At 58.5% G+C, this 57,671-nt stretch carries 48 protein-coding genes, 1 pseudogene and 1 riboswitch (1 of these 50 running past the window's edge); of the genes and pseudogenes, 24 read left to right on the top strand and 25 right to left on the bottom strand.

The features are described from left to right. The 5 genes and pseudogenes from CWM52_RS17490 to CWM52_RS17470 all read left to right on the top strand — a co-directional run. Window positions 1–352, top strand: a pseudogene (locus CWM52_RS17490) (IS481 family transposase) (it extends 640 nt beyond the left edge of the window). 468 nt (window positions 353–820) lie between these two features. Then, the gene (locus CWM52_RS17485; protein WP_100685262.1) at window positions 821–2,167 is read left to right on the top strand and encodes a glycoside hydrolase family 28 protein; all 1,347 of its coding nucleotides are present in this window, start codon (window positions 821–823) and stop codon (window positions 2,165–2,167) included. A 204-nt stretch (window positions 2,168–2,371) separates the two neighbouring features. Continuing rightward, window positions 2,372–2,468: riboswitch (TPP riboswitch) on the top strand. A 34-nt stretch (window positions 2,469–2,502) separates the two neighbouring features. Next, a complete protein-coding gene (gene thiM / locus CWM52_RS17480; protein WP_100685261.1) occupies window positions 2,503–3,279 on the top strand; it encodes a hydroxyethylthiazole kinase in 777 nt (258 codons plus the stop codon). Further along, on the top strand, window positions 3,276–4,076 hold the full coding sequence (gene thiD, locus CWM52_RS17475) for a bifunctional hydroxymethylpyrimidine kinase/phosphomethylpyrimidine kinase (protein WP_100685260.1): 801 nt from the start codon (window positions 3,276–3,278) through the stop codon (window positions 4,074–4,076). The genes thiM and thiD overlap by 4 nt, the downstream gene beginning before the upstream one ends. Before the next feature lie 41 nt (window positions 4,077–4,117). After that, a complete protein-coding gene (locus CWM52_RS17470) occupies window positions 4,118–4,864 on the top strand; it encodes a GntR family transcriptional regulator (RefSeq protein ID WP_100685259.1) in 747 nt (248 codons plus the stop codon). Here the strand turns inward: CWM52_RS17470 and CWM52_RS17465 are convergent. The 3 genes from CWM52_RS17465 to CWM52_RS17455 are packed head-to-tail and all read right to left on the bottom strand — an operon-like array spanning window position 4,838 to window position 8,078. Continuing rightward, window positions 4,838–5,803: a PfkB family carbohydrate kinase gene (locus CWM52_RS17465; protein WP_100685258.1), complete on the bottom strand. Its 966-nt coding sequence runs from the start codon at window positions 5,801–5,803 to the stop codon at window positions 4,838–4,840. The two genes, CWM52_RS17470 and CWM52_RS17465, sit on opposite strands and share 27 nt — an antisense overlap. Next, window positions 5,800–6,804, bottom strand: a complete 1,005-nt coding sequence (locus tag CWM52_RS17460) for an ADP-ribosylglycohydrolase family protein (RefSeq protein WP_100685257.1) — start codon at window positions 6,802–6,804, stop codon at window positions 5,800–5,802. The genes CWM52_RS17465 and CWM52_RS17460 overlap by 4 nt, the downstream gene beginning before the upstream one ends. Continuing rightward, a complete protein-coding gene (locus tag CWM52_RS17455) occupies window positions 6,801–8,078 on the bottom strand; it encodes a nucleoside permease (protein WP_100685256.1) in 1,278 nt (425 codons plus the stop codon). Before CWM52_RS17455 ends, CWM52_RS17460 begins: the two co-directional genes overlap by 4 nt. 247 nt (window positions 8,079–8,325) lie before the next feature. On the opposite strand from CWM52_RS17455, the gene fbaB reads away from it, so the two are divergent. Continuing rightward, entirely contained in the window at window positions 8,326–9,378 is a 1,053-nt protein-coding gene (gene fbaB / locus CWM52_RS17450) for a class I fructose-bisphosphate aldolase (RefSeq protein ID WP_100685277.1), read from the top strand. A gap of 78 nt (window positions 9,379–9,456) precedes the next feature. Here fbaB and CWM52_RS17445 read toward each other — a convergent pair whose 3' ends face one another. Both CWM52_RS17445 and CWM52_RS17440 read right to left on the bottom strand, forming a co-directional pair. Next, window positions 9,457–11,064: an FGGY-family carbohydrate kinase gene (locus CWM52_RS17445; protein ID WP_100685255.1), complete on the bottom strand. Its 1,608-nt coding sequence runs from the start codon at window positions 11,062–11,064 to the stop codon at window positions 9,457–9,459. A gap of 32 nt (window positions 11,065–11,096) precedes the next feature. Further along, on the bottom strand, window positions 11,097–11,846 hold the full coding sequence (locus tag CWM52_RS17440) for an SDR family oxidoreductase (RefSeq protein WP_165785410.1): 750 nt from the start codon (window positions 11,844–11,846) through the stop codon (window positions 11,097–11,099). Between the two features lie 266 nt (window positions 11,847–12,112). Between CWM52_RS17440 and CWM52_RS17435 the strand changes: the two genes are divergently transcribed. After that, on the top strand, window positions 12,113–13,123 hold the full coding sequence (locus CWM52_RS17435) for a substrate-binding domain-containing protein (RefSeq protein ID WP_100685253.1): 1,011 nt from the start codon (window positions 12,113–12,115) through the stop codon (window positions 13,121–13,123). Between the two features lie 222 nt (window positions 13,124–13,345). Here CWM52_RS17435 and yegS read toward each other — a convergent pair whose 3' ends face one another. The 8 genes from yegS to CWM52_RS17395 form a co-directional block, all read right to left on the bottom strand. After that, window positions 13,346–14,239, bottom strand: a complete 894-nt coding sequence (gene yegS / locus CWM52_RS17430) for a lipid kinase YegS (RefSeq protein WP_100685252.1) — start codon at window positions 14,237–14,239, stop codon at window positions 13,346–13,348. 283 nt (window positions 14,240–14,522) lie between these two features. Then, window positions 14,523–15,884 (bottom strand): tRNA 5-hydroxyuridine modification protein YegQ, encoded by a 1,362-nt coding sequence (gene yegQ / locus CWM52_RS17425; RefSeq protein WP_100685276.1) that lies wholly within the window; start codon window positions 15,882–15,884, stop codon window positions 14,523–14,525. Window positions 15,885–16,051: 167 nt separating this feature from the next. Continuing rightward, window positions 16,052–16,774 (bottom strand): two-component system response regulator BaeR, encoded by a 723-nt coding sequence (gene baeR / locus CWM52_RS17420; RefSeq protein WP_100685251.1) that lies wholly within the window; start codon window positions 16,772–16,774, stop codon window positions 16,052–16,054. After that, entirely contained in the window at window positions 16,771–18,273 is a 1,503-nt protein-coding gene (baeS, locus tag CWM52_RS17415; RefSeq protein WP_100685250.1) for a two-component system sensor histidine kinase BaeS, read from the bottom strand. The genes baeR and baeS overlap by 4 nt, the downstream gene beginning before the upstream one ends. Further along, on the bottom strand, window positions 18,270–19,685 hold the full coding sequence (locus tag CWM52_RS17410) for an MFS transporter (protein WP_100685249.1): 1,416 nt from the start codon (window positions 19,683–19,685) through the stop codon (window positions 18,270–18,272). Before CWM52_RS17410 ends, baeS begins: the two co-directional genes overlap by 4 nt. Window position 19,686: 1 nt before the next feature. Beyond that, window positions 19,687–22,764 carry a multidrug efflux RND transporter permease subunit MdtC gene (mdtC, locus tag CWM52_RS17405; RefSeq protein ID WP_100685248.1) on the bottom strand — a complete coding sequence of 1,026 codons (3,078 nt, stop codon included), beginning with the start codon at window positions 22,762–22,764 and terminating at the stop codon, window positions 19,687–19,689. Then, a complete protein-coding gene (locus tag CWM52_RS17400) occupies window positions 22,765–25,887 on the bottom strand; it encodes an MdtB/MuxB family multidrug efflux RND transporter permease subunit (RefSeq protein ID WP_100685247.1) in 3,123 nt (1,040 codons plus the stop codon). It abuts the gene before it with no gap. Next, complete coding sequence (locus CWM52_RS17395) at window positions 25,887–27,131, bottom strand: MdtA/MuxA family multidrug efflux RND transporter periplasmic adaptor subunit (RefSeq protein WP_100685246.1); 1,245 nt, start codon at window positions 27,129–27,131, stop codon at window positions 25,887–25,889. Before CWM52_RS17395 ends, CWM52_RS17400 begins: the two co-directional genes overlap by 1 nt. Window positions 27,132–27,474: 343 nt before the next feature. Here CWM52_RS17395 and CWM52_RS17390 point away from each other — a divergent pair, with 343 nt between their 5' ends. From CWM52_RS17390 to CWM52_RS17370, 5 genes are all read left to right on the top strand, one after another. After that, complete coding sequence (locus CWM52_RS17390; protein WP_165785409.1) at window positions 27,475–29,007, top strand: EAL domain-containing protein; 1,533 nt, start codon at window positions 27,475–27,477, stop codon at window positions 29,005–29,007. Window positions 29,008–29,195: 188 nt separating this feature from the next. Further along, window positions 29,196–29,957: a dimethylarginine dimethylaminohydrolase family protein gene (locus CWM52_RS17385; protein WP_100685244.1), complete on the top strand. Its 762-nt coding sequence runs from the start codon at window positions 29,196–29,198 to the stop codon at window positions 29,955–29,957. Window positions 29,958–29,986: 29 nt separating this feature from the next. Then, on the top strand, window positions 29,987–30,760 hold the full coding sequence (locus CWM52_RS17380; RefSeq protein ID WP_100685243.1) for an ABC transporter substrate-binding protein: 774 nt from the start codon (window positions 29,987–29,989) through the stop codon (window positions 30,758–30,760). A gap of 64 nt (window positions 30,761–30,824) precedes the next feature. Continuing rightward, on the top strand, window positions 30,825–31,517 hold the full coding sequence (locus CWM52_RS17375) for an ABC transporter permease (RefSeq protein ID WP_100685242.1): 693 nt from the start codon (window positions 30,825–30,827) through the stop codon (window positions 31,515–31,517). Then, window positions 31,514–32,239 (top strand): ABC transporter permease, encoded by a 726-nt coding sequence (locus CWM52_RS17370; protein WP_100685241.1) that lies wholly within the window; start codon window positions 31,514–31,516, stop codon window positions 32,237–32,239. Before CWM52_RS17375 ends, CWM52_RS17370 begins: the two co-directional genes overlap by 4 nt. On the opposite strand, the gene CWM52_RS17365 is transcribed toward CWM52_RS17370, so the two are convergent. Next, window positions 32,240–32,695: an Lrp/AsnC family transcriptional regulator gene (locus tag CWM52_RS17365; RefSeq protein WP_100685240.1), complete on the bottom strand. Its 456-nt coding sequence runs from the start codon at window positions 32,693–32,695 to the stop codon at window positions 32,240–32,242. Window positions 32,696–32,709: 14 nt separating this feature from the next. Here CWM52_RS17365 and CWM52_RS17360 point away from each other — a divergent pair, with 14 nt between their 5' ends. Next, window positions 32,710–33,828 carry a succinylglutamate desuccinylase/aspartoacylase family protein gene (locus CWM52_RS17360; RefSeq protein WP_100685239.1) on the top strand — a complete coding sequence of 373 codons (1,119 nt, stop codon included), beginning with the start codon at window positions 32,710–32,712 and terminating at the stop codon, window positions 33,826–33,828. A gap of 8 nt (window positions 33,829–33,836) precedes the next feature. Here CWM52_RS17360 and CWM52_RS17355 read toward each other — a convergent pair whose 3' ends face one another. Together CWM52_RS17355 and CWM52_RS17350 are read right to left on the bottom strand one after the other, a co-directional pair. Further along, window positions 33,837–34,745, bottom strand: coding sequence for a proline iminopeptidase-family hydrolase (locus tag CWM52_RS17355; RefSeq protein ID WP_100685238.1), 909 nt, complete (start codon window positions 34,743–34,745; stop codon window positions 33,837–33,839). A gap of 81 nt (window positions 34,746–34,826) precedes the next feature. After that, the gene (locus CWM52_RS17350; protein ID WP_100685237.1) at window positions 34,827–35,582 is read right to left on the bottom strand and encodes a helix-turn-helix transcriptional regulator; all 756 of its coding nucleotides are present in this window, start codon (window positions 35,580–35,582) and stop codon (window positions 34,827–34,829) included. Between the two features lie 201 nt (window positions 35,583–35,783). Between CWM52_RS17350 and CWM52_RS17345 the strand changes: the two genes are divergently transcribed. The 7 genes from CWM52_RS17345 to CWM52_RS17315 all read left to right on the top strand — a co-directional run bounded on the left by CWM52_RS17345 (window position 35,784) and on the right by CWM52_RS17315 (window position 43,495). Next, the gene (locus CWM52_RS17345) at window positions 35,784–36,683 is read left to right on the top strand and encodes a proline iminopeptidase-family hydrolase (RefSeq protein ID WP_100685236.1); all 900 of its coding nucleotides are present in this window, start codon (window positions 35,784–35,786) and stop codon (window positions 36,681–36,683) included. Further along, window positions 36,683–37,621, top strand: coding sequence for an ABC transporter permease (locus CWM52_RS17340; RefSeq protein ID WP_100685235.1), 939 nt, complete (start codon window positions 36,683–36,685; stop codon window positions 37,619–37,621). Before CWM52_RS17345 ends, CWM52_RS17340 begins: the two co-directional genes overlap by 1 nt. Beyond that, window positions 37,618–38,463, top strand: a complete 846-nt coding sequence (locus CWM52_RS17335) for an ABC transporter permease (RefSeq protein ID WP_100685234.1) — start codon at window positions 37,618–37,620, stop codon at window positions 38,461–38,463. The genes CWM52_RS17340 and CWM52_RS17335 overlap by 4 nt, the downstream gene beginning before the upstream one ends. Beyond that, the gene (locus tag CWM52_RS17330; RefSeq protein WP_100685233.1) at window positions 38,460–39,440 is read left to right on the top strand and encodes an ABC transporter ATP-binding protein; all 981 of its coding nucleotides are present in this window, start codon (window positions 38,460–38,462) and stop codon (window positions 39,438–39,440) included. The genes CWM52_RS17335 and CWM52_RS17330 overlap by 4 nt, the downstream gene beginning before the upstream one ends. Beyond that, on the top strand, window positions 39,440–40,474 hold the full coding sequence (locus CWM52_RS17325; RefSeq protein WP_100685232.1) for an ABC transporter ATP-binding protein: 1,035 nt from the start codon (window positions 39,440–39,442) through the stop codon (window positions 40,472–40,474). Before CWM52_RS17330 ends, CWM52_RS17325 begins: the two co-directional genes overlap by 1 nt. Continuing rightward, a complete protein-coding gene (locus CWM52_RS17320; RefSeq protein WP_100685231.1) occupies window positions 40,455–41,969 on the top strand; it encodes an ABC transporter substrate-binding protein in 1,515 nt (504 codons plus the stop codon). The genes CWM52_RS17325 and CWM52_RS17320 overlap by 20 nt, the downstream gene beginning before the upstream one ends. A gap of 257 nt (window positions 41,970–42,226) precedes the next feature. Further along, window positions 42,227–43,495, top strand: coding sequence for a dicarboxylate/amino acid:cation symporter (locus CWM52_RS17315; RefSeq protein WP_100685230.1), 1,269 nt, complete (start codon window positions 42,227–42,229; stop codon window positions 43,493–43,495). A gap of 306 nt (window positions 43,496–43,801) precedes the next feature. Here the strand turns inward: CWM52_RS17315 and CWM52_RS17310 are convergent, their stop codons facing one another. The 9 genes from CWM52_RS17310 to yegD form a co-directional block, all read right to left on the bottom strand. Further along, window positions 43,802–44,419: a helix-turn-helix transcriptional regulator gene (locus CWM52_RS17310; protein WP_100685275.1), complete on the bottom strand. Its 618-nt coding sequence runs from the start codon at window positions 44,417–44,419 to the stop codon at window positions 43,802–43,804. Between the two features lie 152 nt (window positions 44,420–44,571). After that, window positions 44,572–44,709: a small membrane protein gene (locus tag CWM52_RS26370; RefSeq protein WP_141964235.1), complete on the bottom strand. Its 138-nt coding sequence runs from the start codon at window positions 44,707–44,709 to the stop codon at window positions 44,572–44,574. A gap of 421 nt (window positions 44,710–45,130) precedes the next feature. Beyond that, window positions 45,131–45,826, bottom strand: a complete 696-nt coding sequence (locus CWM52_RS17305) for a response regulator transcription factor (protein WP_100685229.1) — start codon at window positions 45,824–45,826, stop codon at window positions 45,131–45,133. Continuing rightward, window positions 45,823–47,805, bottom strand: coding sequence for an ATP-binding protein (locus CWM52_RS17300; RefSeq protein ID WP_416308813.1), 1,983 nt, complete (start codon window positions 47,803–47,805; stop codon window positions 45,823–45,825). Before CWM52_RS17300 ends, CWM52_RS17305 begins: the two co-directional genes overlap by 4 nt. 397 nt (window positions 47,806–48,202) lie before the next feature. Further along, the gene (locus CWM52_RS17295; RefSeq protein WP_100685228.1) at window positions 48,203–48,811 is read right to left on the bottom strand and encodes an alpha/beta hydrolase; all 609 of its coding nucleotides are present in this window, start codon (window positions 48,809–48,811) and stop codon (window positions 48,203–48,205) included. 10 nt (window positions 48,812–48,821) lie between these two features. Further along, window positions 48,822–49,778, bottom strand: coding sequence for a glutathione S-transferase family protein (locus tag CWM52_RS17290; RefSeq protein WP_100685227.1), 957 nt, complete (start codon window positions 49,776–49,778; stop codon window positions 48,822–48,824). Window positions 49,779–49,788: 10 nt separating this feature from the next. Next, window positions 49,789–50,196 (bottom strand): DoxX family protein, encoded by a 408-nt coding sequence (locus tag CWM52_RS17285; RefSeq protein WP_100685226.1) that lies wholly within the window; start codon window positions 50,194–50,196, stop codon window positions 49,789–49,791. A 107-nt stretch (window positions 50,197–50,303) separates the two neighbouring features. Next, on the bottom strand, window positions 50,304–51,212 hold the full coding sequence (locus tag CWM52_RS17280; protein WP_100685225.1) for a LysR family transcriptional regulator: 909 nt from the start codon (window positions 51,210–51,212) through the stop codon (window positions 50,304–50,306). 116 nt (window positions 51,213–51,328) lie between these two features. Continuing rightward, window positions 51,329–52,681, bottom strand: coding sequence for a molecular chaperone (gene yegD, locus CWM52_RS17275; protein ID WP_100685273.1), 1,353 nt, complete (start codon window positions 52,679–52,681; stop codon window positions 51,329–51,331). Window positions 52,682–52,818: 137 nt separating this feature from the next. Here yegD and alkA point away from each other — a divergent pair, with 137 nt between their 5' ends. The 4 genes from alkA (at window position 52,819) to asmA (ending at window position 57,084) form a co-directional block, all read left to right on the top strand. Further along, a complete protein-coding gene (gene alkA / locus CWM52_RS17270; RefSeq protein WP_100685224.1) occupies window positions 52,819–53,667 on the top strand; it encodes a DNA-3-methyladenine glycosylase 2 in 849 nt (282 codons plus the stop codon). A gap of 228 nt (window positions 53,668–53,895) precedes the next feature. Next, entirely contained in the window at window positions 53,896–54,537 is a 642-nt protein-coding gene (gene udk, locus CWM52_RS17260; RefSeq protein ID WP_100685222.1) for a uridine kinase, read from the top strand. Between the two features lie 90 nt (window positions 54,538–54,627). Further along, window positions 54,628–55,209, top strand: a complete 582-nt coding sequence (dcd, locus tag CWM52_RS17255) for a dCTP deaminase (protein WP_100685221.1) — start codon at window positions 54,628–54,630, stop codon at window positions 55,207–55,209. 27 nt (window positions 55,210–55,236) lie between these two features. Then, complete coding sequence (gene asmA / locus CWM52_RS17250) at window positions 55,237–57,084, top strand: outer membrane assembly protein AsmA (protein WP_100685220.1); 1,848 nt, start codon at window positions 55,237–55,239, stop codon at window positions 57,082–57,084. Window positions 57,085–57,671 lie beyond the last annotated feature (587 nt).

The raw sequence follows: 57,671 nt of genomic DNA, 5'->3' as shown, positions 1-57,671 counted from the left end.
ATGACCGTGTGCTACCGTTCTACGCGTCTCAGGACTGCCAGTGCTGAGAATACTGACTGACAGAGGCACAGAGTACTGTGGCAAAGTAGAACAACATGATTATCAGCTTTATCTGGCAATAAATGATATCGACCACACGAAGACCAAAGCGATGTCGCCGCAGACGAACGGCATCTGCGTACGGTTCCACAGGACGATCTTGCAGGAGTTTTATCAGGTAGCATTCCGCAAAAAACTGTATGGCGAACTCGATACATTACAGTCGGATCTTGATGAATGGCTGGTTCACTATAATAATGAGCGAACCCATCAGGGAAAAATGTGTTGTGGCCGGACACCAATGGAAACATGACTTGATGGAAAACACATCTGGGCTGAGAAAAATTTAAGCCAGATGTAATCTGAAAGACACCTGTATAAATAACCGGTAACTGTCAGCTCAGGTCTGAGCTAATATAAATAATACGCATTTTATTCTTCTTAAGAATGCCGGTTCAGTTGCTTTCCTCCTGTTGGTTTTTTTTGAACTTTGTCTTCCAGCGCGGAAAAGTTTTCTTTCCTGATGTTGAAAGTATGCAGAGGATTATTTATCTGCATTTGAAATCAAAACCTGTTTTTTGTAATGTAAAGTTTGCCCGTTTTAGTTTTGAACTCACCGGGATAACGTATAGCGCTGATGGGGCCTCATTTTGACGTCGCCTTAAATGACTCTGAGGTCCTGTTACCCGCGGCGGATCCAATCCGGGTGAAGGTCATATAAACTACGCAATGAAAACAGACCTGCATCCATTCTGGATATTTACCCTAAGGCGATCATACGATGATTAAACGTATCAGAATATGTCAGTCCGTCGTCGTTTCCTTGAGCGGAATAATATTACTTTTCGCTACTAGCGCGCAGGCTTCCGGCGACCGCCGAGTTGTTCAACCACCACAGCTGTCGCAACCTGTTTGTACGACCCTCTCACCGGAAGCGCATCAGAGCAGCACCAGCGTACAGCACCGTCTGCAGCAGGCCCTGAACCAATGTCCCGCAGGTCAGGCCGTACGCCTGACCTCTGGTCCGCAGGGCAATACGTTCAAAAGTGGTCCGTTACAAATACCCTCTGGCGTATTTCTGCGACTTGATGCAGGGAGTGTGTTGCTCGCAGATAATGACCCCCGACGCTATGACACAGGACAGGGACATTGTGGAACCATCGACCAGAAAGGGGGCGGCTGCAGGGCTTTTATTTCTATGGTCAACAGCGTCGGCGGCGGGATTGAAGGGGAAGGGACGATTGACGGGCAGGGAGGTGAACGAATAGTCGGTCAGAATGAAACATGGTGGGAAATGGCGCGCCGTGCCCAATCTGTTACCGGCGGCAGGCAGAACGCCCCGAGATTAATTCAGATAGATGATGCGCATGATATTGTCATTTATGGCGTGCGCCTGCGTCATGCTCCAAACTTTCATATCGTTCTCAACCATGTCCAGGGGGCAACTCTGTGGGGCGTTATTATTGATACGCCTGCGACGGCAAGAAATACGGACGGAATAGACCCCGGGGCCTCGCAGGATGTCACCATTACTCACAGTTTCATTCGTACCGGTGATGACAATATTGCCATCAAAGCCGGAAGCGGGCCTTCACGACACCTGTCCATCACGGACAATCACTTCTATTCAGGGCACGGCATGTCTATCGGAAGTGAGGTGAACGCGGGCGTCAGCGACGTACTGGTCCGTAACCTTACGCTTGACGGGACCACATCAGGATTGCGTATTAAAAGTGATGCCAGTCGTGGAGGGTTGGTCAGCGATATTCTGTATTTGCACATCTGTATGCGCAACACGCGCTGGCCCGTTTCGTTTGATACCCACTATTCGCCGACAGCTTCCGGTACATCTCTTCCGGAATACCGGAATATTATACTGCGGGATGTCAATGCCAGCGGCGACCGGCCTGCCACGGTCATTCTGCGGGGGTATGACGCTTCACATCCTCTTATGGTCCGGATGGATGGCGTAACATTCAGTTCCGGCACCCAATGGGTAACAGAATTTGCCCGCTTAACATCTGGCGCAAACGGTATACAGCCCTCGCCACCAGCAACCATTAACCCTGTAGCCGCGCATTACTCACCGATTGACTGCTCTGAGCAATGGGTTCTTTTTCCGGCATAGTGGTATTGCCTTCTCACTCAGCGGGCAGGCGCATCTGATAAACCTCCGGCGATAGCGGAGGATAGTGATGATCCCGGTTTAAAGAATCGCCTGGGACACAATCCGGGGCACATGCAGGTTTTAACGCTTGTTTGTTGGACTTCCCGCTGGCATTATCCTCAGCAGGGATTAACGCGACGTTAATCGCAAGTATTTGATTTTGATTTAAATGACTCGGGGTGCCCTTCTTCGTGAAGGCTGAGAAATACCCGTACCACCTGATCTGGATAATGCCAGCGTAGGGAAGTCAGAGACCAAAGGGTCGTTGCTTCTTCATCGCCTGGCTGGAGCTAACGATGCAAGCTGAGCCTCTCAATTCCGCGCATATTGCGCATCTGCAACATCTCTTTCGCCATCATTCCCCCCTTGTTCACTGCATGACTAACGATGTGGTACAGACCTTTACTGCCAACGTCCTGCTGGCGGTCGGCGCCTCGCCCGCGATGGTGATTGATCCGCAGGAGGCGAGCCAGTTTGCGGCGATAGCGGATGCGCTGCTGATTAACGTCGGAACCTTAACCGTCGATCGTGCGCAGGCAATGCGCGCTGCGGCGCTCAGTGCGCAAAGCGCGGGCAAGCCGTGGGCGCTGGATCCGGTGGCGGTCGGGGCGTTAACTTTGCGCAGCGCGTTTTGTCATGAATTGCTGAGCCTGCAACCGGCCGCCATTCGCGGCAATGCGTCCGAGATTATGGCGCTGGCCGGAATGAGCGGTGGCGGGCGCGGGGTCGATACTACCGATACCGCGGCGGCGGCGCTGCCCGCCGCGCAGGCACTGGCGCGGCAGATCAGTACCATCGTCGCGGTGACCGGTGAAGTGGATTACATCACCGACGGTCAGAGAACACGTGCGGTTACCGGCGGCGATCGATTAATGACCCGGGTTGTGGGGACCGGCTGCGCGCTTTCGGCGGTGGTGGCGGCCAGTACCGCCATGCCAGGCGATCGTCTCGAAAACGTCGCCGCCGCCTGCGGCCTGATGAAACAGGCGGGCGGTGCGGCGGCGCACGGCAGAGGACCGGGCAGCTTTATCCCGGCGTTTCTCGACGCGCTGTACGGGGAGAACAACGGATGAAACGCATTAATGCGCTGACCATCGCCGGTACCGATCCCAGCGGCGGTGCGGGGATCCAGGCCGACCTGAAAACCTTCTCTGCCCTCGGGGCCTACGGCTGTTCGGTGATCACCGCGCTGGTGGCGCAAAACACCCGCGGCGTGCAGTCGGTCTATCGCATCGACCCGGATTTTGTTGCCGCGCAGCTGGATTCGGTATTCAGCGACGTCCGCATCGATACCACGAAAATTGGCATGCTGGCGGAAACGGATATCGTCGAAGCCGTAGCGGAGCGTTTAGCGCGCTATCGGATTAACAACGTTGTCCTGGATACGGTGATGCTGGCGAAAAGCGGCGATCCGCTGCTCTCGGCTTCGGCGGTGGCGACGTTACGCACCCGCCTGCTGCCGCAGGTTTCGCTGATCACGCCGAATCTGCCGGAGGCGGCGGCGCTGCTGGATGCGCCGCACGCGCAGAATGAAAAAGAGATGCTGGAGCAGGGGCGGGCGCTGCTGGCGATGGGCTGTGGCGCGGTGCTGATGAAAGGCGGTCATCTCGACAACGCGGAAAGCCCGGACTGGCTGTTTACCCGCGATGGCGAGCAGCGCTTCACCGCGCCGCGCGTCCAGACTAAAAATACCCACGGAACCGGCTGTACGCTCTCCGCGGCGCTGGCGGCGCTGCGCCCACGCTATCGCGACTGGGGAGAGACGGTGGCCGAGGCCAAAGGCTGGCTTTCTGCGGCGCTGGCGCAGGCGGATTCGCTGGAGGTGGGCCACGGTATCGGGCCGGTTCACCATTTCCACGCGTGGTGGTAAGCCTGATATACTGGCGTGAGGATTCTGCCAGGAAAAGATAAATGGAACAGGCGCATACCCGGTTAATTAGCCAGCTTGTTGAACGGATTGCGGCGTCGGATAACGCGCCGCTCTATCTGAAGTTTGCCGACACGATCAAGGATGCCGTGCGCAGCGGCTGGCTGGAAAATGGCAATATTCTTCCCGGTGAACGCGATCTCAGCCAGCTGACCGGCGTATCGCGCATCACCGTACGCAAAGCGCTCCAGCTGCTGGAAGACGAGGGCGTGGTGACCCGCTCGCGGGGTTACGGGACACAGATTAACAATATCTTTGAATATTCGCTGAAAGAAGCGCGCGGTTTTACTCAGCAGGTGGTGTTACGCGGTAAGAAGCCGGATACGCTGTGGGTGAACAAACGCGTGGTCAAATGTCCGGAAGAGGTTGCCCAGCAGCTGGCAATCGCCGCGGGCAGCGATGTGTTTATGCTCAAACGCATTCGCTATGTTGATGAGGACGCGGTCTCGCTCGAAGAGTCCTGGGTGCCTGCGCATCTGATCCATGACGTCGATGCGATCAGCGTCTCGCTGTATGACTACTTTCGCAGCCAGCAGATTCTGCCGCAGCGCACCCGCTCGCGCGTCAGCGCCCGGATGCCGGACGCCGAATTTCAGTCGCATATTAAGATGGACAGCGCCATCCCGGTGCTGGTTATCAAGCAGGTTGCCCTCGATCAGTACCAGCAGCCCATCGAATACAGCATCAGCTATTGCCGCAGCGACCTATACGTTTTTGTGTGCGAGGAGTAGCGCTTCGCGGTGCGGGGCGCAATCGCCGCCGCGATGACCCACGACCCAGGCGGCGACGGCATTACCCAGCGTAACCGCTTCCCCCAGGCTCCAGCCAGCGGCCAGCCCGGCAAGCGTACCGCCGGCATGACTGTCCCCGGCGCCGATCGTATCGACGACCTCGGTCGGAAAAGGGGCGGCTAGGCCGCTCTCCTGCGGGCTGAAATAGCAGGCGCCTTCTTTATCCAGACGCACGATCAGCGGGGCGGCATATTTGTTCAGCCAGGCGGCGCCAAATGCGCTGACCTCGGGCGAGAATCCGTGCGCTTCGGCCGCGATGGCGGCCTCCTGGCGATTGACGGACACCAGCGGCTTCAGGGCCATCAGGCGTACCATCAGCGTGCCGGGAATATCGGCAATCCGCGGGCCAAAGTCGATAAAGGCGCTTACCTGCGGCTGCCGCTCCAGCCAGCAGACCAGCCGTTCGCCGCTGGCGGATGCCAGCTGATAGCCGGAAAGATAGACCAGGCCGCCGGAGGGGGAATGCAACCGGTCGAGCCACGCATCGCACCACTCATTTTCCACGCCGCTGAAGGACATAAAGGTGCGCTCGCCGTCCGGCTCAACCAGCGCCAGGCACCAGCCGTTGTCGCCGTCCGCCTGGTTGATGACGCTGGTTAATCCCTCTTTGGCGAGGCGCTGGCGGATAATTTCCGCCCACACGCCCTGGCCAATCGGCAGCGCATTTTGCGCGTCGATCCCCAGCCTTTTTAACGCCACGGCGATGTTCAGCGCGCAGCCGCCGACATTGACGCTCTGCTGTTGCAGTTCGATATCGCACCCACGCCAGGGCAGGGCATAGGCGTCGGCAATCACGTCAATCACCGCAGCGCCGAGGACGGTGACCGGACGCTGCGCTTTCAGCACGGCCAGTTTAGCCGTTAACTGTCGGGCATTCATTTCGCCTCCCGCTGCTGGCGATAGTGCATCAGGGCATCGGCGTAGCGCGTGAAGTCCAGCTTGTTGACCTCGTCCAACTGCGCTTTAAACGCGCGATCGATGGCGGAAATTCCGTGTAACGCCCCGCAAATCGCCGTCGCCATGGCCCCGATGGTATCGGTATCGCCGCCCAGATTGGCGCAGAGAATGGCGCAGCGGTTAGGGTCGGTACCGGCCAGTTCCACCATCGCTATCGCGCACGGGACGGATTCAATGGTGCTGGTGCCGGCGCCAATCAGCTGATAAAGCCGCTCGCTGGCGGACTCGGGACCCTCGGCCTCGCGTACGGTGCGGAGCGCCAGCTCAATACGCAGCGCCAGCGAGGCGCTGAAGGTGGTGATCTTCCTTTCCTGTGCGTGGCGCGCCACGGCCGGCAGGGCGTTCACAATCGCTGGCCAGCCGACGCCGTCGATGGCGCGGGAGATAGCCCAGGCGATAACCGTCGCGCCGGCGATGGCTAAATCCGATTTATGCGTCGGGCTGGAGGCCGCGGCCACGTCGCGGATAAATGCATCAAGATTGTCGCCCGGCAGCAGGCAGCCCAGCGGCGAGGCGCGCATCGCCGCGCCGTTGGTCACCCCGTTATTGTCCAGTTCGCTTACCGGTTTGCCGTGGCGAATCGCGTTGAGGGCAATTTTCGATGTCGGTCCTAAGACGTTTTTATTAAATGCATCAAAGCCTTCTGCCCAACGCAGAATATGTCGGCCGATGACATCCGGGACGATTTGCCCGTCGCATTCCATGATGGCGTCGGCGAGGCACAGGGCCATCGAGGTGTCATCGGTAAACTCCGCCTCGGCAAAGTAGCAGGCGGCGTTATTCTCCGCCGGGCCCGGCAGGAAGCGGTCGATCCAGACAAAATGGGCTTTCACCCGTGTTCGTGGCCATAGTTCCGACGGCATACCCATCGCATCCCCTAACGCCTGCCCGTAAAGAGCACCGAGAATACGTTCTGCTTTCATTTCACTTCCCCTTGTTTAAGCTCAGCATGTTCTGTATCGACGTCGATGGTCGTAATCTCTTTGTCCGATTCGCGGAAAAACACCATGAACAGCACGGCGATAATCGCAATCATGATCGCGCCGAATGTCCACATGCCCGCCCAGTTGAAGGTGAGTCCGTTGACCGGTTGCGAATAGGCGAACATTTTTTCCATCATCACGCCGCCGAGGCGGTAGCCGAGCAGGCTGCCAAAGCCCTGGCAGCAGAGCGTAATCAGCCCCTGGGCCGCATTGCGCATCGATACCGGCGCTTTCTTATCGACGTAGATATAGGCGGTAACGTAGTAAAAATCGTAGCTGACGCCGTGCAGCAGAATACCGAGGAACATCAGCGTATAGGTGAAATAGTTCTCCGCGCCGCCGAAGACAAAAAAGCCGTAGCGAATGGCGGCGGTAATCAGACCAAGCAACAGAACCTTTTTAATACCAAAGCGTTTGGTAAAGAACGGCAGAGCCAGCATAAAGAAGATTTCAGAGAACTGGCCGAGGGTCATCCATCCGGTGGCGTGCTTCATGCCGGCTTCGGTGAGGTAGCCGTTGGCGAAGATGTAATAGAAGGCCAGGGGCATGGCAAACAGGAAAGAGCAGAAGAAAAAGACGAGGAAGTTTTTGTCGCGCAGCAGGATGAGCGCATCCAGCCCCAGCATCACTTTCAGGTCCAGTTTTCCACGGCTTTTCGGCGGTGTGTCCGGCAGGAACAGGGCAAAGACGCCGAGCAGCGCCGAGCTGCCAGCGGCAATCAGCAGCGGGACGTTGGTGGGCGAAATATCGCTCAGACCGAACATCTGCGGTAAAAATCCGCACACCAGGCCGGAGCCGATCCAGCCGATGGTCCCCATTACCCGGATCCGCGGGAAATCGCGCTCAACGTCCGCCACGTTAGAAAAGGCGATGCCGTTGGTCAGCGCGATGGTCGGCATGTAGGTTAACGAGTAGGCGAGCAGGAGCGGGAAGAAACCGGCGAAGGTCGTCTGCTGCGCGGCGAAGTACATCAATATCGCCCCGGCGAACATCAGTACCGCCAGCACTCTCTGCGCGGAAAAGAAACGGTCGGTCAGCGAGCCCACCAGGATCGGCGAAACAATCGCTGCGATGGCGGTACAGGCGTAGGACCAGCCGATCTCACCGGCGCTGAAGCCGCTTTTGCTCAGCCACAGCCAGAGGGGGACAAACCAGGCTCCCCAGATAAACCATTCAACGAACATCATGAACGACAGCTTTGCTGTAGTTTTCATCTTTAGATCCTTCATGACAGGTAGGGTACGCCTTTAAGATACCATTTGATAATACCTTTAAAATACCTTTGAGCGGTTTTTTTGAACAGGCTAACACTTTTTGTTCCTGAATCGTGCCAGCTGAAATGGCTGAAAAATGCGGTTCAGGCTGGAAAATATGCTAAGACGGTACCAGGCTTAACCTGCCCAAATAAGTGGGTCAGGAAAATACATGCCGGCTGCGGCCGGTACTTACGGGAGCATAGCTATGACTGATATTACGCAGTTGCTTGGCAAAGATGCCGACAGCCTTTTACAGCACCGTTGTATGACCATTCCAGCCGACCAGCTTTATCTGCCGGGGGCGGATTACGTTGACCGGGTGATGGTGGATAACAATCGTCCGCCGGCGGTGCTGCGTAATATGCAGACCCTGTACAATACGGGGCGCCTGGCCGGAACCGGATACCTCTCCATCCTGCCGGTAGACCAGGGCGTGGAACACTCGGCAGGGGCCTCTTTTGCCGCCAACCCGCTCTACTTTGATCCGAAAAATATCGTCGAACTGGCTATCGAAGCCGGTTGTAACTGCGTCGCGTCCACCTATGGCGTGCTGGCCTCGGTATCGCGGCGTTATGCGCACCGCATTCCCTTCCTCGTGAAGCTCAATCATAACGAGACGCTGAGTTACCCGAACACCTTCGACCAGACGCTGTACGCCAGCGTTGAGCAGGCCTTTAATATGGGCGCGGTGGCGGTAGGGGCGACTATCTATTTCGGTTCGCAAGAGTCGCGTCGGCAGATTGAAGAGATCTCCGCGGCGTTCGAACGCGCGCATGAACTGGGGCTGGTGACGGTGCTGTGGGCCTATCTGCGCAACCCGGCGTTTAAGAAAGATGGCGTCGATTATCATGTGTCGGCCGATTTAACCGGCCAGGCTAACCATCTGGCGGCCACCATCGGCGCCGATATCGTCAAGCAGAAAATGGCGGAAAATAACGGCGGCTACAAGGCGGTGAACTTTGGTTATACCGACGACCGCGTCTATAGCAAGCTGACTTCGGAGAACCCTATCGATCTGGTGCGTTATCAGCTGGCGAACTGCTATATGGGGCGCGCCGGGTTGATTAACTCCGGTGGCGCGGCGGGCGGTGAAACTGACCTGTCGGATGCCGTACGTACCGCGGTTATCAATAAGCGCGCGGGCGGGATGGGGCTGATTCTCGGTCGTAAAGCGTTTAAAAAATCGATGAGCGACGGCGTGAAGTTGATCAATGCCGTTCAGGATGTATACCTCGACGGTAAAGTGACGATTGCCTGATCCTCAATGCGGTGACGCAAACCCCTCTCTGTCGGGAGGGGTTTCATTGGTCAAAGAGTGGGGAAGAGCCGCGGGTTGCTACTGCCGAATCAACCGGGCGACCTGTTGTAACGCCAGATAAGCCTCGTAGCGACGCTGATGCAGCGGCTGATATTGCGTTGTACAGCGGTAGGTTTTGTCCACCCGGGTCAATTGTTGCATGGCCTCCGGCAGCGAGGCGGAAACCCGGCCAGCCACGGCGCCAAGAATGGCCGAACCTAACAGCACCGGTTCGCTGCATTCGGTGCTGACAACCGTCATCCCGCAGGTATCGGCCAGCAGCTGACGCACCAGTGGATGCTGCCCCGCGCCGCCGCTGATGACGATATTCTCGCTGTTAATCCCGCAGGCCTGTTGCGCGTCAACAATCTGCCGCAGGCCGTAGCCGATACCGCATAATCCCGCGACGTAGAGCGCCAGCAGATTATCCAGATCGCGCTCCATGCCTAATCCGGCAATCAGCGCTTTGGCATCAGGGTCCGCCAGCGGCGCGCGGTTGCCTGAGAACTCCGGCACCACGTGCAGTCCGGCGGCGAGTCCGGCGGCTTCGGACGGGGTCGCCACCTGAGCCAGCACCCTATCGGCGAGATAGACCGGTAGCGGCACGCCCGCTTCCTGCGCCAGCTCGCGCGCCTGCGCGGCGGCAGGATGGAAACTTAACAGCTGGTCGATGGCGGCGCCAGCCGCGCTTTGCCCGCCTTCGCTCAGCCACAGGCCCGGTACCATAGCGGAATAGTAAGGCCCCCAGACGCCGGGCACGAAGACGGCGTCTGGCGTGGTGGTCATGGTGCAGGAGGAGGTGCCGAAAACATAGGCCATATTACTCACCGCGCCATTGAGAACCCCGACCGTGCCGATGCCGCCAGCGTGAGCGTCAATCATGCCCACCGCCACGGGGGTACCGACCGGCAGGCCCATCTCGTGCGCCGCTTGCGCGCAAAGACCCTCGCCGCACGGCGTTCCCGGATCGACAATACGCTGGCCAATGCGCGCAAAATCATCCTCGGCCAGATCTCCCAGACCAATCTGCCGGAAGTAGCCGGCATCCCAGCGCTGCTCATGGGCCAGGTAAGTCCATTTGCAGGTGACGGTACACACCGAACGCGCCAGATCGCCGGTGGCGCGCCAGGTCAGGTAATCGGCAAGGTCGAAAAAGTGGCGCGCCTGCTCATAGATATGCGGGCGGTTCTCCTTAAGCCAGAGGATTTTCGGCGTTTCCATCTCCGGCGAAATCCTGCCGCCGACGTACCGCAATACGGCATGTCCGGTGGCGTTAATCTGCTCCGCCTGGCCGATGGCGCGGTGATCCATCCAGACGATGATGTTGCGGTCCGGATCGTCGGAAGGCCCGACCGCCAGCGGTTCTCCGTTTTCGCCGACCACGACGAGCGAGCAGGTGGCGTCGAAACCCATCCCGGCGACCGACTCCGGCGGCATGCCGGAGCGCGCCACGGCGGTTTTTATGCAGGCGCAGACCGCCTGCCAAATCTCGCGGCTGGATTGTTCCACCTGATTGCCAGCGCTGCGAAACAGGGTGATGTCCCGCGTGGCATGGGCGAGCAGCTGGCCCTGAAGGTTGAAGATGCCGGCGCGCACGCTGCCGGAGCCGACATCGACGCCAATAATGGTTTGGGTATCGTCATTCATAAAGCCGTCCTTAAGCCTCCCGGGTTGCACCATCACAGATCGACGCTGTTAGGCAGGATAACGAGATCGCGTACGGTGACGTTTTTTGAGCGCGTCACCATAAACAGGACCGACTCCGCAACTTCAATCGGCTGCATCAGGCTGCCGTTAGCCAGCGCCTCTTCCATTTTCTCTTTCGGCCAGTCGTCAAGCAGGGCGGTCACCACCGGGCCCGGTAAGACGGCGCCGACGCGCACCCCGTGCTGGGAAACCTGGCGGCGGGTGGTGTGCACAAACGCCTGCACGGCGAATTTTGAGGCGGTGTAAATCGGTTCCCAGATGACCGGCACGACGCCGGCGATGGAGCTGGTAAAAATGATGTCGCCGGATTTTTGCGCAATCATGTGCGGGAGTACGCTGCGCACACAGCGGAAGGCGGCATTGGTGTTGAGATGCAGAACGCGATCCCAGACGTCCGGGTCGCCTTCGGCCACCGGCCCGCCGATGTAGGCACCGGCGTTAGCGTGGAAAATATCCAGTCGCCCGGCGAGATGGAGAATGCCGGTCAGAAGATTATCGACCTGATCGCCCTGCATTAAATCCACCTGCAGCGCGAAGGCGTTTTCGCCGAGTTCAGCCACAATCTTCGTGAGTTTTTCGCCTTCCCGGTCGATCAGCACCACTTTGGCGCCCGCCGCGAGCAGGGTTCTGGCGCATTCGAGGCCGATACCGGATGCCGCACCGGTGACAGCGGCGACTTTACCATTGAGAGAAGTATTCATAGAGGATACAGAGTGGTTCATTTTATAATCCTTCATTGAGTCTGTTTGGTCAGTCGATCTGGTCCTCGATAAGCATGGGCCAGCATTGATGTTGTGCATGAAAAATTTTAAGGTTTTGAATAAAAGCGTTATTTATAAATACGCGCTGCCAATTGAGCGCTGAGTAACGTCATTCGCCATGGAGCACAATGGTTGCTCAATCGATGAAGCTAATGTTGCGCCAGCTCCATCGATTGAGCAAGTGGGGAAATTAACAGCGAAATGAATTTGTGACGCAAGTTGGGAAAATGAAAAAAATCACTATCTACGATCTGGCGGAAATGTCCGGCGTTTCGGCCAGCGCGGTCAGTGCTATCCTCAATGGCAACTGGAAAAAGCGGCGCATCAGCGCCAGACTGGCGGAAAAAGTGACGCGGATCGCTGAAGAGCAGGGCTACGCGATAAATCGCCAGGCCAGCATGCTGCGCAGTAAAAAATCGCATGTGATCGGCATGATTGTTCCCAAATACGACAACCGTTACTTCGGCTCCGTTGCGGAAAACTTTGAAGAGATGGCGCGCGAGCGCGGCCTGCTGCCGATTATCACCTGTACCCGCCGTCGCCCTGAGCTGGAAATCGAAGCGGTGAAGGCGATGCTCTCATGGCAGGTGGATTGGGTGGTGGCGACCGGGGCGACGAACCCGGATAAAATTACCGAGCTGTGTCAGCAGGCGGGGGTGCCTACCGTGAATCTCGATCTGCCGGGGACGCTTGCGCCGTCGGTTATCTCGGACAACTACGCCGGCGCCCGAGCGCTGACGGATAAGATCCTCGACAACAGCGTCGGGCGTCACGGCAGGCTGGCGCCGCTGATCTTCGTCGGCGGGCGCGGCAGCGACCACAATACCCTCGAACGTCTGCGCGGTTTTCGCGACGCGCACCAGGCGCGGGGTCTGAGCGTTCCCGATGAGAACGTGCTGGCTCCCGGCTATTCAAAGGGCAAAGTCGAGGCCTGTATGCAGGCCCGGTTCAGCACCCCGGAAGAACATCTGCAGGGGTTCTTCGTTAACTCGACGATTTCGCTGGAAGGGGTGGTCAGATGGCTGGCGCAGCAGGGATTAACCGGTACCGGACAGCCGCCGATGGGCTGCTTCGACTGGGACCCGTTTGTCTATCTTCTCGGCCACGACATCGATATGGTGCAGCAGAATGTCCCGGCGATGCTCGAGGCGGTGTTCAGCATTATTGACGCCGGTGAAGCCCGACAACAGCGGGTCGAGATCCCGCCGCTGCTGATCGGTAGCCGTGAACACCTCTGAGTCGTTGAGCGCGGCGGCAGCGAGAACCGCCGTCGGCATCAATAAAGCGGCCGAGAATTTCGCCAATTCCGCCCTGGGCCATCGCTCGTTACCGGAACTGCTGCACACGCGCTCTGAGTCTGCTCTGGTCCTCGGATAACGACCTTATCGGTGAGCACAGAAGCCCTGGAGATGGAAACGGTCTTTTTCTCTCTTCGTTCTGCGCTCACTTTCCTCCTGGTATTATTTCAGCAGCGCGCAGTCCGGCGGCAGGCGGCAGCGCAGGGCGCCCGGGAGAATTTCCATCCGGAAATGTTTACCGCTCAGCGGCTCGCCATCAAGGTTAAAGGTCATCTCGTGCGGCGCGGTGATTTCAAACCACGACGACACGCCGTCCACCAGGTTAGGGGAGTTGTCGGGGTCCGCCAGGGTAGTAAACAGCGCGGGGAGCAGCTCTTCGCCGGTAAAAACCCGCAAATGCAGCAGTCCGTCGTTAATCAGGGCCTGCGGGCAAAGCTGCTGACCGCCGCCGGCCTGACGACCGTTGCCGATACCAATAACCAGCGCGTTTCCGCTCCAGCTAAAGTTCTCGCCGCGAATTTCGCAGCGGTCGGGTTTCAGAGCGTCCATACGCATCAGGCCATGAATCAGGTAGGAGACGCCGCCCAGCGCGGCTTTAAGTTTCTCCGGCGTTTCGGTGGTAATCCGGGTACCGAAGCCGCCGGTCGCCATGTTAATAAAGCCGGTTTTATCATTCACCCGCGCCACGTCGATGGCGATATCGCGGCCGACAATCGCCAGCTTGAGGGCACTGGCGAGATCTTGCGGGATCCCGACGCTGGTGGCGAAATCATTGGCGGTACCCAGCGGCAGGATGCCGAGCGCTACCTGACTTTCACGCTGGACCAGCGCCGTGGCGACTTCATTGATGGTGCCATCGCCGCCGCCGGCAATCACCGTCCCCACCTTAATCTGTAGCGCTTCATCGACAAACCGGGCGGCATCGCCTTTTTCCCAGGTCACCCGGACATGGATGTCGACGCCTTCCTCGCGCAACAGCGCGATCGCTTCGCGAAGCTGCGGCTCGTTAGCTCCTTTGCCATTGAGAATCAGTAAGCTGGCTGGAAACACAGGCATAGTTATGGCTTCCTTTTTGTACAAGATGCAGAAAGTGTACCCTATGACAGCGAGGATGGATATTTTGTAAAGCCGGGCGGCGGCGAGAAAGGGGGCTTACAAAGCGGGGGGTAAAAAAATAAGCCCGCGTAAGGGAGATTACGCAGGCTAAGGAGGTGGTTCCTGGTACAGCTAGCATTTATGGGTTATGTTTTTCAGCAAGATGGATGATACCCACTTCAAACGAAACGGTGTGTGATCCGTTTCTAATATCCGCGCATCCTGAAAAAATAACCCTGATAAACTAGTTGCCGTGCGGGTTTCTGGTCGTCTGACCCGTAAAGTTGCGCATCAGCAGGGCATACTGCAGCGCCATCTCTTCCGGCACAGGCAACCATACGGTGTAGCCATCGCCAGGGGCGACCGGCATCGCCTCGCCTTTAGCATTCACCATATGTTCAAGGGTGAAGTTCACGTTGCCCTGCGGGGTCATCAGCTCAAGGCTGTTGCCGACGGAAAACTTATTCTTCACTGCCACGGCGGCCAGCTGGCCGTTGCGCTCGCCGGTAAATTCGCCGACAAACTGCTGGCGCTCGGAGAGAGAGTAACCGTACTCGTAGTTCTGGTAATCGTCATGGGTATGACGGCGCAGGAAACCTTCGGTGTAGCCGCGGTGGGCCAGCCCTTCCAGCGTTTCCAGCAGGCTCTCGTCAAACGGTTTGCCCGCCGCGGCGTCATCGATAGCCTTGCGGTAAACCTGGGCGGTGCGCGCGCAGTAATAGAACGATTTCGTGCGGCCTTCGATTTTCAGCGAGTGCACGCCCATCTGCGTCAGACGCTCGACGTGCGCAATGGCGCGCAGGTCTTTGGAGTTCATGATGTAGGTGCCGTGCTCATCTTCGAAGGCGGTCATGTATTCGCCCGGCCGTTTGGCCTCTTCAATCATAAACACCCGGTCGGTTGGCGCGCCGACCCCCAGCGTCGGTTCAACGGTCTTGACCGGAATCGGCTCATGCTGGTGGACGATATTGCCAACAATATCTTCTTTGCCTTCCTGGACGTTATATTCCCAGCGGCAGGCATTGGTGCAGGTGCCCTGGTTCGGGTCGCGTTTGTTGATATAGCCCGAGAGCAGGCAGCGGCCGGAATAGGCCATGCACAGCGCGCCGTGGACGAAAATCTCAAGTTCCATCTCCGGCACCTGGCTGCGGATTTCGCCGATTTCGTCCAGCGACAGTTCGCGGGAAAGAATGACCCGGCTCAGCCCCATCTGCTGCCAGAATTTAACGGTCGCCCAGTTAACGGCGTTGGCCTGTACCGACAGATGAATCTGCATATCGGGGAAGTTTTCCCGTACCAGCATGATCAAACCCGGATCGGACATAATCAGCGCGTCCGGCCCCATATCCACCACCGGCTTTAGATCGCGAATGAAGGTTTTCAGCTTGGCGTTGTGCGGCGCAATGTTGACCACCACGTAGAATTTTTTCCCCAGCTGATGGGCTTCATTGATGCCCAGCTGCAGGTTTTCATGGTTGAATTCGTTGTTGCGCACGCGCAGAGAGTAACGCGGCTGGCCAGCATAAACGGCATCTGCGCCATAAGCGAAGGCGTAACGCATATTTTTCAGCGTTCCCGCCGGGGAAAGGAGTTCCGGTTTAAACATGATGTTCTCGTTCTGATGACAGGTCAGATTCGCCACACCCGATGCGGCGACTTGGGGAAGCACCGTTAGAACAGTGCCCACACATTAAGGGCGGGCATTGTAGCGCTGTGGGTCAGGAGAGTAAACCTTCCCCTGAGCCCAATCTTGCCTTGCGCAACGAGGAGGGGTTACGCCAGGCGACAGGCGTCGGCTTCCCAGCGGTAGCCAACGCCGTACACCGCGCGGATAAAGGACTGCTCAGCGTCCAGCGACTCCAGCTTACGCCGCAGATTTTTGATATGGCTGTCGATAGTCCTGTCGGTCACCACCCGATAGTCATCGTACAGGTGATTGAGCAGCTGCTCGCGCGAGAAAACTTTGCCCGGCTCCTGCGACAGGGTTTTCAGCAGACGAAACTCGGCGGGGGTCAGATCCAGCAGCTTATCGCGCCATGAGGCCTGAAAACGGCCCTCATCGACAATCAGCGGGCTTTCCGCATCCAGCGCCAGCAGATCCCGGCGCGGCCGGCAGCGGCGGAGGATCGTTTTCACCCTCGCGACGACTTCGCGCGGGCTGTAGGGCTTGCAGATATAATCGTCGGCGCCGATCTCCAGCCCAAGCAGCCGATCGATCTCCTCGATTTTCGCCGTCACCATCACCACCGGAACGTCGGAAAAGCGACGGATCTCCCGGCACAGCGTCAGGCCATCGGTTCCCGGCAGCATCAGATCTAACAAGATCAAATGTGGCGGGGTCTGGCGAACGTAAGGCAGGACCTTGTCGCCATGATTAATCAGCGTTGGCACATACCCTGCGGCGAACAGATAGTCGAGCAGCAATTGACCCAGTTTGGGCTCATCTTCCACGACAAGAATGCGCGGGGTATTTTCATCAACAGGTAATTCGCTCATAGGTCTCTCGGTGTATCACGTTCCAGAGGTAACTCTACTTTAATGCTAACCCCGCCAAATGGCGAATGGTCGGCTCGTAAGGTGCCGCCGTGGGCAGCTACGATGTTGAGACAAATGGCCAGCCCCAGCCCGGAGCCGCCGCTGGCGCGGTTACGCGAACCTTCGGCACGATAAAAGCGCTCACACAGTCGTTCCAGCTGTTGGTCGCTGACGCCCGGGGCGCTGTCGGCAAAATCGAGGGTGATGCGACGGCCTTTCTGGCTGGCGCTGATCAACAGACGTCCGCCGCTATCGGTATAGCGGAGGCTGTTTTCCAGCAGGTTGTTAAAAAGCTGCATCAGGCGATCGGCGTCGCCAAATACCGTCGCGTTTTCCGGCAGCGAAACGGCGATGGTCAGCCCCCGGCTGGCAAAGCGTTCGCGGAAGGCGCCCGCGGCGACTTCCAGCAGCGTAATGATATCCACGGCGGTTTTTTGATAGGCCAGGGCGCCTTCATCGGACATCGAGAGCTGGTGCAGATCGTCGACCAGTTTGGTCAGGGTGGCGACCTCCGCCTGCAGCGAAGTGACGGAGTCCGGGGTGAATTTGCGCACGCCATCCTGAATGGCTTCCAGTTCGCCGCGCAGTACCGCCAGCGGGGTCCGCAGCTCATGAGAAATATCCGCCATCAGGTCGCGGCGCATTTGCTGGTTGCGTTCCAGGGTGCTGGCGAGCTGGTTAAAATCCTGCGCCAGACGGCCGAGTTCATCGCCGCTGCTCACCGCCACGCGGGTGGTGAAATCCCCCGCCGCCAGGCGGTGGGTGCCTTCGACCAGACGTTTTACCGGCGCCAGCAGGCCGCGCGCCAGCGGGAAAGTCGCCAGCGCAGCAAGGATCGTCGCCAGGGCAACAATCAGCCAGCTGGTGCGCTTTTGCTGACGGTCGAAATTAATGTCGGTATTGCGCGTCAGACGCTCGACCGGTGAAGCGATAACCTCGCCCACCGACACGCCGTTAACCATAATATTGCGTCGGCTGCCGTCTTCAGGCACCCGTTCGCGCGGGCCAACCAGGACGCGTCCTTGCTGATCAACGACCCAGAAAAGCGTGCGCCAGCCGTGCGGGGGCATATCCGCGCCGGGGCCGCGCGGGCCGTCCGGCGGCGGACCATCGGGCGGGGGACCTTCGGCGCCGGGGTGGCCGCCAGGGGTGCTGGCGGAATTTATTTTGTGCCCGCCGGGTAAACGATCGTCGTTATCGCGTTCGAACGATTTTAATAGCTGGAAAATAAAGCGATCGTTATTGCGCAGAAATTTCCAGTTGCCATGCAGGGCATACTGCTCGCTCAGCGCATCGCCCAGCATCGTCAGCCGCTGTTCATTGCCGCGCTTGATATAATCGATAAATCCGCGTTCAAAGCTGATGCGCACCGCCCAGTGCATGCTGATGAGCAGCACAATGCAGGTGGCCAAAATAGCCAGAAATAGCTTACCGGTAATACCGGGACGCCATAGCTTCATGGCTCACTCCTGTTATGTCGGGCGATAGCGGTATTGCTGTCGGTATCATCCGGAACGCGGGAAAAAATACAGGCCGGTAGCGCAATAATTACCGCCATGCTCAGGTAGGTATAGAGAAAGACCTGATGGGTGGCGGCGGCATCGGCGCTGATATGCTGCTGGCCGAACAGGCCGAGCAATATCCCGGCGAGGGTCACGCCAATACTCATCGACAGCTGCATAACCATCGACAGCATGCTGTTGCCGCTGCTGGCGAGGTCGTCCGGCAGATCTTTCAGCGTCAGGGTGTTCATCGACGAGAAGCGGCTGGAGTTGATCATCCCCTGCATAAACAGCACCACCGGCAGGAGCCAGTACCAGCCCGCCAGGGCGACGGCCATAAACAGCAGGCTAACCAGCGCCAGACCAACGGTCGCCACCATTAAGACGCGGCGGTAGCCAAAGCGGTTCACCACCTGTACCACGATACGTTTCATGCCCATGCTGCCAAGCACCATCGGAATCATCATCATCCCGGCGTGAAACGGCGTAAAGCCGAGACCGATTTGCAGGAATACCGGCGTCATAAAGGGCAACATACCGCTGCCGATGCGTCCGGCAAAGCTGCCGCCGAGCCCGAGGGAGAAGGTGCGATTGCGAAACAACTTCAGGCTGAACAGGGCGTTGTCGTTGCCCCGGGCGTAGTATAAATAGAGCAGAATCGAGGCCACACCGATCGCCACCAGCGCGCCCAGCAGCAGCGGGGAAATCCCCAGCCCTTTTTTACCGTCGAGCGCGAGGGTTAAGGTCGCCATCCCCAGTGCCAGCAGGATAAAGCCAAAAATGTCGAAGCGCCGGGTCTGCAGGGTGTAGTTCGGCATCAGCCACAGGGTGGCGATGGCGCCGATAATGCCTACCGGCAGATTGATTAAGAAAATCCAGTGCCAGGAGGCGTATTCCACCAGCAGGCCGCCGAGAGCCGGGCCAAGCAGCGGCCCAACCTGGCCGGGGAGCGTCACAAAGGTCATGGCCGCCATATACTGGGCGCGCGGCACGATTTTCATCACCGTCAGGCGGCCAACGGGCACCATCATGGCGCCGCCGACGCCCTGCAGTACGCGGGCCAGCACCAGTCGATCGAGGGTTGCGGCCTGGGCGCAAAACAGCGACCCGAGCGTAAACAAAATGATGGCGCTAAAAAAGATATTGCGTACCCCCACCCGGTCCGCCAGCCAGCCGCTGGCGGGCAGCATAATCGCCACCGTCAACACGTAGGAGACGATAACCATATGCATATGCAAGGGGCTCTCGCCAAGGCTTTTGGCCATCGAGGGGAGGGCGGTATTCACGATAGTGGTGTCCAGCGATTGCATAAAGAAGCCGAAAGCCACTATCCATAATTGCCAGCGCACGCTGGAGGGCAGTTCTGTCATGTTATTCGCTTACCGGTTGGCTGACTTTTCGCGAAAAACGCAACCGCAGACGGTCAAAGAACAGATAGACCACCGGCGTGGTGTAGAGGGTCAGCAACTGACTCATCACCAGTCCGCCGACAATGGTTATCCCCAGCGGCTGACGCAGTTCCGAACCGTCACCGCCCGAGAGCACCAGCGGCAGCGCGCCAAACAGCGCCGCGAGGGTGGTCATCATAATCGGGCGAAAACGCAGCAGGCAGGCCTGGAAGATAGCCTCCTCCGGCGGCAGATTGCCGTTACGCTGCGCCTCGAGAGCAAAGTCGACCATCATGATGGCGTTTTTCTTCACTATACCAATTAATAGCATGATGCCGATAAGCGCAATCAGGCTAAACGGCGCGCCAAAGAGCTCCAGCGCCAGCAGCGCCCCCACGCCTGCCGAGGGAAGGGTGGAGAGAATGGTCAGCGGATGGACATAGCTTTCGTACAGCACCCCGAGCACGATATAGACTGTCGCAATGGCGGCCAGAATCAGAATGACCTGCGAATTCATGGTCTGCTGGAAGACCTGCGCGGTACCGGCATAGGAGCCCCGCACGCTGGAAGGCACCCCAAGCTGAGTCATCGCGCGGTTGATGGCATCGCTGGCTTCCGACAGCGATTGACCGGTCGGCAGGTTAAAGGAGATCGTCGACGCTGCCGACAGCCCCTGGTGGTTGACCGACAGCGGCGCGTTGGCCGGTTGCCATTTGGCGAAATAGGCGAGCGGGATCGGCTTGCCTGCGCTGTTGATCACAAACATCTTATCCAGCGCGCTGACGTCCTGGGTATACACCGGATCGACCTCCATCACCACTTTATACTGGTTCAGCGGCTGGTAAATCGTCGAGATCTGCCGCTGGCCGAAGGCGTTATTCAGCAGATTGTTGGCATCCTTGACGCTGATCCCGAGGCGCGACAGGGTATCGCGGTCGTAGATGAGATCCATCTCAGAGCCGTTATCCTGCTGGTCAGAGTTGACGTCCGCCAGCTCCGGCAGCGCGGCCAGCGCTTTACGAATTTTCGGCTCCCATTCGCGCAGCGCCGAAAGATCGTCCGATAACAGGGTGTACTGATAGCTGGCGTTGGCCTGACGGCCGCCGACGCGAATATCCTGCACCGCCATCAGGAACAGGTTGGCGCCCGGCTCTTTCGCCAGTTTCTGACGCAGCCGGTCGATAATCTGCTGCGCCGTTTCATGTCGCTGGTCGCGAGGTTTGAGGGTGATAAACATCATCCCGCTGTTGACCCGTGAGCCGCCGGTAAAGCCGGTGACGTTATCCACCGCCGGATCTTCCCGAATGATCTGCATAAAGTCCTGCAGTTTGCCGCGCATTGCCTGGAAGGAGATGCTCTGGTCAGCCTGAATGCCGCCCATCAGCACGCCGGTATCCTGCTCCGGGAAGAAGGTTTTTGGAATTGAGATATAGAGCCAGACGCTGAGCGCCATGGTTCCCAGCAGCACCAGACCGGTCACGCGGCTGTGCCTGAGGACCCACTTCAGCGATTTACCGTAGCCGCCCTGCACGGCGATCAGCAGGCGGCCGAACCCGCGCTTGCGCGTCGGCTCGTGGGGTTTGCCGCGCTTCAGCAGCCAGCCGCACATCATCGGCGTCAGGGTCAGGGAGACCGCCAGCGAAATGCCGATCGCCACCGATAAGGTGACGGCGAATTCGCGTAACAATCGCCCCGGCAGGCCGCCCATCAGCAGCAGCGGTAAAAAAACCGCCACCAGCGAGAGACTCATCGACAGCACGGTGAAACCGACTTCACGGCTCCCCTGCAGCGCCGCCTGCAGCGGCTTCATTCCGGCCTCAAGATGGCGGGAGATATTTTCCAGCACCACGATAGCATCGTCGACCACGAAGCCGGTGGCGATGGTCAGGGCCATCAGCGACAGGTTGTTGAGGCTGAAATCGCAGAGATACATCGCCGCGAAGGTGCCAATCAGCGAAACCGGAACGGCCACCGCCGGGATCAGCGTCGCCCGCCCGGAGCGCAGAAACAAGAACACCACGAGGATCACCAGCGCCACCGAGATAACCAGCGTCCGCTCGACTTCCTCCAGCGAGGCGCGGATGGTCGGCGAGCGGTCCTGGGCGATTTGCAGGTCGATCGCCGCCGGAATGGTTTTTTGCAGTTCCGGCAGGCGGGCGCGAATGCTGTCCACCGTCTGGATAATATTGGCTTCCGGCAGCTTGCGGATCATCAGCAAAATGGCCGGTTTGGCGTTGGTCATCCCGGCGTTGCGCACATCCTGCACCGAATCGCTGATCCGCGCGACGTCGCCAAGGCGTACCGCCGCACCGTTGCGGTAGTGCACGATCAGCGGCTGGTATTGCGCGGCGGTTTTGAGCTCATCGTTAGTGTGTATCTGCCAGCGCGAGCTGTGGTCCTCCAGCGCGCCCTGCGGTTTACGCACGTTGGCGTTATCGATAGCGGTGCGCACGGCGTCCAGCGAAACGCCCTGGTTAAACAGCGCCTGCGGGTTGAGGTCGACGCGTACCGCAGGCAGCGAACTGCCGCCCACGTCGACGTCGCCGACGCCGTCAATCTGGGAGAGGGTTTGCGCCAGCTGAGTCGAGGCAAAATCGTACAGCTCGCCCTGCGAGTAGGTATCCGAGGTGAGCGTCAGGATCATGATCGGCGCGTCGGAGGGGTTGGCCTTGCGATAGGTCGGGCGGCCCGGCATGCCGCTCGGCAGCAGGCTTTGCGCGGCGTTGATCGCCGCCTGCACATCGCGGGCGGCGCCGTTGATGTCGCGGTCGAAATTAAACTCCATAATGATGCGCGTGCTGCCCAGCGAGCTGGTGGAGGTCATTTCTGACACGCCGGCGATCCGGCCGAGGGAGCGCTCAAGCGGTGTCGCCACCGACGAGGCCATGGTTTCCGGCGACGCACCGGGCAGCGAGGCGCTGATCATGATCACCGGAAAATCCACCTGCGGCAGCGGGGCCACCGGCAGCAGGCGGAAACCGAGCACCCCGCACAGGGTGATGGCGAGCGAAATCAGAATCGTCGCCACCGGGCGGTAAATGAAGAGCGCGAAAAACTTCATTTACGCCTCCTCCTCATGTCGCGGGAAGCGGCTTTTGATATACAGCGCCAGGCGGTCGAAGAGCAGATAGATAACCGGGGTGGTGAACAGCGTCAGCACCTGGCTTAGCATCAGGCCGCCTACCATCCCGATACCGAGAGGACGGCGAAGTTCGGCGCCGACGCCGGTGCTCAGCATCAGCGGCAGCGCGCCGAGCAGAGCGGCGAGTGTGGTCATCAGAATCGGGCGAAAACGCAGCAGACAGGCCTGATAAATCGCCTCACGCGGCGGCATGCCCTGTTCGCGTTCGGCGGCCAGCGCAAAGTCGATCATCATGATGGCGTTCTTCTTGACGATACCGATCAGCAGGATAATCCCGATAATGGCGATCACGTCCAGCTCGCTGCCCGCCAGCCACAGCGCCAGCAGCGCGCCGACGCCGGCGGTCGGTAAGGTCGAGAGAATGGTAATCGGGTGAATAAAGCTTTCATACAGCACGCCGAGCACGATATACATCGCCACGACCGCCGCCACCACCAGCCAGACGGTATTGCCGAGCGCCGACTGGAAGGCGAGGGTGCTGCCCTGGAACTGGGTGCGGATATCGGTCGGCAAATCCAGCGCCTGTTCGGCGGCGAGGATGGCGTCGACCGCATCGCCCAGCGAGTAGTTATCCGGGACGTTGAACGAAATGGTGGTCACCGGGAACTGATCGAGATGGTTAATCGACAGCGGCGCGAAGCGCTGCTCGACGCTGGCGATGGACTTCAGCGGCACGATGCCGCCCCCGCTGCTGGTCAGGCGAATGTTGTCCAGCGCCGCCAGTCCCGGCGTCGCGCGGGTGTCATGCTCCAGTACCACGCGATACTGATTGGCCTGAGTGTAGATAGTCGAGATCAGCCGCTGGCCGAAGGCGTTATACAGCGCGTTATCGACGTCGGCCATGCTGATGCCGAGACGGCTGGCGCTGTCGCGATCGACTTTGATATAAGCGGCGAGGCCCTGATCCTGCCAGTCGCTGCTGACGTCGGAGAGCTGCGGAAGCGCCTGGAGACGCGCCAGCAGCTGCGGCACCCAGTGACTGAGGGCATCCAGCGAGTTCGCCTGCAGGGTGAACTGATACTGGGTCCGGCTGACGGTGGTATCGATAGTCAGATCCTGCGTCGGCTGAAGGTAGAGCTCGACGCCGGGGATCCCGTCCGCCGCTTTTTGCAGGCGGGTAATCACGGTCTGCACGCGGTCGGCGCGTTGATCCAGCGGTTTGAGGTTAATCTGCAGGCGGGCGCTGTTCAGCGCCGGGTTGGTGCCGTCCACCCCGATGTAGGAGGTCAGACTCTCGACGGCCGGGTCTTTGAGGATCGCGGCGGAAATCTGCTCCTGGCGCTGTGCCATATTGGCAAATGAAGCGGACTGCGGAGCCTGTAACGTCCCCTGAATAATGCCGTTGTCCTGAATCGGGAAGAAGCCTTTCGGAATGAAGACCCACAGCATGATTGACAGCGCCAGCGTGCCTAAGGCCACGCTCAGGGTCAGCCACGGGTGATTCAGCACCCGGCTGAGCATCCGGCCATAGGCGGCGATCACCCGCTCGAAGAAGCGTTCGCTGGCCTGCGAGAAGCGGTTTTGCTTACGCAGCGACTCGTGGCTGAGCATCCGCGCGCACATCATTGGCGTTAGCGTCAGCGAGACGACGGCGGAGATCAATATCGCCACCGCCAGGGTGATGGCGAACTCGCGGAACAGCCGGCCGACGATATCGCCCATAAACAGCAGCGGGATCAGCACCGCAATCAGCGAGAAGGTCAGCGAGATGATGGTAAAGCCGATTTCTCCGGCGCCCTTCAGCGCGGCGGCGAGCGGCTTTTCGCCTTTTTCGATATAGCGCGAGATGTTTTCGATAACCACGATAGCATCATCGACGACGAAACCGGTGGCGATGGTGAGCGCCATCAGCGTCAGGTTGTTGATCGAAAAGTCGAGGAACACCATTACCGCGAAGGTGCCCACCAGCGACAGCGGGACGGCGACGCCGGGGATAATGGTCGCCGGGACGTTGCGCAGGAACAGGTAAATGATCATCACCACCAGCGCAATCGCCAGCATCAGCTCAAACTGGGTATCGCTCACCGACGCGCGGATGTTGGTGGTGCGGTCGGAAAGGACCTGCACCTTGACCGATTTCGGCAGGCTTTCCGTCAGCTGCGGCAGCATCTGACGCACGCTGTCGGCGGTGGCGATGATGTTCGCACCCGGCTGGCGTTGAACGTTCATGACGATCGCCTGCTGGTTGTTCGCCCACGCGCCGAGCCAGCTGTTTTCCGCCCCTTGCTCGATGGTGGCGACATCGCCGAGACGAATCGGCGCGCCGTTCTGCCAGGCGACTATCAGGCGGCGATAATCTTCCGCCGACTGCATCTGGTCGTTGGCGGAGAGGGTCACGGCGCGGGAAGGGCCGTCAAGGCTGCCTTTTGCCGAGTTGACGTTGGCGCTGGTGATGGCGGTGCGAATGGTTTCGCTGGTCAGCCCCAGCGCGGCGATGGCCTGCGCATTGAGCTTCACGCGTACCGCCGGGCGTTGGCCGCCCGCGAGAGTCACCAGCCCGACGCCGGAAATCTGGGAAATTTTCTGCGCCACGCGGGTCTCCACCATATCTTCCACCTGGGTCATCGGAATGGCGGAAGAGGTGACCGCGAGGGTCATGATTGGCGGATCGGCCGGGTTGACTTTACTGTACACCGGCGGGTTCGGCAGGTCAGACGGCAGCAGGTTGGTGGCGGCGTTGATCGCGGCCTGCACTTCCTGTTCGGCCACGTCCAGCGGCAGGGTCAGCTGGAACTGGAGCGTGACCACCGAGGCGCCGCCGGAACTTTGCGACGACATCTGCTTCAGGCCGGACATCTGGCCAAACTGGCGTTCCAGCGGCGCGGTAATCGCCGAGGTGACGACGTCCGGGCTGGCGCCAGGATAGAGGGTGACCACCTGGATGGTCGGATAATCCACTTCCGGCAAGGCGGAAACCGGCAGGAATCGATAGCCGATGATCCCCGCCAGCATAATCGCCACCATCAGCAGCGTGGTGGCGACCGGGCGCAGAATAAACAGTCGGGAAGGGCCGCCCGTACTGCTCGGGGGTAAGACCTGCATCAGGAGCGCGCTCCTTTTTGGCCGTATTCACGGCTGGTGGCTTTTACCGGCGCGGCCTGCGCGCTGCGCGGCTCCACCACTTCCACTTTCGCCCCTTCGGTCAGACGGTCGATACCGTCAGTGACCACCCGGTCACCCGCCGACAGCCCGGCGTTAATCACCACTTTCAGACTGTCCTGAATACCCGGCGTGACGGTGTGTTTGCTGACTTTGTTCTCGTCGTTCAGTACCCAGACGAAGTGGCCTTCATTGCCCATTTGCAGCGCGGCGGTGGGGATGACGACGGCGTTCTGTTCCGTGTCCACCAGCATACGGGCGTTAACGAACTGATTCGGGAACAGGGCGTCGTCCTGATTGCTAAAGCGCGCTTTCAGTTTGATGGTGCCGGTGGTGGCGTCAATCTGGTTATCCAGACTCAGCAGGGACCCTTCGCTGATTTTTTGTTTGTTGGTCCGATCCCAGGCCTCAACCTGTAGCGGTTTCCCGGCTTTCTGCGCCTGCACCACCGTGGCGATATCATTTTCCGGCAGCGTGAAGACCACATCGATCGGATGGGTTTGGGTGAGCACCACTATGCCGGTGGTATCGGCGCTTGAAATCTGATTGCCGATATCCACCTGTTTTAAGCCCACGCGGCCGTCAATCGGCGCGGTGATGCGGCTCCAGTTCAACTGCAACTGGGCGCTGGCGACGGCGGCTTCGTCGGCTTTGATGGTGCCTTCCGTTTCGCTAACCAGCGACTGCTGGGTATCCAGCTCCTGGCGTGAAACCAGGTTGCTCTTCACCAGCTGTTGATAGCGGGCGAGATCGCGTCGGGCGTTGGCGAGCGTGGCTTTGTCTTTCGCCAGCTGGCCCTCGGCCTGGGCCAGCGCGACTTTAAACTGGCTGGGGTCGATTTCGGCGAGCAGATCGCCCGCTTTGACCTGCTGGCCTTCCTGGAAGTGGATAGCCAGCAGTTGACCCGCCACCCGGCTGCGAACGGTCACCGTATTGGCCGCCGTCACCGTACCGAGGCCGCTGAGATAGCGAGGCACCGACTCGCTGGTGGCCGTCGCTGCCTGAACCGGCGCCAGGGCCGCGCCGAAGCGACCGTGGCGACCGCCTGGCGTCTGCCGCGGTGAGTCATTCGCCGCCGCAGGCGTAGCGTTGGTCGCTTCACGACTTTGCCAGAACCAGTACCCGGCACCGGCAATGACGATGACCGCCAGCGCGGTGCCCCAACGGAGTGTATGGCTGCCTTTCATGTATTTGCTATCTCATCCTGAAACGTTTCGCGAAATGATACTAGTTTAGTGACCAAACGCCCCGCAAAAATGGAGGAATTATGAAAAGACTGTTGAGATATGTCTGGATAAAATGCTTTTCGATGAGCCGGTTAGGCTAAAAAAACGGGGCGTCGGGTCAGGTATTCGTCGCTGTCCGCGCGTTTTCTCGCAGCCCGGCCTGGATGGAGCGACTTTTCATTTCTGGTATAACCGCTCCGACGCCCTTATTATCAACACGATAGGTCTGTACTGCAGGGACGGGTACGTCGGGTGTCAGGATTTGCAACGCAAACCGGTATCCACCAGGGATTGCGGAGAGACGATGAAACTTATCCAGAAGACGAAATGGCTGCTGGCGGGCGGCGGTGTGACCGTGCTCGTTTCCGTTTTGCTGACCAATGTGGTCATGTTAAACAACCAGCGCGTTCAGCTTGAGACGCTGAGCCAGGAACTCCTCACGCATGCCGAAGATGTGACCACGCAAATCACGTCTGCTATTCATCATGCGCAGCGGCGGCATCTTGATGGTTGTAACAAGCAGGCGATCGCCGCCTTGCGGGAGGTCATCTGGAAGTATGCCAGCGTGGAAGATATTGGCATCGTGGAGAACGATAAGCTGGCCTGCACCGCCAACTGGGGGATGCTGGATAAACCGCTGCCGATGCCCGCCGAGAAATATGTCGTAGCAAATGGATATAGCGTTTACAAAGGCGTAGAGAATTATCTCCCGTACGGTGTGATTATGGATATGAGCCGCCAGGGTAATATTGTTTCCTTTACCTCGACATTTGCCTTTAGCGCCTTTGCCCGACGCCACCAGGACTTTAATTTTTCGTTAACCAGTTTCAATGGCGATCACATTTTTCTGAATGATGTGAAATCCGTGGCCAAGCCGTCGATAAGCGTTAACCTATGCAGCAGTAAATACGATATTTGCAGCCATCTGACGCAGCGAAAAAAAGGGTTTTTCTCACTCTCTCCGTTCCTTATCGCGCTCATTACCGGGACGGCTTTTATTCTCGGTGCCGCGTTCTTCTATTCGATTCTGAGCTATCTCAGCGAACGGCGGTCGCTGGAGTATCGCTTAAAAAAAGCGATTGTTAAGCAGCGTATTTATATGGAGTATCAGCCGTTGGTGCGCGCTAAAAACGAACGGGTGGTCGGCGTCGAGGCACTGGTTCGCTGGTATGATCCGGTCTTTGGCCAGGTCTCCCCGGAACTGTTTATTTCAATGGCGGAACAGCTGAATGTATACCCCGATATTTCTAAGCTGGTGATGGAGAAGGCCACCAGCGAGTTGAAAACCATTCTGCACGCCGACGCGCAGTTTACCCTCGCGATAAATATCGGCAAATATGAAATTAACGACCCGCTGTTTTTAGATAATCTTCTGCACATTTTGCAACGTAACGGCATTCGACCCCAGCAGATTAAAATTGAGATAACCGAAAGAAGCGGCGAATACTATAAAAAAATCGCGGACTTTTCATTACAGGCGAAGAGCCGCGGATTGCGCATCGCCCTCGATGATTTCGGCACCGGATCTTCAAACCTGCAGTGGTTAACCGAAGTGTTTTATGATGAGATAAAACTGGATAAGTTTTTCGTCAACGGCCTTAAAAATGAGTATAAACGAGCCATCCTGACCTCGATTCTTGATGTCGTCTACGGGCTGAATAAGCAGATCGTTTTCGAAGGCGTGGAAAGTAAAATTGATTTTGAGTTCGTCAAATCCTTCGATGAAAATGCGTTAATTCAGGGATGGTATTTTTACCGGTCGATGCCCATCGACAAACTCACCGCGCTGCTCCTTTCCGTCCCTCCCTCCGACCCGGCGCCTGGCGTACGGGATTAGCCTGCGGCAAGAGACCGTTATCCGACAGCGGAATGCGTCGTTTCCCCGGCAATATACAGCGTAAATTGACCGCCGTGGCCGGCTATTCAGCCGGACTGGTGACAACATCTGTTTGATAATCAAGAAAACCCGTGGCTTTACCAGCCTGGCGGGAACAACAACGATCATTCGTCACCTGAGGGTTCTCTATGCATTTTACCCAGGCTATCGCCCGCCTGCCGGCCGCAACCTGTGCCGCCGGACAAACCACCGCCCGGCTCGGCGCGCCGGATATTGCCGGCACCACACGTCAGTTTCTCGCCTATGTGCACACCTTGCTGCAGCTCGGCCTGAAAGTGACGGTCTTGCCTGCGGCAGCGGATTATCCGGATGCCCATTTTGTTGAAGATACCGCGGTCGTCATGCCGGAACTGGCGGTCATCACCCATCCCGGAGCGCCGAGTCGCCAGGGGGAAGTGGCCTCGATAGCGCCGGTGCTGGCCGGTTTTCGTTCGCTGGCGCATATGAGCGAGCGGGGTCATCTGGACGGCGGTGACGTGCTGCTGGTGGGTAAGCAGTTTTTTGTTGGTCAGACCGCGCGTACCGATGAACAGGGGATCCGCGAGTTTGCGGCCGCCGTTGAACCGCATGGCTATCAGGTGACCTCCATTGAAGTGAGCGCCGGGCTGCACCTGAAGTCGATCGTCAACTATGTCGGACGCAATACGCTGCTGCTGACAGAAGACTACGTCAATCACCCGGCGTTTAGCGGGTTCAATACCATCGTTATTCCGCAAGAAGAGTCGTATGCCGGGAATACGCTCTGGATTAACGACACCTTAATTACGCCTCAGGGGTACCCTTATACCCTGGGCGAAATCAGCAAGCTGGGGATGCCGGTTGTGCAGCTCGACACCAGCGAATTTAAGAAAATGGATGGCGGCCTGACCTGCCTTTCACTGCGTTTTTAGCCACGTCGTTGACATCAGGGGTAACAGATATGAAAACACGTATTGCCGCGTTATTGGCTTGTATGGCCCTGAGCGCGCCGCTGGCCGCTCAGCAGTTCGACACCATCAGCTTCGGCGTTGACGGCGGCTATCCGCCCTTTGACGTGCTGGCGCCCAGCGGCGAAATAACCGGCTTTGACATTGATATTGCCAACGCGCTCTGTACGCAGCTGAAAGCGAAGTGCGTTTTCGTCAAGCAACCGTTTGAGAGTATGATCGCCGCGCTGAACGCACATAAATTTGATGCAATTATTGCTTCGCTGAATATTACCGACGAGCGGAAGAAGGAAGTGGATTTCACCGACCGCTACTATCGCAGCGCGGCGCAGCTGGTGGCGCGCAAGGGAAGCCCGCTGCTGCCGGATGCCGCCAGCCTCAAGGGCAAGACCGTCGGCGTACAAACCGGCTCGACGCATGAAGCTTACGCCAGAAGCCACTGGGCCGGTCACGGCGTGAAGATCGTGGGCTACGCCAACCAGGACAACGTCTATCTGGATCTGCTCTCCGGGCGTATCGATGCCTCCTTACAGGACAATATCCAGGCGGCGACCAGCTTTGTCGACACGCCGCGCGGGCAAAAATTCGCCTTCGCCGGTCCGGTCATCAGCGACGGCAGCATTTCGTCTGACGTCGGCATTGCGGTCAATAAAGACAATCCGGCATTGCGCGACGCTCTCAACGAGGCCATCAAGCAAATCCGCGCCGACGGCACCTACGCCGCGATTGAGAAAAAGTACTTTAGCTTCGATATCTACGGCAATTAAGCCGTAAAGGGGAGGGCGCGGTCGGCGACCGGCGCCCCTTTACGCCACGGGTGGAAGACAGAATATGGTTGCAGATTATTTACCGCTACTGTTACGCGGCGCGGGGGTGTCGCTGTGCGTGATGCTGGTCTCGCTGCTGGTGGCGCTGCTGCTGGGGCTGGTGAACGCGCTGATTAAGCTGTTCGGACCGCGCTGGCTGCGGTGGTTTTCCACCGGTTATACCACGCTGGTGCGCGGCATCCCGGAGCTGGTGATTATGCTGCTGCTGTTTTTTGGTGGCGAGATGCTGGTCAACGCCCTGCTGTCGCTGGCTGGAGTTGGGCCGGTGCGCTTTAATACCTTTATTTCCGGCGTGCTGGCAATTGGCTTCGTGTTTGGGGCCTATTACACCGAGACGTTTCGCGGCGCGTTTCTCACCGTCGATCGCGGACAAACCGAAGCGGCTGAAGCCTACGGCATGCGGCCGTGGCTGGTCTTCCGGCGCATCATGCTGCCGCAGATGCTGAGCTTTGCCATTCCGGGCATCAATAATAACTGGCTGGGACTGATGAAAGCGTCGGCGCTGGTCTCCATTCTCGGTTTAGAAGATATGGTGTGGCTGGCGGAACAGGCCGGGCGCGCCACGCAAAAACCCTTTTTGTTCTACTTCCTGGTCTCGCTGATTTATATGGTCATCACCGCCTTGTCCAGCTGGCTGTTTAGCCGTCTGGCGAAGCGCTACGCGCTGCGTTCGTCAACGGCGGGGGCGACGCAATGAATCTGCAGACCTTTATCGAGGCGGTACCGGGCTATTTGTGGAGCGACGGCAACGGTTCGACGAGCGGGCTGGCGATGACGGCGGAGCTGTTTTTGCTCTCCCTGGCGCCTGGAATGGTGCTGGCGGTGCTGCTGGCGATAGGCCAGGTCTACGGTCCGCGCCTGCTGGCCTGGCCCGTCCGCGGCTTTACCTGGTTTTTCCGCAGCACGCCGCTTTATCTGCAGCTGATGCTTATCTATTACGGGCTGTCTCAGTTCGATATTGTCCAGCTGGGCTGGCAAAACGATCGGCCGTTCTGGCTGCTGTTCCGCGACGCCACCTTCTGCGCCACCCTGGCGCTGGTGCTGAACACCGCGGCCTACGTCGCGGAATTGCTGGCGGGGATGATGGCGACGTTTCCACGCCAGGAGTGGGTGGCCGGGGAAGCCTATGGTATGACTAAGTGGCAGATTATTCGCCGACTGGTGCTGCCCGCTACGCTGCGGCGGGGGATTCCGGCGCTGAACAATGAGATGGTGTTTTTGCTCCACGCCACTTCGCTGGCCAGTACCGTGACGTTGCTGGATATCACCGGCGTGGCGCGCGCTTTCTATGCCATCACCTACTCGCCGTTTATCCCGTTCCTGATGGCCGCCGCGCTCTATTTAGTGTGCACCTTTTTGCTGATTTTCGTCTTTTCGCGGGCGGAACGACGCTGGCTGGCGTTTATCAAGCGCCCCTGATCAGGAGCGTTTGATGGACTGCAGTTCCGTCAGGGTGACGATTTTATCGATGCGAAATTTTTTGCTGGTCAGCCAGCCGTCGGCCAGCTGGCAGTAGTGCGCCATGCTGCGACAGCCGATACGCACCAGAAAGTCAAAGCTGCCGCTGACCAGCCAGCAGTCGAGCACCTCCGGCGTCTGGCGCATCTCCTGCTCAAAGACCGGCTGTGAGCGGCCATGGTCGGCCAGCGCAATTTGCGCCTGCACCACGAAAGCATGTTCCGGTTCCGGGAGTTCAATTACCGCGCTGTAGCCGCGGATAATGCCGTCGCGCTCAAGGCCACGTACGCGTTCCAGGCAGGGACGGGCGGTGAGGTTTACCTGCTCCGAGAGCTTTTGATAAGAAATGCGGCCATCCCGGCGCAGGATTTCAAGGATCTTATGATCGATACGGTCGAGCCGGGCTTTCTTTTCCACAGATAGGACGTCCAATGAAAATTAAACACTATACCTTACCCGAACATGCGCTGAGTGGGCAGCGGCAATTAACCCATTTTCACTTTGGCGAACCCGGCCGCGGAGAGAAAATCTATCTGCAGGCGGGGCTGCACGCCGATGAAATCCCGGGCATGCTGGTACTGCATTATCTTAAAAGATTACTTAACCAGGCGGAACGGCGCGCCGAGCTGCGCGGTGAGATTATCCTCGTGCCGGTCGCTAACCCGCCGGGGCTGGCGCAGGTCGTGCTCAACGGCGGGATCGGACGATTTGATCTCGCCAGCGGCCGCAACTTCAACCGCGATTTTCCCGACCTCGCCCACCTTGCGCAGCGCTATCTCGGCGCCGATGCCCCGCAGACCCGCGAAGCGTACCTGCGGCAGGTCCGCGCGGCGATGCGCGAGGCGCTGGCCGCCGAACCGCAGCGCAGCGAAGTTCAGGCGTTACGCCACCATCTGCTGAGCCTGGCCTGTGATGCCGATGTGGTGCTGGATCTGCACTGTGACGATCGGGCCATTTTGCATTTGTACGCCGATCCGGCCTGGCAGGCAGAGGCCGGGGTGATGGCCGCCTTTTTAGGTATTGAAACGGTACTGCTGTCGCAAGAGAGCGGCGGCAACTCGTTTGATGAAGCCTGCGGGCTGCCCTGGCATCGTCTGGCGGCGCGCGCTCCGCAATGGCAGCACGGCCAGCCTGGCTGTATGGCGGTGACCGTGGAGCTGCGCGGTCAGCAGGATGTGAATCATGCGCTGGCCCGTGAGGACGCTGAACGTCTGTACCGTTATCTGCAATATCGCGGCGTGCTGGCGGGCGAAGTCCAGCCTGTTCCGCAGCAGGAGACGCTGATGCTGCCGTTTGCGGCGGGAGAGATAGTGACCGCGCCAGCGAGCGGGATCTTCGTAGCGTTGAAACAACCCGGCGAGTGGGTCAGCGCCGATGAGGTGGTGGCCGAGATTATCGATCCGCTCACCGATATGATTCAATCGGTCCGCCCGCAGACCGGCGGGTTGATCTACGCCAGCCGTCGGGCGCCTTTTGTCACCTTTGGCGCTGAGGTGATGAAAATCGTCGGCAGGCAGAGTTATGCCGGAGGCGGCGGGCTGGCGATGTGACCCGTTGGTTAAACCGGCGGCCTTGATATCGAACGGGCCAGAAAGTCGCTCACCGTCTTCATGCACAGTTCGCGCTCTTCCACATGCGGCATATGGCTTGAGGCTTCGAAAATGACCCACCGGGCATCAGGAATGTGGTCCATAAAAGGCTGTACCACTTCCGGCGTGGCTTCATCGTAACGCCCGGAAATCAGCAGCACCGGGACCTCAATTTGCGGCAGGCGGTCGATAATAGTCCACGCTTTCATGCTGCCGATAACGTGGAATTCGGTGGGGCCGTTCATCGCGTGATAGACCGTCGGGTCCGCGTCCATCGCATCGAAGGTGCGCCGTACTTCCGGCGGCCAGGGATCAAGCCGGCAGACGTGGCGTTGATAAAAGACCTGGCTTGCCGCCTTATATTCCGCGCTGTCCAGCGTCCCGGCGGCCTCGTGCTGCAACAGCGTTTGCTGGATATCGGCGGGCAACTGCGCCCGCAGTTCTGCCGCCCCCTGGAGCCACAGCGCCATTGAGGCCGGGGAGTTGGCGATAACCAGCGCTTTTAAGCCTTTTGGCTGCGTCACCGCGTGCTCCGCGCCCAGCATCCCTCCCCACGATTGACCAAGCAGGGCGTAATTATCGGCAATATTGAGGTGTCGCAGCAGGTTATCCAGCTCGTCGAGAAACAGCGCCGGCTGCCAGAAGTCGGCAGGCTGCTGCGGGAGATGGGTTGAGCGCCCGTTGCCTAACTGATCGTAGTGGATCACCGCTCGTCCGCTCAGCGCGATGTCGCGGAACGCATCGACATAATCGTGCGTACACCCCGGCCCGCCGTGGGCCACGACCAGCGGCGTCAGTCCGCTATCGATATTGCCGCAAATACGAAACCAGGTTTGATACTGCCGAAACGGGGCATAGCCTTCGCGAATGGTATACATGAGTGATCTTTACCCTGTTAAATGGACCGGCTTTCAGGGTAAAGGGTCATCGGCGAAGCTGAACACTAGTAAAAATGCTAGTTATTGGCTGTCGAGCAGGCGGTAATGCAGGGCGCGAACCACCGCCTGTACGCGGTTGCTGGCGCCCAGTTTTTTCGCTGCGGTATTCAGGTGCAACGTCACCGTCGCCACCGAACGATGGAGCTTGCGGGCGATCTCTTTGGCGGTGAGCCCTTCGGCGGACCAGGCCAGACATTCGCGCTCGCGGTTGCTTAATTTCACGTGACGGCAGGTCAGCATGGTGCTGTCGAACAGCGGAAAAGCCGTCTCCTGAAACTGATGGGCAAGCAGCATCAGCTGCGCCAGAGTGGCGCTGATTTCCGGCTCCTGACGCTGATCGGTGTGAATACCGGTCAGGGTGACGAAACCGCCGTTAGGCAGATGCAGGGGAACCGTGGCGCCGCAGGGCATATTGTGTTCACGCATATAGTGGGTGACGGCGGTCGTATGCGGGTCCAGTCTGCCGCGCAGCATGTTGCTGTCCGGGCGCTGATAGGACCAGATAAAGGGCGCGCAGCTCTCCAGCGCGCAATGCTGCACCGGATCAAGCTGGTAATAGCCGCGTTCGCACCATAGCTGACGCATATCTTCCGGCACATTGCACGTTTTGAGCAGCGAGGGCGTAATCAGCTCCCCTTCCAGAGAGCGCGGGACCGGGGTGTAGTCGTAAATAACCGCGTCAAACCCCAGCTTTCGCGTTTGCTGAAATAGCCCGCCGAATGCCTCATCCAGGCTGCCAGCCTGCACGCCGCCGGGGCGTTCAAACTCCAGTCGCATATAACCCCCCTCACATAAAAACGAGACCTGCTACGGGCATGATTTGTGCAAATCCGTCACTCGCCCGCTGTGAGGTATGCAATTCCGATGCCGTACCGGCGCGGCGTAAAACTAGTATTTTTGCTAACTGTTCAGCTTCCGGCGATGCCGTTAGCGTTAACGCAACGCCAGTAGCCAGCCCTGTACGACGAGGAATAGACCATGTGGAGTGAAATAACGGCCGATCGATGCCATAACATTGCGGTAGACGGATACAACGTCGTGGCCTGGGAATTTGGCGACGGCGATGAGTGCGTACTCTGCCTCAACGGCGGGCCGGGGCTACCCTGTGACTATCTGCGCGAGGCCCACTCCTGCCTGAAACAGCACGGCTATCGGGTGATCGCCTTCGATCAACTGGGGACCGGGAAATCGGACCGGCCGGATGACGTCAGCCTTTGGACCATGGCACGCTACGTGCGGGAGGTGGAAACCGTTCGTCAGGCGCTGGGGCTCGGCAAGGTGCATCTGCTTGGTCACTCGTGGGGCGGATGGCTGGCCATTGAAGTGGCATTGCACCATCCTGGCGCAATTCGCTCGCTGATTCTGGAAAATACCGTCGCCGATATGCCGCATCTGGTGCAGGAGCTTAACCGTCTGCGCGGCGCGCTGGGGCCAGAAACCGTCGCCATGATGCAGCGCTATGAAGCGCTGGGCTGGCTGGATCATCCGGCCTATCAGGCGGCGATTACCTTACTGAATTATCGCCATGTGTGCCGTCTCGATGTCTGGCCCGAACCGGTTAAACGCTCGCTGGAGGACTGGAATATGGCACCGTATATCACCATGCAGGGGCCGAACGAATTCCTCTATACCGGTAATTTAAAAGCCTGGGATCGCAGCGCCGAACTGAGCTTAATCCGGGCGCCGTGCCTGATAACCAGCGGCCAGCATGATGAACTCACTCCCGCCTGCGCCCTGAAAATGAAGCAGGGGCTAGCGAATGCCGAAATCGCGATTTTTGCCAACAGCAGCCATATGCCGTTTTATGAAGAGCCGCAGGCTTACTACCCGGTGCTGCTCGACTTTCTGGCACGCCAGCGCGATACAGGAGGCCGTTGATGCATCGCTACCGCTTTCTGCTGTTTCGTCCGCTACAACTGATCCCGGTTCTGTTAGGCATCAGCCTGATTACCTTCATGATGGTGCGTGCGATCCCCGGCGATCCGGCGCGCATTCTGCTGGGGACGCGGAGCACCCCGGCGGCGTTGGCGCGTATCCGCGCGCAGTTTGGCCTCGACGAACCGCTGTGGGTGCAGTACGGCTACTTCCTGCGCAATCTGTTGCAGGGGGAGCTGGGAAAATCCATCGTCTATCGGGTCGACACCCTCAAGCTGATTGCTTCCCGACTTGAGCCAACGCTGTGGCTGGTGCTGGGCAGCGTGCTGTTGGCTATCGTTCTGACGGTGCCGCTGGCCGCGATTGCCGCCCGCCAGCGTGGACGTCTCGCCGATCGGCTGATCCGCCTCTTTACCACCGCCGGGCTGGGTTTTCCGGCGTTCTGGCTCGGCATTATGCTGATTCTGCTGTTCAGCATCGCGCTGGGCTGGTTTCCGGTCTCCGGCTATGGCAGCGATTTCTTTGACCAACTGCACCATATGGCGCTGCCGTGTCTGACCGTGGCGCTGGCTCTCTCGGCGGTATTGATTCGTAACCTGCGCGCCAGCCTGCTGATGGAGATGAGTAGCGACTATGTGGTGGCGGCGCGGGCGCGTGGACAGCGGGAAAGACGCATTTTCTGGCGGCACGTGCTACCCAATTCGCTGGTCCCGACCATCAATCTGCTGGCGGTGAATATCGGCTGGCTCATCGGCAGTACGGTGGTTATCGAAAGCGTGTTTGCCATCCCCGGCCTCGGCCAACTGCTGATCAAGGCGATTTTTAGCCGTGACTACATGGTGGTCCAGGGGGTAGTGATGGTCTTCGCCCTCGCCACCGTGGCGGTCAGCCTGCTGGCGGATATGTTGACCGTGGCTCTCGACCCGAGGATAAAGCTATGAAAGCGATCGCGACTTTTTCCCGTCTGCGTCAGCGGGTCATCCCGCGCCAGCAGGCGTTATATTTCGGGCTGGCGATTGTCGGTTTATGGTTCCTCATCGCCTGTCTGGCGCCGTGGATAGCGCCGTTCGATCCGATAGCCCAGGATGCCTCCTCCAGCCTGCTGCCGCCGGGCGGCGCGCATCTGTTCGGCACCGATAACTTTGGCCGCGATATTTTTTCCCGCGTGCTGTGGGGGGCGAGGGTGGATCTGCAGATCTGCCTGCTGGGGGTGCTGTTTCCTTTTATGCTCGGCACCACCCTGGGGGCGCTCTCTGGCTATGCCGGCGGCGCCGTTGATGCGCTGATCATGCGCATCATTGATATCGTGCTGGCCTTTCCGTTTCTGGTACTGATGCTGGCGATCATCGCCGTCCTCGGGCCGGGACTGGGCAGTTTTTATATCGCTATGGCGCTGGTGGGCTGGGTTTCCTACGCCCGGCTGATACGCGCTCAGGTACTGACCTTAAAGCAGCGCGATTTTGTTCTGGCGGCCCGCAGCCTCGGCTATGGTCACCCGCGGATTTTATTTCGTCATCTGCTGCCGAATGCGCTGAGCGGGGCGATTGTTTTTTCGATGTCCGACTGCGTGCTGGTGTTGCTTAACGGGGCTTCGGTGAGCTATCTGGGGCTTGGCGTGCAGCCGCCTACCGCCGAGTGGGGCGTCATGATTGCGGAGGGGCAGAGTTTTATCACCACCGCATGGTGGATAACCACCTTTCCCGGACTGGCCATCGTGCTGCTGGCGATGGGGTTTAGCCTGCTGGCCGACGGGCTGGGCGATAAATCAGGAGCGCGCGGATGACTCTGCTGAAGGTAAACAATCTGACGGTTATGCGCGGCGCAGATCTGGCGCTGGTGGACAACGTCTCGTTGAGTCTCGACGCCGGAGAGATGCTGGGGCTGGTCGGCGAGAGCGGTTCGGGTAAAACCGTGACCTGTCGGGCGCTGATGCGTCTGCTGCCGGGGGCCGGGTTACGGATTACCGGCGGCGAGGTTGTGCTGAACGGGCGCGATATTCTGACCTTGAGCGACGACCACATGTCGGCGGTGCGCGGGCGGGAGGTCGGCATGATTTTTCAGAACCCAACCAGCCACCTTAATCCGGTGATGACCATCGGCGAACAGATTGCCGAAAGCCGCCGCCTCCATTTCGGCGCCAGCCGCCGTCAGGCGCGGGAGGATGCGCTGGCATTGCTGCGGCAGGTGGGGATCCCCGACCCGCAAAACCGGCTCAATAACTATCCGCATGAATTCTCCGGCGGCATGCGCCAGCGGGCGATGATTGCCGTCGCTCTCGCGCCGGAGCCCGCGCTGCTGATTGCCGATGAGCCCACGACGGCGTTGGACGTGACCGTGCAGATGCAGATTCTGCGCCTGCTCAGCGACCTGCGCGCCGAGCTGGGGCTGGCGGTCATTATGATCACCCACGATCTCGGCGTAGTAGCGCAAACCTGCGACCGCATTGCGGTGATGTACGCTGGTCGGTTGTGTGAGGTCGGCGGTAAGCGCGAAGTGCTGGCCGGGCCGCTGCATCCCTATACCCGCGGGCTTATCGACTGCCAGCCGGTCAGCGAAGGCGGGCGGGGGAGGCTGACGACTATCGACGGCCAGCCGCCGGTCGCCGACCATTTTCCGTCAGGCTGTCGCTTTCACCCACGCTGCCACCGCGCCGATGAGGCTTGCCTGCACCAGCCGTCGCTGGCTTACGGGCAGGATAGCCACAGTCATGCGGCGGCCTGTCATCACATGTTGCCGACGCTCGTCCGGCGGGAGGAATAATGGTGCGTACTCACTGGCCGTTGCTGGAGGCCGATAATCTTTCCGTTACCTTTCCGCTTTCCGGCGGATGCGGGTTGTCGAAACGGGCGGTGCATGCCGTCAGTCAGGTTTCGTTGCAAATTTATCCCGGCGAGACGCTCGGTCTGGTCGGCGAATCCGGCAGCGGTAAAAGCACGCTGGGTCGGGCGCTGTTACAGCTTGAGCGGGTGACCGCCGGAGAGGTGCGCTTCGATGGTCAGCGAATTACGCATGGCTTAACCAGCGATATCGCCCGTCTGCGCCAGCAAAGCGCGATGATTTTTCAGGACCCCTTCGGCTCACTGAACCCGCGTCAGACCATCGGGGAAAGCATCGCCGAGGTGCTGCGGGTTCATCAAAAGGTGCCGGGCGGCGCGGTCGCGCAGCGAGTCGCGGAGTTGCTCACTCAAGTCGGCCTGCGTCCGCAGCAGGCCAGCGCCAAACCGGCGCAGCTTAGCGGCGGCCAGTGCCAGCGCGCCGGTATAGCGCGAGCGCTGGCGATGGAGCCGCGGCTGATCGTCGCCGATGAGTGCGTCGCGGCGCTGGATGTCTCTATTCAGGGGCAGATCGTCAATTTACTGATGGATCTGCAGGAGAAGATGGGGCTGGCGATTCTGTTTATCGCGCATGACCTGGCGATTGTGCGTCGGCTCTGCGATCGCGTCGCGGTGATGTATCTCGGGCGTATCGTGGAAGAAGGGCCGGTGGAAGCGGTTTTCAGCCGACCGCTGCATCCCTATACCGCCGCGCTGGTGGCGGCAATCCCGGAGATCGACCCCGATAAGCCGTTGCCGAAGAGTGGGTTGGGGGGCGAGCCGCCCAGTCCCGTCGCTGTTCCACAAGGCTGTGCATTTCATCCGCGCTGCCCTTATGCGCAGGTGCCGTGTCGCACCGGCGCACCACCACCAACCCGGCAGATTGCCGATCGCGCATATGCCTGCGTACTCAACCACACGGGTAATGAGACCGTTTTTCCTTTGACAGGGGGATCTTTTGATGAAGCACAGACATGTTAAGTTACTGGCGGCGAGCGTTTTTCTGGCGCTGAGCGTGGTCAGCGAAATGGCGCAGGCGGCGGGCGTATTGACCATCGGTCGCCGTGAGGACAGCACCACGTTTGACCCGATAAAATCGGCGCAGAATGCCGATAACTGGGTCTTTTCCAACGTCTTCGACCCGCTGGTGCGGGTGGATAAGACGGGGACGAAGCTGGAGCCAGGCGTGGCCGAAAGCTGGACTATCTCCGCGGATGGCAAGGTCTATACCTTTAAAATTCGCGAGACTAAATTCTCGGACGGGACGCCGTTGACCGCCAGCGATGCGGCTTTTAGCCTGCTGCGTATCCGCGACGATGCGGGATCGCTGTGGCGCGATTCCTACAGCATTATTGCGCAGGCGCAAGCAACGGACCCGCGAACCCTGGTGGTGACGCTGAAATCGCCTTCAGCCCCTTTCTTATCGCAACTGGCGCTGCCGAATGCGTCGGTGATTTCGCAGCAGGCGATGAAAGCGGAAGGCGAGGAGGCTTTTGCCGAAAAACCGGTGGGCTCCGGCGCGTTTAGCGTCAAGGAGTGGCTGCGCGGCGAAAAAATCGTGCTGGTCAAGAATCCCAACTTCTGGCAGGCGAAAAACGTCAGTCTTGATGGCGTGGAGTGGTTAACCATTCCGGATGATAATACCCGCATGCTGAAGGTGCAGGCGGGCGAACTGGATGCCGCGTTGACGGTGCCTTTCTCGCGGATTGCATCCTTACAAAAGGACGCCAGCCTGAAGGTGGAGCTTGACCCGTCAACCCGCGAAGATCATCTGCTGATTAACCATTCTCATGGCGCGCTGGGCAAAGTGGAAGTGCGCCAGGCGCTGGATTTTGCCATTGATAAAGACGCTATCGTCAAGACCGTGACCTTTGGCTATGGTCAGGTGGCGAACTCCTACATTCCCGCCGGAGCGCTTTATCACTACGCGGACAATCTCCGTCGGCCATACGATCCGCAAAAGGCCAAAGCGATGCTGAAAGCGGCGGGGGCCGCCGACCTGAAGCTGAACTATGTGGTGAACGCCGGGGATGAAGTGGATGAGCAAATCGCTATTTTACTCCAGCAGCAGCTGGCGAAAGCCGGGGTGACGGTCAATTTACAAAAAGTGGACCCGAGTCAGAGCTGGGATATGCTGGTGGCCGGAGATTACGATATTTCGGTGATGTACTGGACTAACGATATCCTCGACCCCGATCAGAAAACCACCTTTGTGCTGGGGCATGACGCCAACATGAACTATATGACCCGCTACCATAACGAGCAGGTCAAAGCGCTGGTGGCCGCCGCGCGTGTGGAGATGGACAGTAAAAAGCGGGAGCAGATGTATATCGAGCTGCAGAAAATGGCGAAGGCAGACGTGAACTGGATCGATCTGTATTACAGCCCGTACCGCAACGTCAGTCGTAAAAATATTAGCGGTTTCTATCAGAATCCGCTGGGTCGCTTCTTCCTCGAAGATACCGTGAAAAACTGAGCCTTCTCGCGTCGGTCGGCCCCGGTCGCCGACGCTTTTTTCATCGCCGCTGACGGTCCTGCCGCGCAAAACCTGACAACCTGAACGGGATTGATATGTGTCAAGGTTTGCTTCAACTATCGAGATAAATAACTAAAAAAGAGTTGTAACCCTGGCGTCTTTTATTCAATTTATGTGGTGAATGTTTAATGCACTCGTATAAAAAAAACATATGTGCATTAAAATCAATACATTAAATAAATCAGGGGTTCTTTTTTGTGGCAAGTGCAAACAAACTTACGCTGTTTATCGTTATTTTCATGCTGTTGGGGATCCTTTCCGGCGCAGTGATCCATGCGTATGCCTCTCCGGGCACGATTACCGCATGGGCAGAAAATATCACGCTCTTTACCGACATGTTCTTACGACTGATTAAGATGGTGATTGCGCCATTAGTCTTCAGCACGCTGACGGTGGGGATTATGCGTCTGGGAGAAACCGCGACTATCGGACGAGTAGGCGGCAAGGCGATGGTGTGGTTCATCACTTCGTCGATCCTCTCTATTCTGGTCGGGCTGGTGATTGTGACCATTGAACATCCCGGCGCGGGCTTAAACCTGGCGATTCCGAAAGAGTCGGTTGATACCGGCCTCGCGGTCAGCGGAATGAGCTTGAAAGGATTCCTGTCTCACACCATCCCGACCAGCATTACCGAGGCGATGGCGAACAACGAAATTCTGCAAATCGTAGTGTTCTCGATGTTCTTCGGCATTGCCGGGGCCTCGTTGGGGGAAAAATTCAACGCGCCGCTGGTCGCTGCGCTGAATGTCGTCTCGCATATCATGCTCAAGGTCACCGGATATGTGATGTACGTGGCGCCGTTAGCGATTTTTGCCGCGATCTCGTCGGTTATCGCCTCACAGGGGATGGGCATTCTGCTTAACTATGCCTCCTTTATTGGCGGCTACTATGTGGCGGTGCTGCTTACCAGCGCGGCGCTGCTGGCGGTGGGCTATATGGTGCTGAAAAAAGAGGTTTTCCGCCTGCTCAATATGCTCAAAGATCCGGTGCTGGTGGCCTTTACCACCAGCAGCTCGGAAGCGGCGTATCCGAAGACGCTGGAGCGGCTGGTCAGCTTTGGCTGCTCGCGCAACATCGTCTCCTTCGTGCTGCCTATTGGCTACTCCTTTAACCTGGTGGGGTCGATGGTCTACTGCTCGTTCGCCTCAATGTTTATTGCCCAGGCTTATAATATCCAGCTGAGTTTTAGCGAAATTACCGTCATGATGCTGACGTTGATGCTGGCTTCAAAAGGGATTGCCGGGGTTCCCCGTTCCGCGCTGGTGGTACTTGCCGCCACGATCCCGAGTTTCAATATTCCCGTCGCCGGGATTTTGTTGCTGATGGGCATCGACCATTTCCTTGATATGGGCCGTTCGGCGATCAATGTGCTGGGCAATGGCATTGCTACGGCGATGCTGTCGAAAAACGAAGGGCTGTTAGAGGAAGAGGAGCCGGAAGCGGAGCCTCAGCAGGCGCAGGCCTGATAGCTCAACGCCCTCTTCGCGGGGGGCGTATTTTCCGCCGGTTGCGGAAAAAGAGGCCCCCAACAGGCACGCAAGGGGCAATGTGACGAAAGAATATCACCCGCGATTAACGTCTTATTTTCATGGTACAAAAATACGCGGCAGTATCTTTATACCCGGGTGTGGGATAATTTTACCGGTTAATTGCGCGGCATGAGAAGTTATTTCCCGCTTATAAGATTGTTTTCAGAACGGATAACCTGAGCAACCCGGCGAATTCCGAATTTTCACTGTTTTTAATCCTGTCCCGTATCGCGCTGATTGATCTTAGCCGCGCTCTTTTAACACGCTAATGAACTGAAAGAAGTCATGATGATTATTCAGCCCATATTTTTCCATGATCTGGTTCTTATGATAAATAACGGTCTTCGGGCTAATCTGGTGCAGTGCGGAAATTTTACCAATATCAAAACCATTCATCAGACCATGGGCAACGACGACCTGCGAAGGCGACAGGCTTTTGTGCGGGCAGTTGGCGCATATTGATGCTGAATCGACCGCCCGTTTTGATTCCGGCTGTTCATTCTTCTTTAGCGCCCTGGCAATAATTTCACGCAGGCTGTCAATATTGACCGCTTTGACCGGAACGAAGGTAACGTCTTTCAGGCAATTGACGATCCGCGTTTTTTCCGGCAGCTCATCATAACTATGCAAAATGATGACCGAACTGTTTTGTTTACGGTTTTTAATACTGGTATTACAGAGATGAATCTCACCCGGGAGAATCTCAGCGATGATAATGTCCGCAGCGGACAATTCGCTTGAGTGACCGCTAAACCCGATGGTCAGGTCGTCGCAGGTCCGGGTGAGATCGTTGACAATTGCCATTAGCGACGCCCTGAGGAAGGTGTTTCGGCTGATAATCGCGATGCTTATTTTTCTCATGGCGTGACTTTCCGGCGGCATCAACATAATACCATGCTGCGAGTAACCTTTCTGGCGTTTACGGCAATTGCCGTGAATCGGGAATATCGTATTTGATGAACGGAAAATGGCCTTTCATCAACACGACGGGAGAGGCAGAAGCTCTGCCATGATTATTTCCTTCGCATTTTTCGGTCGGCGAAGGGGATTTTCTGTTTTCTTCTGTCTTTTATGTAAGAAATAAAGCTATAAACGGAGATGCCGAAGAAAAACAGGCATAGCAATAAAGCCAGCCACGTTTGCAAAGCCATAATGGATCATCCTTAACTGAGTTTTGTGCTGTGATAAATATGCATCAGCGCGAACGCCAATATTATTATTCTGTTATTCCGCGTGAAGCTGCTGCTGTCGTCGCGGCGTCTGCCGCGTAAAATTTTCGCGCGACATCGCCGCCTGGAACCCAACCCTGGCAGAGTGAAACCCGGCCTGTCCGCAAGATGGCTAGTACGAAAGGGCGGGCGCGGTTCCCCTCTCGTCGCATGGCTAATTTTGGGCGCTACCGTTGCGGTATAAGGTCAATGTAAGAAAATTCTTAATGTACTGTCAGTCTCATTTCTCTCATTTCTCTCAAAAAATGAGAAAAATTAACAACAATAGCAAAGTAAATAACGTATGGATGATCGAGCTGGCGGAGAATGCCTCTCGCCGGTCGTATGACGGCGGTGAGGACCCTCAGGGAATAAACGCCAGACCTTTGCCAAAAATGGCCCGGATGGGCAAGGTCATACCGTGTAGCCTCGCCTTGTTGCGCAGCCGGCTGATCACCACGTCAATGCGGTGCAGTTCCGCCTCATCTTCATCGGGGAAAAGATAGGCGTGCAGATCGACCTTGCGACAGACTTCGCTGGGGTTACGCATTAAGCGCGCTATCAGCCGGTGCTCTTGCTGGGTCAGCGGCAGCGAGATGCCGGACGGCGCCAACAGGCTTTCCGGCTGCAGTACCCAGGAGGAAGAGGCGGCCTTCTCGTCGACGGGGGCCGCGACAGGGGGGGCGGGGGTTTGCTGCACAATCCGGGCGCCCAGCGAATCAATGGTCTCCGCCAGAACGGAAAAATTCACCGGCTTGATGAGATAGAAGTCTGCGCCAAGATTGAACGCCTGCAGCTTATCCTGCTCATGCCCTCTGGCCGTCATGACGATCAGCCCGTACTCGCCAATCTCATGCAGATACTCCAGAACGCTGAAGCCGTCTTCGCCGGGCAAGCCAATATCAACCAGCACAATGTCTACCGGATCGCGATGCAGCTGCCGCCAGAACGCTTCCGCGCTGTGTACGCCCCATGCGCTGAAGCCGCGAAAGCGCAGGAAGGCCAGCAGTTCATCAAGGAGATCGGCGCTATCTTCGATGATGGCGACGCGTAATGTCATGATTTACCCTTTTGCTGTGGTGGGGCATCCTGGGGAAGCGTGAGCGTAAATTCGCATCCCGTCGGACCGTTTACTGCCAGCCAAAGCTCACCGCCGTGAGCCTGGATGATTTGTCGGGCGACATACAGCCCAAGACCGGTGCCAACCGGCGTCGCGGTGCAGACGACGCCGCGCCGGTAACGCTCAAAAATCTGGTCAACATGATCAAGGGCAATCCCGGGCCCGTGGTCACGAATGCCGATTTCGCAGCGCTCCGCCTGCGGGCGAATGGCGATCGCAATCTCGCCGGACGGCGTGTACTTCACCGCATTGTCCAGGAGGTTGGCCAGCGCAATGCACAGCAGTGCGCTGTCGGCAAACAGCGGCGGCGAACGGGTCGTCGAGTCGACCCTGTGCCCGTCCAGCGTGATAGTCAGATAATGATTGGCCGAGAGTTCAACGACGGTGGCCGCCATGCGGATAACCGAGAGCAGATCGGCGTTTTGTTTATCCACATGCAGCGCACTGGAGGAGAGCCGGGCATCGGCCAGACAATTATCGGTTAACTGAACCAGGCGTGTGGTGGCGCGCTGCATGCGCTCCAGGCGCGGCCGTTGCGCCGGTTCCGGGGAGCACAGACGCAGGTTCTCCAGCGCGGCCTGGATAACCGAGAGCGGCGTTCGGAATTCATGTGCCACCATGCCCATAAACTGACGTTGATGAAAGCTTGCTTCGCGCTCGATCCGCAGTTCGCGCGTCAGCTGTTGTTTTTGCACCAGCCTGCGGTTTTCGGCCCGTACGCGCAGGACCGCAATAATCAGCACGGCGATGATATGTACAATCAGCGCGTACTGCCAGATGGAGTAAATCGCGTTGTGAAAGGGAATGATGCCATGGATCGATAACAGTGCCAGCGCGGTGGCAACAACATACGCCGGCGGGAGCAGCCCCAACAGGAATGTATTCCAGTCAATGGCTTTTCGTCGCCAGAGCGCCCATGAGGTCACCAGCAGCACGGGGGCGGCGACAAAGAAGATCCCCGCCTCAATTTGCATAGCCAGTCCGTAAAAGTCCAGTGGAATGCTGGCGAGGAGGAGCATATTTAAACCGATAGCCGCGACGAGTATCCGCTGTAAGCGCGGCATATTGTTCTTAAGATCAAACACCTCGCTATGCAGCCACAGCGCTGTAGCGTAACTGAGCAGCGACAGGTAGCTGATCATCGCGTCCTGGATCCGGAGAACGGCGTTGCCGAAAAACCACTCCGGGTAGCCGTGCAGAGCGGCCACCAGCGGATAGTTGAGGGAAAACAGGCAGATCCCCCACAGTAAACGGCGGCGCAATAAAACGGCGAGCCACAGAGCGACGCCGCTGGCAATCACCGCCAGGCCAAAGTAAAAGCTCCAGAATGCGGTATCCCGGGTCGCGGACTGGAGAAACTCCTGCGGCGAAGAGAGTGTGCTCAGCAGCAGCAGGGTGCTGCTACTCTGAATGCGGAACACCACGTCGTAACCTGTCGCCGCCGGGGGCGGCGGCAAAATCAGGACGCTTTCACGATAGTCAAGATCGCTCTCCCTGGCCGATGAACGGTCGCCAAACTCTTTTTTAATCCATGGCCCGCCTTGCGCTGAAGGGCGGTAGAAAACGCTGAAATGATCGATAAAGGAGGGGCCGAGCTGAAGCCAGCGCTGCTCCCCGCTGAAGTACGCCGCCGGTAACGAAGCTTTGAGCCAGTAAACTTTTGACGAGTAGCCAAATGAGGGAATGCGTTGCGCGGTAGTCAGCGCACTCGCGGGTAAAGCGATAAATTCATCTACCGTCATCTTGCCGGTGGCGTCGGCATACCCATGGACGGGAATATCAATGCCAAACTGGCGCACCTGGGCATGAAGCGGCCCGGACATCTGGAAGAAAATAAACAGGCCGCAACACAGCCGAAAAGTGGCGCGGAGCCAGCCCGCCGCCCGAGCAGAATGAATAACAGCGCACACGTGATTCAATCACTCCCCCTTGTGGCATCTCTTACGATATGAGTTCGATTTAAATAGTCAGCGCGTTTATAACCCGCATCGCCAATCCTCCCTGATTCTAGGAAAATTCTTAGGTCCGGACGGTGAGGCATTTTGCTGACGTGCGCGAGATTATTCCAGCCTTATCTGTCATGCGCGATACTGGCCAGACCTGCGCCGCTAAAGGCAACAAACCGAATAGCGGTGGCGGCATCGGTATACCACAGCGCGGTGAACCGGAGGATACGATTTTGTGATAGTTCGATTTTGTGATAGCGGGCGGGCGGGTCTGACGGATTAAAAAAGTTCTGCACGCTATGTCGTGAAAAACAGGTGCAGGACTTTTTAGCGATCAATGTCGGCTGACGTGTATTTAACGCGATGAATATTATTCAGCCTGAAGCAGCGGGGTTAAAAAGTGCGCCGCTTTCATGGCGCCATTCGTGGTGATGGTGTGACCGACGCCGGGCTCGAAGTAGGTATCGACATCCACGCCGAGGGCGGCGAGTTTGCGCGCTGCGTTTACGCTCTCGGTCTGACTGATGACCGGATCGTTACTGCCGTGGACCAGCAGCGCGGGCGTGCCATAAACCGGCTGCCAGGGCTGCGGGGAGGCAAGGCGTCCGGAAAAGGAGATGACCGCGGCGAGCGGCAGATGTCCGCTGACCAGCGCATCCAACGACATAATCGCCCCCTGGGAGAAGCCCGCGAGGATCAGCCGATCTTCATCAGGGGAAATATGATGCTTGTCCATCACCTCTTCAAGGGTGCGGTTGAAGGCGCCGCGCGCGCTGGCGATACGTTCAGCGCGCGACGCTTCGCTGATGCCGTTGACGCTGAACCATTGATAACCCGGCCCCATATCAAACGCGTCTGGGCCGTCAGGCGTGGCGACCATCACCTCCGGTAGATTCTGACGCCAGAAATGGCCCAGCCCTTGTAAATCTTCGCCGCGGCTACCGACGCCGTGGAGCAAAATAATCAGTGTCTTGTTCATTGCGACTCGCTTAAAGTCCGTAGCGGCTCAGGTCTGGCCCTGCCGGTACAATACCGTTGGGGTTCAGCGCCTTAATGGAATAATAGCCCTGCTTAATATGATCGAGACTGACCGTTTCACGAATACCCGGAACTGCCAGCAGATCGCGTACATAGCGGTCAATATTGTGGTAGGCCGTCAGGGGACGGAGATTACATTTAAACAGGCCGTGGTAGGCGGCATCGAAACGAATCAGGGTCACGAACAGGCGAATATCCGCCTCGGTCAACGCCTCGCCGCACAGGTAGCTGCGGGTGGCGAGGCGCTGCTCCAGCCTATCGAGCATTGAGAAGACATCGCTTACGGCGTCCTGATAGCTCTCCTGGGTCGTGGCAAACCCGGCGCGATAGACGCCGTTGTTGAGCTGCGGATAAATTTCGGCATTGAGCCCGTCAATCTCTTCGCGCAGCGCCTGCGGGTACAGATCGATATCGTGACGGGCCAGTTCGCCAAAGCCGCTGTTCAACATCCGTACGATATCGGCAGACTCGTTGTTGACGATGGTCCCGGTGTGTTTATCCCACAGCACCGGGACCGTGGCGCGCCCGGTAAAGTGGGGATCGGCCAGGGTATACAGCTGATGAACCCATTCGGCGTTATTCAGCGTATCGCGGTCAGCGCCAGGGTAGTCGCCAAAATGCCAGCCTTCATTCAGCAGCCAGGGCTCGACGACCGATACGCTGACCACCGCCTCCAGCCCTTTGAGTTTACGGGCAATCAGCGTGCGGGAGGCCCACGGGCAAATCAGCGCGACGTACAGATGATAACGGTCGGGTTCGGCGACAAATCCGCCGTCACCGGTGATGCCGGGGGCGCCATCCGGCGTGACCCAGTGGCGAAAACTGGAGGTCTGACGCACGAAACCGCCCCGACTATCCGTTGCCTGTACCGGGTGCCAGTCGGCGGTCCATTTTCCATCGATGAGCATAGCGACCTCGTTAACGTTTTGCCGACGTTGGTTTTAACGCATATTTACCATCCCCGGTCAGCGCCAGGACGAGCAGGCCGACAATCCACAATGCCGGGAATTCCCAGCCGCCGTTGGGGTTGGTAAAGAAGAAGCCTGCCGGGCCGTGAACGGTGAAAATCGCGCCCAATAAAATGGGGATCAGCACCACGGCGACGATACGGGTATAAATTCCCAGAATCAGGGCGATGGCGCCGAAGAATTCAACGGCCATGGTGATATAGGCCAGCCAGCCGGGAAGGCCGAGCGAGACGAAAAACCTGGCGGTTCCGGCGGGGGTGAAGGCGAAAAACTTGAGACTAAAATGCGCGAGGAAAAGAATACCGAGCGCAAGGCGCATGACCAGGGCAGCATAAGGGGTGGTGCGTTGATCGAACATGGTGGAGTCCTCATTTTCAGTTGACTGAAGGACTGTACACTATTTCTTTTTTGTGGATTATCCCGTTAAAACGCGCATATTTATTTCTATATTGGAAATAATAAGGCTTAATACTTCACCCGTTCTTGCGCGGCGGAAAAGATATCCACCAGAAAATCGATCATCACCCGTGATTTATGCGCCAGATAGCGCGCGGGCGGAAACACGGCGAACAGCGCCAGCGGCGGCGCTTCATAAGCGGCCAGCACCGGCACAACCTGGCGCTCATCCAGCGCTTTGCGGGCAATAAAAAACGGCAAGCGCGCGATCCCGAGCCCGGCGCAGGCGGCGGCAAGGCAAATTTCGGCATTGGAAAATTTCATCTTTCCGCGCACCGGCTGGGAATGCAGCTGTTGCTGCTGATCGAGAAACGGCCAGTGCCAGGGATCGCGAAAGTTAGTATCGACAATCAAATCGTGCTGGCTAAGCGCTTCCCAGCTTTGCGGTTCGCCCCGCTGGGCCAGGTATTCCGGCGAGGCAATCACCACGCTGCGTACGGGGCAAAGGCGACGGGCGAACAGGGTGCTGTCGGTTAAATTGCCGATCCGCAGGGCCAGATCGAAACCCTCATCGACAACGTTCACCAGCCGGTCGGAAAAACTGACATCCAGTTCAATATCCGGATAGCGGCGGGCAAAGGTCACCAGGTGAGGGGCCAGCTGCGTGGTGCCAAAGGTGACGGGGGCGGAGATACGCAGCTGCCCGGCAGGGGCGTTGGAGATGTTGCGGACCGAGTCGTTGAGCTCATCGAAATCAATCAATAGCTGGCGGATACGCTCATAATAGGCGAGGCCAACATCGGTTGGCGTCAGCGAGCGGGTACTGCGTCTGAGCAGGTGTACGCCAAGGTCGCTTTCGAGACGGGAGATGAGTTTTGAGGCCTGGCCGTGGCTCGTACCGCAGCGCTGTGCGGCGAGCGTAAAACTGCCCGTTTCCATTACCGCGACAAACATCCGATCGCAATCCAGCCGTTCCATTCAGGCACCCTTTGTAGTGTGAAAGCGCCATTATAGCAAAGGGCGGCGGAGATCCGGGCGTTTCGCGGAGAGCGACGGCTGAGCTGCCTGCCGGGGGACGCCGCCCCCGGCATCCATCAACGAAAGACGACCTGCGCCCAGCGGGCCAGACCGGCGGTCACGGAGCCAAAATCATCGCCGCCGGCGATCGGGATACCCGGCAGGTGGGCCGCCAGCGCTTTCTTAATCAGCGGTGAGCGGGCGCTCCCCCCGGTCAGGTAGATCACATCCGGTGTTTCGCGGCTGTTGTCCAGCGCCAGCTGAACCTGCTCCATAATACGCGTTAGCGGCTGATTCAGCGCGGCTTCCAGCCCCTGCTGGCTGATAGCCGCGGCCAGTTCATTGCCGATAAACGGCAGTCCGGTGGTCACCTGCTCCTGCGCGGAGAGGGCGATTTTACTCTCCTCGGCACTGCGCACCAGGCGGTAGCTCAGGCGCTGGCGCCAGACTTTCAGCAGCAGCGCGACTTTATCGCCGTCGCGGGCATCGCGCAGGAGATCATTGAGCAAGCGACCGTTGGCGCTGCTGTAGAAATCGGTTTGCGCCGGTACATCGTTGATAGCGACGGCGTTCCACCACGGCAGCACCGGTAAGGCGATCCCTTTTTCCGTTTCGCCGCCCATCCCCAGCAGCGGCATCAGGCATTTAAACGCCAGGGCGATGTCGAGATCGTTCCCGCCGACGCGACAGCCGCTGTGGCCGAGTAAACTTTGCTGGCGATCGGCTTTCTGCCGCCACTGCGGCCCCATCAGCAGCAGCGAACAGTCGGTGGTGCCGCCGCCGATATCGACCACCAGCACGCGTTGTTCTTCTTTGAGCGTTGCTTCGAAATCCAGCCCGGCGGCAACCGGCTCAAACTGGAAAACGACGTCGCGGAAACCGGCGCGCTTCGCCGCGCGCTCAAGGATCCCCTGCGCCTGGGCGTTGGCGTCATCGCCGCCGAGCCCCTGGAAGTTGATCGGTCGGCCAATCACCGCCTGGTCAATGGTTTCCGGCAACTGCGTCTGCGCCTGCTGCTTAATATGCAGCATCATGGCGCACACCAGATCTTCAAACAGCGCGACCTGCTGCGGCTTCAGGCCGCTGGCGCCGAGGAACGATTTCGGGGATTTAACGAAGTAGACTTCTTGCGGATCGTCGACATATTGATGCAGCGAGGCCAGACCAAACTGGACGCTGTTGTCGAGGACGTCGATGTCTTCATCGCGGTTATAGTTGATGGCGCGACGCAGCAACGCCTGGTTTTCATCGCCGTTGGTCGGCACGTCATGATGGCGATAGAGCCATTCGCTGACCGCTTCGCGGGTTGGTGCCGACAGCATTGACGGCAGCAGCTTGCTGCCGTTTTCCAGCGTTAACAAGTGCGGAAGATTATCGCGCATTACGGCAACCGAGCAGTTGGCGGTGCCGTAGTCAAAACCAATAAACATGACCTGAAAAATCCCCATGCCAGTGAAGAAGGGGGGCGACTTTAGCGGATTGCCGCCACGGCGACAACAGGAATTTAAAAGCAAGGTAGCCCGGACGTGGAGGGTCTATCATTGAGGCAATTCAAGAAGGAGAAATGATGACGCTGTTACCCTGGCACTCCCCCTACGACCCGCAATGGATATTCGGTTTTCTACGCGCCCGTGCGGTGGCGGGTATTGAAACGTTCAGCGAGGAGCGTTACACCCGCAGTTTTTCTCTGGCGGGCCATCGCGGCCTGATCACGGTTGAGCCCGATCTGGCGGCGCAGGGATTACGCGTGACCTTATCTGACGGCCTGCTGCCGGTGGCCGCTGCGTGCCACGCCCGGGTGGCGCGCCTGTTTGATTTAGCCTGTGACCCGCATCAGGTGGCCCGGACGCTGGGCGCGCTGGCCAGCGCGCGTCCGGGGCTGCGCCTGCCGGGATCGCTGGATGCCTTTGAGCAAGGGGTGCGCGCGATACTGGGGCAACTGGTCAGCGTGGCGATGGCGGCGAAGCTGACGGCAAAAGTGGCGGCGGCTTACGGCGAACCGCTGGCGGAGGCACCGGAATACAGACTCTTTCCGCAACCGCACACCCTGGCGCAAGCGGATCCGTTAGCGCTTAAAGCCGTGGGCATGTCGCGGCAACGCGCTGAGGCCCTTATCCATCTGGCGCAGGCGGCGGTTGACGGTCAGTTGCCGCTGGAGGCGCCGGACGACATTGAGGCGGCGATGAAACAGCTGCAAACGCTGCCCGGTATCGGCCGCTGGACCGCCAGCTATTTTGCCCTGCGCGGCTGGCAGGCGAAGGACATTTTTCTGGCGGATGATTACCTGATTAAGCAGCGGTTCAGCGGTATGACTCCGGCGCGTATTGCGCGTTACGCCAGCCGCTGGCAGCCGTGGCGTTCTTATGCGCTGTTGCATATCTGGTATAGCGAAGGATGGGCGCCGACTGAGGAATAGCCATGCGGGGCGCATATCACTGGTATCGACGCGCTGAAATCCCTATAATTGCCGCGTTTGACGGTCAAACGTCACCCTTCCAATACATGAAATTATTCGAGATGCGTCTCAAAACTGTTAGCGTTTTGAACAAACCCCACAGGGGCGAGGCGGCAGGCCGGGTCACGCGGGGGCAGCTCGAAGAGTTATGTGTATATACATCCAGGTTAATCAGGTCGCAAAAAAGTTATGACTGATACGTCTCATCAGTGCGTCATTATTGGTATCGCCGGCGCATCGGCTTCGGGAAAAAGTCTTATCGCCAGCACGCTGTATCGCGAATTGCGTGAACAGGTTGGTGATGAACATATTGGCGTTATTCCGGAAGACAGCTACTACAAAGATCAAAGTCATTTGTCGATGGAAGAGCGTGTTAAAACGAACTATGACCATCCCAGCTCGATGGATCACAGTTTACTGCTTCAGCATTTGCAGATGTTGAAAAGCGGCCAGCCGATTGAATTACCGGTCTACAGCTACGTTGAACATACGCGTATGCCGGAAACTATCCATATCGAACCCAAAAAAGTGATCATCCTCGAAGGGATTTTACTGCTGACCGATGTTCGCCTGCGCAATGAGCTGAACTTCTCTATCTTTGTTGATACGCCGCTGGATATCTGCCTGATGCGCCGCATCAAGCGCGATGTGAATGAACGCGGGCGCTCGATGGATTCGGTGATGGCGCAATATCAGAAAACGGTTCGTCCGATGTTCCTGCAGTTTATTGACCCTTCCAAGCAGTATGCCGACATTATTGTGCCTCGCGGCGGTAAAAACCGCATCGCGATTGATATTCTGAAGGCGAAAATCAGTCAGTTCTTTGAATAACACAGACGAATTGTGTAACGTGCAAAGAGAACCCAAATTGCCCTTAACCCCGGAAGGTGTGGGGGCGCGATGCCATAAAGGAGAGAGCTCATGCGTCTGTGCGACCGAGATATAGAAGCCTGGTTGGATGAGGGGCGGCTATCTATCAGCCCGCGCCCGCCCGTTGAACGTATTAACGGCGCGACCGTAGACGTTCGGCTGGGGAATAAATTTCGCACGTTTCGCGGCCACACGGCGCCCTTTATCGACCTGAGCGGGCCAAAAGCGGAAGTGACCGCGGCGCTGGATCGGGTGATGAGCGAAGAGATCGTGCTGCCGGAAGGCGAAGCCTTCTATCTGCATCCGGGAGAGCTGGCGCTGGCGGTGACCTACGAGTCGGTGACGCTGCCGGCCGATCTGGTTGGCTGGCTGGACGGTCGCTCCTCGCTGGCGCGGCTGGGATTGATGGTGCACGTCACCGCTCACCGTATCGATCCTGGCTGGTCAGGCTGCATCGTGCTTGAGTTCTTTAACTCCGGCAAGCTGCCGCTGGCGCTGCGTCCGGGGATGCCGATCGGCGCATTGAGTTTTGAACCGCTGTCAGGCCCTGCGGCACGGCCCTATAACCGCCGTGAAGACGCCAAATATCGCGACCAGCAGGGCGCGGTGGCGAGTCGAATCGACAAGGATTGATAACGTAAGCGGTGTACTGAGGGTGCCATGAGACGAATTCTGACGACGCTGATGATCTTGCTGGCGGTGGTTGTCGCCGGGCTGACCGCGTTGGTATTGCTGGTTAATCCCAACGATTTTCGCGCCTATATGGTGCATAAGGTGGCGGAACGTAGCGGTTATCAGCTTGAACTCGATGGCCCGTTGCGCTGGCACGTCTGGCCGCAGCTGAGTATTCTTTCCGGGCGCATGACGCTGACGGCGCCGGGCGCCGCTGAACCGGTGGTGCGTGCGGATAATATGCGTCTTGATGTCGCCCTGCTGCCGCTGATTTCCCATCAGCTGCAGGTCAAACAGGTGATGCTCAAGGGCGCGGTGATTCAGCTGACGCCGAAGACCGAAGCGGTACGCAGTCAGGATGCGCCGGTGGTTCCTCACGACAGTACGCTGCCTCTGGTGGCGGATGACAGCGGCTGGTCCTACGATGTGCGGCAGCTGCAGGTGGTGGACAGCGTCCTCTTTTTCCAGCATGAAGATGGCGAGCAGGTGACGGTACGCGATATTCGTCTGCAGATGGATCAGGATGAACATCAGCACGCGACGCTCGATTTTTCCGGGCGCATCAACCGCGACCAGCGCGATCTGGCGCTCTCTTTCTCCGCCGAGGTGCAGGGCGGCGACTATCCGCACTCTTTGCAGGCTGACATCTCGCGACTTAACTGGCAGCTGCGCGGCGCTGAGTTGCCGGCTGATGGTGTGAGCGGGCAGGGCAGTTTACAGGCGAACTGGCAGGAAGATGAGAAAAAGCTGAGCTTCGATAACCTCAATCTGACGGCGAACGGCAGCACGATTGCTGGCAACGCCAGCGTGATTTTAGGCGACCGGGCCGACTGGAATCTCAATCTTCATGCCACCACTCTTGACCTCGACAATCTGCTGTCGCACGGCTTGCCGGCGACGGATTCTGGCGCCAGCAAGCAGGGGCAAGGTCAGCAGAGGCGATTGCGCCCGGTGATTGCCGACAGCGATATCCAGGCAGATTACACTAGCCTGCGGGGATTTACCGCCCATCTGTCGCTGACGGCCGACCAGCTTCAGTGGCGCGGGATGACCTTTACCCAGGTGAAAAGCGACATCAGCAACCAGCTTGGGCTGCTGACGATCAATCAGCTTCAGGGCGAGCTGGATGGCGGGCTGATATCGTTGCCTGGCACCCTCGACGCGCGCGGGGAGACTCCGCAGGCCTCTTTCCAGCCGAAGCTGGATAACGTTGAGATCGCCACCATCCTGAAAGCCTTTAACTATTCGCTTAATCTGACCGGTAAGCTCTCCTTAACCGGGGATTTCTCCGGCGAAAGAATTGATGCCGACGATTTCCGTCGTCACTGGCAAGGGGATGCGCAGATACAGATGGCGAATCCTCGTACCGAAGGGCTGAACTTCCAGCAACTGGTGCAGCAGGCCGTTGAGCGCAGCACCAATGTGCAGGCGCAGGAAAATTACGACAACGCCACCCGCCTGGATTCTCTGAGCAGCGAGCTGCAGCTGGCGCAGGGGCAGGTCACGTTGCAAAGCCTGCAGGGGCAATCAGATTTGATGGCGCTGACCGGGCAGGGCGACCTGAATTTGCTGGACGAAGAGTGCGATATGCGCTTTAACGTACGCGTGCTGGGCGGCTGGAAAGGCGAAAGCAAGCTTATAGACAGACTCAAACAGACCTCGATTCCGCTGCGTATCTACGGCAAATGGCAAACGCTGAGCTATAGCCTGCAGGTCGACCAGTTGCTGCGTAAGCAGTTGCAGGATGAGGCCAGACAGCGGCTTAACGACTGGATTGAGCGCAATAAAAATACCCAGGACGGGAAAGACGTGAAGAAGCTGCTTGAAAAACGCTAACCACGGTGCGACCCGCCCGACCCGGATTACGGCGCTAACGCCTTATCCGGGCTACCAGGCTTCCGACCCGTAGCCCCGGTAAGCGCAGCGCCACCGGGGAAAGCAGCGGGGCTTACCACGATTGACCACGGTGCGAACCGCCGACCCGGATTGCGGCGCTAACGCCTTATCCGGGCTACCAGGCTTCCGATCCGTAGCCCCGGTAAGCGCAGCGCCACCGGGGGAGAGCAGCGGGGCTTACCACGATTGACAGCGGCGTGACCTGCCTGACCACGGTACGACCTGCCCGACCCGGATTGCGGCGCTAACGCCTTATCCGGGCTACCAGGCTTCCGACCCGTAGCCCCGGTAAGCGCAGCGCCACCGGGGAAAGCAGCGGGGCTTACCACGATTGACCACGGTACGACCTGCCGGGCCCACGATTGACCCGGTACGACCCGCCCGACCCGGATTGCGGCGCTAACGCCTTATCCGGGCTACCAGGCTTCCGACCGTAGCCCCGGTAAGCGCAGCGCCACCGGGGAGAGCAGCGGAGCAGCGGGGCTTACCACGATTGACAGCGGCGTGACCTGCCTGACCACGGTACG

The sequence above is a fragment of the Raoultella sp. T31 genome (assembly GCF_002806725.1).
Taxonomy (GTDB): Bacteria; Pseudomonadota; Gammaproteobacteria; order Enterobacterales; family Enterobacteriaceae; genus Klebsiella; species Klebsiella electrica.
This window is presented reverse-complemented; position numbering and strand designations above follow the sequence as displayed.

Coding starts and splice junctions, on each gene's coding strand:
- CWM52_RS17485 (WP_100685262.1), top strand. CDS start 821: ATGATTAAACGTATCAGAATATGTCAGTCCGTCGTCGTTTCCTTGAGC.
- thiM (WP_100685261.1), top strand. CDS start 2,503: ATGCAAGCTGAGCCTCTCAATTCCGCGCATATTGCGCATCTGCAACAT.
- thiD (WP_100685260.1), top strand. CDS start 3,276: ATGAAACGCATTAATGCGCTGACCATCGCCGGTACCGATCCCAGCGGC.
- CWM52_RS17470 (WP_100685259.1), top strand. CDS start 4,118: ATGGAACAGGCGCATACCCGGTTAATTAGCCAGCTTGTTGAACGGATT.
- CWM52_RS17465 (WP_100685258.1), bottom strand. CDS start 5,803: ATGAATGCCCGACAGTTAACGGCTAAACTGGCCGTGCTGAAAGCGCAG.
- CWM52_RS17460 (WP_100685257.1), bottom strand. CDS start 6,804: ATGAAAGCAGAACGTATTCTCGGTGCTCTTTACGGGCAGGCGTTAGGG.
- CWM52_RS17455 (WP_100685256.1), bottom strand. CDS start 8,078: ATGAAAACTACAGCAAAGCTGTCGTTCATGATGTTCGTTGAATGGTTT.
- fbaB (WP_100685277.1), top strand. CDS start 8,326: ATGACTGATATTACGCAGTTGCTTGGCAAAGATGCCGACAGCCTTTTA.
- CWM52_RS17445 (WP_100685255.1), bottom strand. CDS start 11,064: ATGAATGACGATACCCAAACCATTATTGGCGTCGATGTCGGCTCCGGC.
- CWM52_RS17440 (WP_165785410.1), bottom strand. CDS start 11,846: ATGAACCACTCTGTATCCTCTATGAATACTTCTCTCAATGGTAAAGTC.
- CWM52_RS17435 (WP_100685253.1), top strand. CDS start 12,113: ATGAAAAAAATCACTATCTACGATCTGGCGGAAATGTCCGGCGTTTCG.
- yegS (WP_100685252.1), bottom strand. CDS start 14,239: ATGCCTGTGTTTCCAGCCAGCTTACTGATTCTCAATGGCAAAGGAGCT.
- yegQ (WP_100685276.1), bottom strand. CDS start 15,884: ATGTTTAAACCGGAACTCCTTTCCCCGGCGGGAACGCTGAAAAATATG.
- baeR (WP_100685251.1), bottom strand. CDS start 16,774: ATGAGCGAATTACCTGTTGATGAAAATACCCCGCGCATTCTTGTCGTG.
- baeS (WP_100685250.1), bottom strand. CDS start 18,273: ATGAAGCTATGGCGTCCCGGTATTACCGGTAAGCTATTTCTGGCTATT.
- CWM52_RS17410 (WP_100685249.1), bottom strand. CDS start 19,685: ATGACAGAACTGCCCTCCAGCGTGCGCTGGCAATTATGGATAGTGGCT.
- mdtC (WP_100685248.1), bottom strand. CDS start 22,764: ATGAAGTTTTTCGCGCTCTTCATTTACCGCCCGGTGGCGACGATTCTG.
- CWM52_RS17400 (WP_100685247.1), bottom strand. CDS start 25,887: ATGCAGGTCTTACCCCCGAGCAGTACGGGCGGCCCTTCCCGACTGTTT.
- CWM52_RS17395 (WP_100685246.1), bottom strand. CDS start 27,131: ATGAAAGGCAGCCATACACTCCGTTGGGGCACCGCGCTGGCGGTCATC.
- CWM52_RS17390 (WP_165785409.1), top strand. CDS start 27,475: ATGAAACTTATCCAGAAGACGAAATGGCTGCTGGCGGGCGGCGGTGTG.
- CWM52_RS17385 (WP_100685244.1), top strand. CDS start 29,196: ATGCATTTTACCCAGGCTATCGCCCGCCTGCCGGCCGCAACCTGTGCC.
- CWM52_RS17380 (WP_100685243.1), top strand. CDS start 29,987: ATGAAAACACGTATTGCCGCGTTATTGGCTTGTATGGCCCTGAGCGCG.
- CWM52_RS17375 (WP_100685242.1), top strand. CDS start 30,825: ATGGTTGCAGATTATTTACCGCTACTGTTACGCGGCGCGGGGGTGTCG.
- CWM52_RS17370 (WP_100685241.1), top strand. CDS start 31,514: ATGAATCTGCAGACCTTTATCGAGGCGGTACCGGGCTATTTGTGGAGC.
- CWM52_RS17360 (WP_100685239.1), top strand. CDS start 32,710: ATGAAAATTAAACACTATACCTTACCCGAACATGCGCTGAGTGGGCAG.
- CWM52_RS17355 (WP_100685238.1), bottom strand. CDS start 34,745: ATGTATACCATTCGCGAAGGCTATGCCCCGTTTCGGCAGTATCAAACC.
- CWM52_RS17350 (WP_100685237.1), bottom strand. CDS start 35,582: ATGCGACTGGAGTTTGAACGCCCCGGCGGCGTGCAGGCTGGCAGCCTG.
- CWM52_RS17345 (WP_100685236.1), top strand. CDS start 35,784: ATGTGGAGTGAAATAACGGCCGATCGATGCCATAACATTGCGGTAGAC.
- CWM52_RS17340 (WP_100685235.1), top strand. CDS start 36,683: ATGCATCGCTACCGCTTTCTGCTGTTTCGTCCGCTACAACTGATCCCG.
- CWM52_RS17335 (WP_100685234.1), top strand. CDS start 37,618: ATGAAAGCGATCGCGACTTTTTCCCGTCTGCGTCAGCGGGTCATCCCG.
- CWM52_RS17330 (WP_100685233.1), top strand. CDS start 38,460: ATGACTCTGCTGAAGGTAAACAATCTGACGGTTATGCGCGGCGCAGAT.
- CWM52_RS17325 (WP_100685232.1), top strand. CDS start 39,440: ATGGTGCGTACTCACTGGCCGTTGCTGGAGGCCGATAATCTTTCCGTT.
- CWM52_RS17320 (WP_100685231.1), top strand. CDS start 40,455: ATGAAGCACAGACATGTTAAGTTACTGGCGGCGAGCGTTTTTCTGGCG.
- CWM52_RS17310 (WP_100685275.1), bottom strand. CDS start 44,419: ATGAGAAAAATAAGCATCGCGATTATCAGCCGAAACACCTTCCTCAGG.
- CWM52_RS26370 (WP_141964235.1), bottom strand. CDS start 44,709: ATGGCTTTGCAAACGTGGCTGGCTTTATTGCTATGCCTGTTTTTCTTC.
- CWM52_RS17305 (WP_100685229.1), bottom strand. CDS start 45,826: ATGACATTACGCGTCGCCATCATCGAAGATAGCGCCGATCTCCTTGAT.
- CWM52_RS17295 (WP_100685228.1), bottom strand. CDS start 48,811: ATGAACAAGACACTGATTATTTTGCTCCACGGCGTCGGTAGCCGCGGC.
- CWM52_RS17290 (WP_100685227.1), bottom strand. CDS start 49,778: ATGCTCATCGATGGAAAATGGACCGCCGACTGGCACCCGGTACAGGCA.
- CWM52_RS17285 (WP_100685226.1), bottom strand. CDS start 50,196: ATGTTCGATCAACGCACCACCCCTTATGCTGCCCTGGTCATGCGCCTT.
- CWM52_RS17280 (WP_100685225.1), bottom strand. CDS start 51,212: ATGGAACGGCTGGATTGCGATCGGATGTTTGTCGCGGTAATGGAAACG.
- yegD (WP_100685273.1), bottom strand. CDS start 52,681: ATGTTTATTGGTTTTGACTACGGCACCGCCAACTGCTCGGTTGCCGTA.
- alkA (WP_100685224.1), top strand. CDS start 52,819: ATGACGCTGTTACCCTGGCACTCCCCCTACGACCCGCAATGGATATTC.
- udk (WP_100685222.1), top strand. CDS start 53,896: ATGACTGATACGTCTCATCAGTGCGTCATTATTGGTATCGCCGGCGCA.
- dcd (WP_100685221.1), top strand. CDS start 54,628: ATGCGTCTGTGCGACCGAGATATAGAAGCCTGGTTGGATGAGGGGCGG.
- asmA (WP_100685220.1), top strand. CDS start 55,237: ATGAGACGAATTCTGACGACGCTGATGATCTTGCTGGCGGTGGTTGTC.